Consider the following 56,768-nt stretch of genomic DNA (forward strand, 5'->3'; position numbering starts at 1 on the left):
GACGAGTACTGGGCCGAGATCGGCTGGGACGTGCCGGTCGCCCAGCGCGGCGTCTGGGACGCCGAGTCCCGCCAGAGCGACAACCGGATCTTCACCCAGCCCACGGGTACGCCCGCCTGGCGCACCAAGCCCACCTGGTACCTGGTCGCGGCGCAGGACAGGACGCTGAGCACCGAGATCCAGCGGGACATGGCGAAGCGGGCGAACGCGATCACAAGCGAGGTGCCGGGCAGCCACTTCACGCCGCGGGTCCGGCCCGCAGACGTGGTCGCGCTCATCGAGACGGCCCTGGCGGCGCTGTGAGCGCGCTCATGGACGGCTCTGTGAACGCGCTGATGGAGATCCGCGATCTGCGGGTGGAGTTCGACGTGCCGGCCGGGCGGCTGCCCGCGGTCGCCGGCATCGACCTCGACCTCGCCGCCGGTGAGCTGCTGGCGCTGGTCGGCGAGTCGGGGTCCGGTAAGTCCGCGCTCTCGATGAGCCTTGTCGGCCTGAACCGGGGCCCGGCCGCGCACATCAGCGGCGAGGTGCGCTTCGGCGGCCGGGACCTGGTCGCCGCGTCCGAGAGGGAGCTGCGCGGCGTGCGCGGCAAGGACATCTCCGTGGTGTTCCAGGACGCGCTTGCGGCGCTGAACCCGACGCAGAAGGTCGGCGACCAGGTCGCCGAGATGATCCGCACGCACCGCAAGGCGCGCCGGCGGGACGCGTGGAAGCGCGCGGAGGAGCTGCTCGGCGAGGTCGGCATCGCGAACCCGGCGCAGGCGGCCCGCGCGTACCCGCACCAGCTCTCCGGCGGCATGCGGCAACGCGTCATGATCGCGATCGGGCTTGCGAACGACCCGGCAGTGCTGATCGCGGACGAGCCGACCACCGCGCTGGACGTGACAATCCAGGCGCAGGTACTCAAGCTGCTCAAACGCCTGCAGGCCGAGCACGGCACCACGATCGTGCTGATCACGCACGACCTGGGCGTGGTCGCGGAGGTCGCGGACCGGGTCGCGGTGATGTACGCCGGCCGGGTCATCGAGCAAGGCACCCGGGACGAGGTGCTGTTCCACCCGCAGCATCCGTACACGATGGCGTTGCTGAACTCCGTCCCGCGCGTCGACGGACCGCACGTGGACCGTCTCCCGGCGATCGCCGGCAGCCCGCTGACCGGCGTCTCCAGGCCGTCCGGCTGCGCATTCGCGCCCCGCTGCGCGTTCGTCACCTCCGGGTGCGACGTCGACATTCCACAACTGCTGCAGCGGTACGGCGAGCCGGGCCATCTCGACCGCTGTCTTCTGGACGCGCCGGCCCGGGTGCGGGCCCGGGCCGGCGCCGAGACCCAGGTGGTGACCCCGTGATCGCGAAGCCCACGCCGCTGCTGCAGGTGGAGAAGCTGCGCGTCGAGTTCCACGGCTCGGCCGGGCGTACGGTCCGGGCGGTCCGGGACGTGGACCTGGAGATCTTCGAGGGCGAGACGCTCGGGCTGGTCGGCGAGTCCGGCTGCGGGAAGTCCACGCTCGGGCGGGCCATGCTTCGCGTCACGGAGCCGGCCTCGGGCTCGATCACCTACCTCGGGCTGGACATCACGCGGCTGCGGGGGACCGTGTTCAGGCGTACCCGCGCTGATCTTCAGATGGTCTTCCAGGACCCGTTCGGGTCGCTGAACCCGCGCCGGACCATCGCGGACATCGTCGCCGAGCCGATGCTGCGGGCCCGGGGCCTGTCCCGCGCCGCGGCCCGTGCGGCCGTCGACGATCTGCTCGACCAGGTGGGGCTCGGCAGGGAGGCCGGCTCGCGGCGGCCGCACGAGTTCTCCGGCGGGCAGCGGCAGCGGATCGGCATCGCCCGCGCGCTGGCGCCGTCGCCGCGGTTCGTTGTCGCGGACGAGCCGGTCTCCGCGCTTGACGTGTCCATCCAGGCCCAGGTGATCAACCTGCTCACCGACCTGATCCGCGACCGCGGCCTGACCATGCTGTTCATCTCGCACGACCTCGGCGTGGTCAAGCACATCGCGGACCGGATCGCGGTGATGTACCTCGGCGAGATCATCGAGATCGCGTCCCGGGACGACTTCTTCGCCGGGCCGGCGCATCCCTACGGGGAGGCGCTGCTGTCCTCGGTGCCGTCGCTGGGGTCGGCCCGGGAGCGCATCGAGTTGGCCGGCGAACTGCCCGATCCGGCGTCGCCGCCGCCGGGGTGCACGTTCCACACCCGCTGCCGGTACGCGATCGACAGGTGCCGCGTCGAAGCGCCGGTGCTCCGCGAGGTCGCGCCCGGCCGGCAGGTCCGCTGTCACCTTCCACTTCTGACCATCGCCGCCGCACCGTCCGCGCCGGCCCCGGTCGGTCCCGTCACGAAAGGCACCACCGCATGATCATCGACGCGTACAACACCACGCAGGACGTCCGCGGGCGCTCCGACTACCTGACCGGTGCCAAGCCCGGTCAGGCACCGCCGCCGTACACGCCGTTCGACCCGAAGCGCATCCTCGACCGGATGGACGCGGCCGGCGTCGACCTGGCCATGGTCTGCTCGCTCGCCCAGCGGATCGAGAACGACTTCATCGCCGGGCTGGTGAAGGCGCACCCGGACCGGCTCTTCGGCTTCGGCCAGGTGATGCCGCAGGCGGACGACGCGCTCGACGAGATCTCCCGCATGCGCGACCTGGGCATCGTCGGCCTGAAGCTGCACCCGTCCATGCACGGCTACCACGTCGCGGACCACGGCCTGCTCGACCCGGTGTTCGCGCGCTGCGCCGAGCTGGGCATGCCGATCCTGATCAACGCGCTTGACGACGCGTTCTGCGCGCCGCTGGCGATCGAGGAGATCGCCAAGGGGCACCCGGACGTGCCGACGATCATCGCGCACATGGGTGCGGTCTGGAACGTGCCCGAGGCGATCATCGTGGCCGAGCGAAACCCGCACATCTACCTGGAGACCTCCGCGACGCTTATCGCTGACGTCCGGCGCGCCTACGCCCGGCTCGGTGCCTCGAAGATCCTGCTCGGCAGCGAGTGGCCCGGCTCCGACTTCGACCTGGAGCGGATGAAGATCGCCAAGGCCGTGCCGGACGAGACGGACCGCGCGCTCGTCGAGGGCGGCAACATGGCCCGGATCCTCGGACTGTGACGCTCCACGTCACCCCGCCGGCGCAGATGCCGGCCGCCGACCGGCTGCTGCTGTCGCGCGCCCAGGAACTGCTTGACCGCGTCTGGGTGGACGGGCGGCACGAGGTCGCCACCGCGCTGCGGACCGCTTCCGGCGAGATCTTCACCGGCGTGCACCTGGAGGGGTCCTGCCGGCGCAGCTCGATCTGCGCGGAAGGGATCGCGCTCGGCGCCGCCCGGGCCGGCGGGGTCGCGCTGTCCAGCGTGGAGGCGGTGGTGTCCGTGCAGATCAAGCCGGCCGGCCGGTTCCGGATCATCGCGCCGTGTGGGGTGTGCCGCGAGCTGATCTGCGACTACGCGCCGGACGCGACGGTCTGGCTGACCTCGCCCGCGGACGACTCGATCGGGTCGTTCCGGGCGCTCGATCTGCTGCCCGAGAAGTCACGACGTCAGTGGTAACGCTTCACCCGAAAGGAGCAGGCTGTGTCCGTACCCACGGATGACCTTGATCTTTCCTCTGCGCAGCTCGGCGGGACCGGCGTGCCGGTGCGGTGGGACACGCTCACCTGGCCCGAGGCCGGCGCCGCAGCCGACCGCCTGGACGCGGTGATCATCCCGGTCGGCGCGATCGAGCAGCACGGGCCGCACCTGCCGCTCAACGTGGACACCGTGATCTGCGAGGAGGTCGCGCTCGGCGTCTCCGCGCTGACCGGCGTGCCGGTCGTCCCCACGCTCGGCTACGGCGTGTCCGGCTCGCACGGCGACTTCGCAGGCACGCTCGCGCTGCGCCCGGAAACGCTCATCGCCCTGGTCGAGGACGTCATCGACTCGCTTCACGCCAGCGGTGTCCGGCAGTTCATCCTGCTCAACGGCCACATCTGGAACAGCGGCTCGCTCGACGTGTCAGCCGAGAAGCTGCGGGTACGCCACAAGGACGCCCGGGTGCGCTCCATCGCCTACGTCACCATGTACCCGGGCCCGGAGGTCAACGGCCGCGTGCACTACGGCCGCGGCCTGATGCACGCGAACTTCTTCGAGACCTCGGTCATGCTTCACCTGCGCCCCGACCTGGTCCGGATGGAGCGCGCCACCTCGCACCTCGACGTCGACTCGTTCTGGGACTACCGGATGGACCAGGTAAGCGAGACCGGCGTCTGGGGCCGCGACGTGGCCGACGCCTCCGCCTCGCATGGAAAATCCGAGTTCGAGCGATGCGTGACCACCACCGCGAACGCCATCGCCGCCGCCGTCCGCGAACCGTGGCCGTCCTCCGCCCACCGCCCGTAGGAGTGCACTAGTGGAGATCTACGACATCACGCTCCCGATCCACCCGGAGATGCTGCACTGGGGCCGCAAGCCCGAGGTGGAGGTCGTCGAATCGCTTGCCGCCGGCGACCCGTCGAACGTGACCCGCTGGCGGCTCGGCGCCCACACCGGAACGCACGTGGACGCGCCCGCGCACTTCGTCGACGGCGCCACCACAGTCGACAAGCTCGACCTGCACACGCTTGTCGGGCCCGCGCTTGTGGTGGACGCGACAGCGGTCACCGGCGACATCTCCGTGGCCGACCTGGAGGCGGCCGGCGTCGCCGGGCACGAGCGGGTGCTGCTGAAGACGACGAACTCGGCCGGGCCGCTCAAACTCACTGACCGCGCGGAGAGCTGGGTCGGGCTGTCCCCCGAGGCCGCGCGGTGGCTGATCGCGCAGGGCGTCCTGTTGATCGGCATCGACTACCTGACAATCGAGAGCCACACGCTCACCGAGACCTGGGACGCCCACCACGCGCTGCTCGGCGCCGGCCTGATCATCCTGGAGAACGCGGACCTGGACGCGGTGCCGGGCGGCGAGTACGAGCTGGTCTGCCTGCCCACCAAGCTTGTGGACGCGGACGGCTCGTTCACCCGCGCCATCCTGATCAAGCGGGACGCCTGATGTCCGGAGCGGACCCGGCCGCCGGTGGCGCGCGCGGTGCGGCGGCGGCCGAGGGCAGCGATACGGCGGGTAGCGGACTCGCAAGCGCCCTGAGCAGCGGCGTTGTGGTCACGGCAGGCGGCGTCGCGGTGGCGGCGCCGCATCCGGCGGCCGTGGACGCGGCGCGTGCGGTGGTCGCGGCCGGGGGCAACGCGTTCGATGCGGCGCTCGCGGCCGCGGCGGCACTCACAGTGGCCTACCCGCATCAATGCTCGGCCGGCGGTGACCTGGTCGCGATCGTGCGGCCGGCCGGCGGCGAGGCGCGGGCGGTGCTGTCGATCGGCGCCGCCGCCGCGAACGTGGACATCCCGGCGCTTCGCGCGGCCGGCGAGCGGATGCCGTTCGGCGGGCCGCAGACCGTGACAGTGCCCGGCGTCGTCGCGGGCTGGGCGTCGATCGCGTCCCTCGGCGCGTCGATGCCGCTCGCCGCGTTGCTTGCGCCCGCGATCGGCCTGGCCGAGAACGGCGTGCCGGTCAGTCCCGGTCTCCACCGCGCGGTGCTCGGCCGCCTCGACGGCGTGCGCGCCGACCCGGGCCTGTCCGCGCTGCTTCTCGACCCGGAGACCGGTTCGCCGGTGACCACGCTGATGCAGCCCGCGCTGGCCGAGACGCTGCGCCTGATCGGGGCGAACTGGCGCGCGTTCTACAAGGGACACCTCGCACACCGGCTCGCGGACGGGCTCGCCGCGCTCGGCAGCCCGCTCACCGCCGCGGATCTGGCCGCACACCAGGCCGAGGTGACCACGCCGCTCACCACGACGGTAGGCGAGGTGACCTGGTCGGCGGCGCCCCCGCCGGTCCAGGGAGCCACGTTCCTGGCCATCGTGGGCGCCGCGTCCGGCACGGGAGCCGCCGCGGGCGCTGAAGACGGCGCTGCCGCGGGCGCTGAAGGCGGCGCTGCCGCGCTGCTCACCGAGGCACGGCGGGCACAGGTGGCCCGCGACGCGCTGCTCGGCGATCCGCGGACCGGGCCGGTCGACCTGGACGGGCTGCTGCTGCGCACCCCGGGCGCGTTCGCCGGCGTCGACACGGGACCCAAGCCGGCAGGTGACACGGTCGCGGTCACCGCCGTGGACGAGCAGGGCAACGCGGTCACATTGATCCAGAGCGTCTTCCAGAGCTTCGGTTCCGGGCTGCTGGAGCCGGGCACCGGGCTGGTGCTGCACAATCGCGGCTCGTCGTTCAGTCTCGACCCGGCGCATCCGGCCAGGATCGCGCCCGGGGTGCGCCCGCCGCACACGCTCTGCCCCACGCTCGCCACCACAGCGGACGGCGGGATCGCGGCGCTCGGCTGCCAGGGCGGGCGCTCCCAGGCCTGGATCCTGGCCCAGGTCGCGCCGTCGGTGCTCGACTCGGACGACCTCGCCGCGCTGCTCGCCCGCCCCCGCTGGATCATCGGCGCCCGGGAGATCGGCCGCGACGTCCCCACGCTGCTGCTCGAGCCGGGCACGCCGGATGTGGACGCGCTCACCCGTACCGCCGAAGCCCTTGATCTCGTCGTGGAGTCCACCGCCGGACCGCATGACGACGCCGGTCACATCCAGGTCGCCCGGCTGACCGCGGGCGCCCTCGCCAGCGCGAGCGATCCCCGGGCCGACGGTCTGGCCGCAGTCCTCCGATGACCCACCGCTCAACAACCACATACAGAACCACAAGCCGCGTGGGTACGCCGGTGAGCGACGCACTCGTGATCGCCGGCAATGTGATCACGATGGACGGGGCGCGGGCGGAGGCGGTGGGGATCGCCGGCGGGCTGCTTGCGGCGGTCGGGAGCCGTGCGGAGGTTCGCGAGGCGATGCCGGCCGGGACTGTCGAGGTGATGGTCGCCGGGACTGTGGTTCCCGGCTTTGTGGACAGTCATGTGCACCTGCTCTGGGCCGGGCGCCGCGCCGGGCGGGTCTCGCTGACCGGCGCCACCTCGATCGGCGAGGTGCGGCGGCGGATCCGGGAGCACGCGGGCGCGCATCCCGGTGACGGCTGGATCGAGGCGGACGACGATCTGGATCCGTGGGATCTCGCCGAAGGCCGCCTGCCCACGGCCACCGAGCTTGAGGAGGCCGCGCCGGGACGCGGTGTGCTGCTGGACCGGCGCGGGCATGACGCGCTGGTGAGCACTACCGCGTTGCATCGTGCGGGGATCACCGCGGGCACGCCGGATCCGGCGGGTGGTCGCATCGCGCGGGACGCCCGGGGCGAGGCGACCGGGCTGCTTGTGGAGCATCCGGCGGTGGCGCTGGTCCGGGCCGTCATGCCGCCGCCGGGTCGTGCGGAGCACCTCCGGTGGATCGAGGCGGGGCAGCGTGAACTCCTCGCGCACGGCATCACGACAGCGATGGATCCGGCGGTGGCCGCGGCGGAGCTCGGCGCGTACGCGGAGGCGGCTCGGTCGGGCGCGCTGCGGCTCCGGGTGACCGCGATGCCGCTCGGCTCGGCCGGCGTGAGCTTCGCCGAGCTGGACCGGGCCGCCGGGGACTGTGGTCTGGAGAGCGCGGACCCGGAGCGGCTGCGGCGCGGGCCTACCAAGATCTTCCTGGACGGCGGCGGCTCGCTCGGTACCGCGCTGCTCTCCACGCCGTGGCCGGCGCAGAATTCGATGCCGTGGCCGGCGCAGGATTCGATGCCGTGGCCGACGGAGGATTCGACGCCGTACCACGGCAATCAGACGCTGAGCCGGGAGGAACTGCTCGCGCACTGCCGGGATGCGGCACGTGCCGGTCGGGGCGCCGGCGTGCACGCGGTCGGTGACGCCGCGATCGATCTGGTGCTTGACGTGCTCGCCGAGGTGGACGCGGAGACGCCGATCGTGGGGCTTGGCTTTCACCTGATCCACGCCTATCTCGGCCCGGGTCCGGACGCGATGCGCCAGGCGCGGCGGCTCGGGGTGCGGGTGTCAGCGCATCCGGCGTTGCAGTGGGACTTCGGGGCCGGGCTGATCGACCGGCTCGGTGAGGACCGTGCGGCGGCCGCCAATCCGCTGCGCTCGTGGCTTGACGCGGGCGTCGAGGTGGGCGGGGGTTCGGACGGGCCGGGACCGCCGATCTCGCCGCTGCACGGCATGTGGCAGGCGCGGACCCGGCGGGTGCGGGGGCGGGACACGCCGCTCGGACCGGAGCAGGCGATCACCGCGGCGGAGGCGCTGGCGCTGTTCACGACCGGTGCGGCCCGGATCACCGGCGGGCCCGGCACCGGGCGGCTGCGGGTGGGCGACCCGGCCGACCTCGCGGTCCTGGACGGCGACCCGCTCGCGGTGGAGGCAGACGCGCTGCTGAGCATCCGCGTCACCGCCACGATCGTCGACGGTCGCGTGGTCGCCGGCGCACTCTCGACGAAGGGCTGGGGAACGGCCGGTAACCGCGACGCGCGGGCCGAAGACCTCTGAGAGCAGGGTGGGCGGGCTCCCCGTACCCTCGCGGACGTTTGATTTTGATCTTGAGGATGGGGTGCGATGAGCCTGATCGAAGCCGTGCTGCTGGTGCTGGCCGGGCTGGCGGCCGGGATCGTGAACGCGATCGCCGGCGGTGGGTCGCTGATCACGTTTCCGACGATGCTTGCGATCGGGATCCCGCCGGTGTCGGCGAACGTGAGCAACGCGCTGTCCGTCGCGCCGGGGTACGCATCAAGCGTGGTCGGCAGCCGGGCGGATCTGACGGGGCAGGGGCGGCGGATTCGGCGGGTGGCGCCGACCGTGTTGATCGGGGCCGGGTGCGGGTGTGCGCTGCTGTTGAACACGCCGCATCGGGTGTTCGACCTGGTGGTGCCGTTTCTGGTGTTGGGGGCGGCGCTGATGCTTGCGTTCCAGGCGCGGCTGCGCGGGCTGGTCGGGCATCCGCAGGAGGTCTCGCCGAAGCGGGCCGCGATCACGCTTCAGGTGGCGGTGTTCCTGTGCGGGCTGTACGGCGGCTACTTCAACGCGGCGCTCGGCGTGCTGCTGGTGGCCGGGCTGGCGCTTGTGCTGGACGAGACGATGGCGCGGGTGAGCGCGCTGAAGAATCTGCTGTCGGCCGTGGTGGGGCTGGTGACTGTGCTCGTCTACAGCGTGTTCGGGCCGGTGAACTGGACCGCTGTCGCGATTGTCGCGCCGGCCACTGTGGTCGGCGGGTATCTGGGCGCGCGGCTGGCCCGGAAGCTGCCGGCGCCGGTGCTCCGCGCCGTGATCGTGACGTTCGGGTTGACGGTCGGCGTCTACCTGCTGATCCGGGCGGCGTTCTTAAGTTAGAAGCGGTCCGCCAGTTCTGCGGTCAGGGCGGGCCAGGCGATCGGGTCGTGGCCGGGGATGACCGGGTAGCCGCGGCGCGCGCCGATCTCCTTCAGCCGGCGGATCGGGGCGATCGTCTCCTCCGCGGTGACGCCCGTGAACGAGCCGATCGCCCGCTCGGACGCGATGTTCTCGGTGAGGTCGGCGGCGTCACAGGCGAAGACGTAGCCGCCGCCGGACGCCAGGTCGACCACGAAGCTCTGGTGACCAGGCGTGTGCCCGGCCGTGAGCAGCGCGGTCACCCCGGGCACGATCTCCACGTCGCCGTCCGCGAGCTGCCAGTCGATGCGCGGGTCGTCGTAGTCGACGCGGGCCATCGAGTAGTGCTCCGGCTCGGGGTGGTTGCTCAGGCCGTAGGTCAGCTCGGCGCGCTGGACGTGCACCGGCACCCGGCCGGCGAAGTGCTTCAGCCCCCCGGCGTGGTCGACGTGCAGGTGGCTGAGCGCGACCCGGGTGACGTCCGCGAGGGCGACGCCGACGGTCGCAAGCGCCTCCTCGAGCGGCTCGCCGGGCCCGGGCAGCTCCGGCTGATAGTTCGGGCTGGGATAGAAGCGGCGGCGCAGCGCGGGGTCGCGGAGCAGCGCGGTGTTGAAGCCGGTGTCGAGCAGCAGCCAGCCGTCGTCGTGTTCGAGCAGCAGGGCGGGGACGGGCTCGCGCACCCGCTCGGTCCGGGACGCGCCGAAGACCGAGGCGGACCGGGGCAGGTCCTCCCACCCGAGCGTGAGCGCGATGATTCGTGAGATCGCCATTGGATCCCAAGATAGCCCATGCGGATCCCAGATGTCGGCTGACAGAATGTCGAACCGTGCCAGCCGAGCAGATCACCAGCCCCGACGACAACCGGATCGCGGACTACCGCGCGCTCACCGACGTGGAGCTGCGGACCAGGTGGGAACCGCCGAACGGGCTCTTCATCGCGGAGGGCGAGCTGGTCATCCGGCGCGCGGTCCGGGCCGGGTACCGGCTGCGCAGCGTGCTCGTCGACGAGAAGCGCGTGGACCAGCTGGCCGGCCTACCCGGCGACGCGCCGTTCTACGCCGCCCCGCCACCGGTGCTGGAGTCGATCACCGGCTTCCACGTGCACCGCGGCGTGCTGGCCTCGTTCCACCGCAAGCCGGCGCTGACGGTGCAGGACGTCCTGCACGACAAGCGGCGCATCGCCGTGCTCGAAGGGCTCAACACGCACACGAACCTCGGCGCGCTGTTCCGCAGCGCCGCCGCGTTCGGCATGGACGCGGTGGTGCTGTCGCCGGACTGCGCGGACCCGCTCTACCGCCGTGCGGTCCGGGTGAGCATGGGCGAGGTGTTCGCGATCCCCTACGCGAAGGCGGCGGACTGGCTCGGCGCGCTTGACGAGATCAAGGCCGCCGGCTTCACGCTGCTTGCCATGACGCCCGCGGACGACTCCGTACCCCTGCAGCGGTTGTCGTCCGCGCAGCGGGCCCGCCCGGCCGTGCTGCTCGGCGCGGAGGGACCCGGCCTCACGACACGCGCGCTGGCCGCGTCCGACGTGCGGGTCGCGATCCCGATGCACCGCGGCGTCGACTCGCTCAACGTTGCCACTGCTGCGGCGGTGGCGTTCTGGGAGCTGTCCCGGGAGGACTAACGGTCCGGTGGCCGGACCGGCGTCTTGGGCAGCAGCGCGGCCGCGATGAAGCCGAAGATCGGGATGAGCGCGCCGATCGCGCCGACGATGGCGTCGGTCTGGTTGAGGCCGAGCAGCCAGACCATGCCGGCGATCGCTGCGACGCACAGCAGGCAGAGCAGGACCACGATCAGCCAGCGGACCCAGGGCGGGCGGCGGTAGAGGAGGAAGTAGACGACCGCCTCCACCGCGATGATCAGTACGGTGGTGCCGAGTACGACCCAGTGCGCCGGGAGCGGCAGCGTGATCATGACAGTGCCCTGGTCATCGCGTCGATGAAGTCGAGCCCGACCTGTGGCCTCGCCGGGCTGAAGAGCGCCTCGTACGCGTACTTCCGGATCACTGCCGAGAAGGCCCGGTAGCCGGGGTGGACCGGCCGCAGCACCGAGTGCTCGACCGCGTCGCGAAGCACGTCCAGATGCGGCACCAGCCGGGTCACGCCGGTGGCCCCGTCGTAGGCGCGCACGTGGGTCGGCACGAAACCGTGCAGAGCCAGCACCTTCTGCGACTCCGGCGAGGTCAGGAAGTCGATGAGCGCACGCGCCTGGCGCTGGTGCGGCCCGCCGCTGACCACGGCCAGGTTCTGCCCGCCGAGCATGCCGCCCGGCAGCGGGAACTTGAGCAGGTCGAGCCGGTCACCTGGCGCCTGCTTCCGGCGGGCCGCCTCCAGCTCCGGCCACTCCGTCGGCCAGTTCCGCAGGAAGCCGGCCGTGCCCTTGGTGAACGCCTCGGTACTCTCCTGCTCGGTGGCCGTGGCGACCAGCCGGCCGGCCTCAAGCGCGTTGCGGATCAGTGTGAACACCGTGTTCCACCTGCCGACCGCCTCGACCGGCGGCAGTTGCGCGGGCATGCCGTCCGGGGTGAACAGGTAGGTGTCGTACGAGTTGATCAGCTCCAGCACGTTGACCACGAACGCCTCGTCCGATGCGGAGTTCGACGGGTTCAGCTGCATCAGAAGCGCACCGGGGGGTGCACCGCCCAGGAACGTCCTCAACTCAGGTGTCCCGGTCGCCGGCTCCTGCCCGGCCGGGGTGCGGCGGTAGAGCACGCCGACGTCGGAGTTGAACGGCACCGCGTAGTCCCTGCCCGCCCACCGGCAGGTCTCAAGCGCCCTGGACAGGTAGGGCAGCGGGGTGTCGAGCGGCGCGATTAGCCCTTCCTCGGCGAACGCGGGCACGTCGATCACGTCGAGGTTGACGATGTCGACCGCGTGCCGCCGGGCCGCGTCGCGCAGCTCGATGCGCTGGTCCGTGGTGGACGATCCGAACTCGTCGATCGTGGCGCGCGCCTCGGGGTGCGCGGCGTTCCACTGGTCGATCAGAAGTTTCCGGCCGCCCGAGTCATCCGACCCACTCCCGATACGTAGCGTTATGTCCGAACCAGGGTCGGAGAGCAGGTAGGTGGCGGACGCGGTGACCGACCCACAGGTCAGCACACCAACTATGAACGAGCGGCGAGAGTACGGCATCTCCATCGACACCACCTATCGGACCTGCATCAACGGTCTTCAAGGATAGACCACCGCCACAATGTCAACAGCTTCTCCGCACCAGGTCGAACAGCGTCGCCCGCTCCGCCGCCGGCACGTCGATGAGCGTGTAGACCGTCGGAGCGTCACCCACAGCAAGCCACGCCGGGAACTCGTAAGGCTTCTTCACCTCACCCACCGCATGCGGATCACACCGGAACGTGTCGATCACGATCGGAATGTCCACCGTGGCCTGTCCCGGCGCGAGCGTCCCGTAGGGCTGCGTCGTCACCACAGGCGTGAGGTTGTAGAGGATGCTGCCCTTGAGGTCAGTCATCACCACCGGCTCCGTGCCGCCGACCCGGGTAAGCGTGACCGCGGCGTCGAGCGCGCCGTCCGGGCGCGACCTCAGGCCGGTAAGCGTGGCGGCGGCGCTCTTGTGCACCTCCGCCTGCTCACAGTCGGCAGTGAGAAGCGAGTTCAAGAGCTCGTTGGGGTACGGCAGGGGAAGCGCCACCTCCCGCGTCCGCTCGCCCTCCCGGACGGTAAGCAGCGCGGTGGCCGGCTCGGCCGCCGACGCGGGGCACACGCCCTGCCCGTACCCGATGCGGATGTCGGTGAGCACGTCGCCCGCGAGCACGAGCGTGTCCGTGTCGACAGGCCCGGCGCCGGTGAACGACGGCGACCTCAGCTCGGCGCGGACCACCTGGATCGGCGTGTCACCGCCGTTGCTCAACTGGATCTTGACGGTCCGGAGCACCTGGTCGGTCCGGTGCTGCATGAGCACGGCCGTGAGCGGCACCGGCTCCTCGTCCGGGGTGCTCCTGTGCAGCGTGGCCGCCGCGACTGTCGCCGCGACGGCCACCACTGCTACTGCTGCTACTGCTACAACCGGCTTCCATCGCACACGGCTAAGCCTTGTCGGTCTGCGGCGCCTGGTAAAGGCCCGACACCGCGGACGGAGGCGACGCGGGCAGGCTCTTCGGCCGGGAGCTCACCTCGGCCTCGGCGGCAGCGGCGGCATCCGCGACCTCACGTGCGGCAGCGGCGGCCTCCTCCGCAGCCTGCGCGGCCTCCTGCTCGACCTCGCTCGCGGCGGCGGACGCGGCGGGGGCGGGCTCGTCGTTCGCCGTGCTCGCCAGCCCGCCGAGCGCGCCGCTGATGCCCTCCAGCGCCTTGGTCAGCTCGGCCGGCACCACCCACACCTTGTTCGCGGAGCCCTCAGCGATCTTCGGCAGCGCCTGGAGGTACTGGTAGGCGAGCACCTTCTGGCTCGGGTTCGCGGTGTGGATCGCGTCGAAGACCGTGCGGATCGCCTTCGCCTGGCCCTCGGCCTGCAGGATGCTCGCCTGCCGTTCACCGTCCGCCTTGAGCACGGCGGCCTGCTTGTCGCCCTCCGCGGTCAGGATCGCGGACTGCTTGTGACCCTCCGCGTTCAGGATCGCGGCACGGCGGTCCCGCTCCGCGCGCATCTGCTTCTCCATCGAGTCGCGGATGCTTGCCGGCGGCTCGATCGCCTTGATCTCGACGCGGGTGACCTTGATGCCCCAGCGCCCGGTCGTCTCGTCGAGCACGCCGGACAGGTGCCGGTTGATCTCCTCGCGGCTGGTGAGCGCGCGTTCCAGGTCGAACGAGCCGATCACGTTACGCAGCGTGGTGACCGTGAGCTGCTCGATCGCCTGCAGGAAGTTCGCGATCTGGTACGTCGCGTCCGCCGAGTTGACGACCTTGAAGTAGAGCACCGTGTCGATCGAGACGCTCAGGTTGTCCGACGTGATCACCGGCTGCGGCGGGAAGCTGACCACCTGCTCCCGCACGTCGACCTTGGTCCGCACCTGGTCGATGAACGGAATCAGCAGGTTCAGTCCCGGGGTCAGCGTGCGCTGATATTTTCCGAGTCGCTCCACGATGAATTCGCGCTGTTGCGGCACGATCTTCAACGCCGACAGAAGCGTGATCACCACGAAGAGTGCGATGGCGCCGACAACCACGCCGATAACTGTTTCCATCTATTCCTCCAACTCCGCCTGCGGCGCGGGGCCGATGCCCTCACGCCAGACGTAGACGGTCGCTCCCCGTACCTTGATGACCCGGACGCGCTCGCCTGCCTCGTACGACTCGGTGTCGTCGAAGGACCGCGCGGTCCACAGTTCACCATCGATCTTGACCTGGCCGTGCACGCCGTCGACCCGCTCAAGGACCAGAGCGGTCTCCCCCTCCAGGCTCTGCGTGCCGAAGTGGTGCGGGTCGTCGCCGTCCGCGCCGCTCAGCCGGTGCCTGCGGATCGCGGGCCAGAACGCGGCGACAGTCGCCGCGGAGACACCCGCGAACACGGCCAGCTGCACCGCCACGTTGAACCCGAGCGCGGCCGCGCCCGCGGCGGCGAACGCGCCGGCCGAGAACATGATGAGGAAGAGCGACACCGTGAAGATCTCGGCGACCGCAAGTACGACGCCGAGCGCGATCCACAGAAATGGCTCCACGCTTAGATCGTGTCACGGTCGCGCACGTACCGCGAACGCTGAGGATCTTGTCGTCGTCATGCGTTCTTCACACAACGGAATTGTGGCCCGCGAGCCAACTTCTCAGACGCCGGAAATGCGTTAGATTGTCGGGCAATGTACCGCTGGTTGCCCGATCGTATATGACGAAAACCTAAAGAAACCGCCAACTGGAATCACAACGGAGTAACCAGGTGTCGCTGCTTCCGGAAACGAGCCGACGGGTAACCGAGATCGTCACGTCGGCGCAGTCCACCGGCCGGGTCCCGTCACTCGTCCTCGGCGTGGTCCGGGACCGGGCCCTGGCCTGCTTCACCGGGGCAGGCGAGCAACCCCGCCCGGACGCGAGGACCCAGTACCGGATCGGCTCGATCACCAAGACGATGACCGCCGCGATGGTGATGCAGCTGCGCGACGAGGGCGCGTTCTCCCTCGACGACCTCGTCTACCGGCACCTGCCCGGCACGTCGATCGGCGGCGTCACGCTCCGGCAGCTGCTCGCCCACGTCGCGGGCCTCCAGCGCGAACCCGACGGCGAGTGGTGGGAACGCGCCCCCGGCGGCGACCTGGACCAGCTCATCGCGGGCCTGTCGTTCGACAAGATCTCCTGGCCGCCGTACCGCGCGTACCACTACTCGAACCTGGCGTACGGCGTGCTCGGTGCGGTCCTGCAGCGGGTCACCGGCGAGACCTGGCCGTCCCTGCTGGCCAAGCGCGTGATCGACCCGCTCGGCCTGAAGCGCACCACGTACCACCCGGTGGAGCCGTTCGCCCGCGGCTACGTCGTGCATCCCTGGCGGCAGACGCTCACCGAGGAACCCCGGCACGACGCCGGCGCGATGGCCCCGGCCGGTCAGCTCTGGTCGACGGTCACCGACCTGGCCGCATGGGCCGGCTTCCTGGCCGACCCGGTGCCCACAGTGCTGTCCCGCGAGACTGTCGCGGAGATGTGCGCGCCGGTCGCCATCAGTGACCAGGAGTCCTGGACACACGGCCACGGGCTCGGCGTGGAGCTGTACCGCAGCGGCGAGCGCGTGTTCGCCGGCCACAACGGCTCGATGCCCGGCTACTCGGCCCAGCTGACAGTGCACCGCGCGACCCGGACCGCTGTGGTGGCGTTCGGCAACGCGTTCACCATGCACGTGCCCGGCGGCATCCGCGCGGTGACAACCGACGTGCTCAACGCCGTGCTCGACCTCGAACCGCAACTCCCCCGGCCGTGGCGGGCGGCAGTGCTGCCCCCGCCCCCGGAGGTGGAGCCGCTGTGCGGGCGCTGGTGGTGGATGGGCCGGGAGTACGAGGTCGCCTGGCAGGCCGACGCGCTGCACGTCTCCTGCGTGACGCTTCCGGACCGGGAGCCGTGGCGCTTCCGCCAGGGCGAGGCAGGCGTCTGGCGGGGGGAGTCCGGCACCAACGCGGGCGAGGTGCTGCGGCCGGTCCGGTCCGGGTCCGGGTCTGTGGTGGCGCTCGACATCGCGACCGCGCTCTTCCGGCGGACGCCGACCCAGCCGGCGTCTACTCAGGCGGCACCGGCTCAGGCGGCATCTACTCAGGCAGCGTCTACCCAGGCGGCGCCTACTCAGGCACCGTGACGAAGTCGATCAGCCGTTCCATCGAGTTGATCAGTGGGGTTTCCAGGTCGCGGTAGCTGGAGACCGAGCCCAGGATGCGCCGCCACATGTCCTGCGGCGTCGCCACGCCGAGCGCGGCGCAGACGCCCTCCTTCCAGGGCTGCCCGCGCGGCACCTCCGGCCAGGCGGCGATCCCGACCCGTTCCGGCTTCACGGCCTGCCAGATGTCCACATACGGATGGCCTGTGACAAGCACGTGCGGGGACGACACCGAGGCGACGATGCGGCTCTCCTTCGAGCCCGTGACCAGGTGGTCGACGAGCACACCGAGCCGGCGGTCAGGCGACGGGCGGAACGCCGCCACCTCGCCGGCCAGGTCGTCGATCCCGTCCAGCGGCTCGACCACGACGCCCTCGATCCGCAGGTCGTCGCCCCAGACGCGCTCCACGAGCGCGGCGTCGTGGATGCCCTCGACCCAGATCCGGCTCGCCTTGGCGACCTGGGCCGGCACGGCGCCCACCGCGATGGACCCGGAGGCGGTCAACAGGCGTGCCGGGCCGGCAGCGGCCGCGGGCGCCCGCCGCAACGTGACGGTCCGGCCTTCAAGCAGGAACGCGGCCGGCTCAAGCGGGAAGTTGCGCCGCCGCCCGTGCCGGTCCTCAAGCACCACCGCGCCGTACTCGAACCCGACGACCGCGCCGCAGAAGCCGGACGACACGTCCTCCACGACCATGTCCGGCTCCGCGTCGACCACCGGGATCGTCCGGCGACGGTGCCGGTTGCCGGCGAGTACATCCTCCCCATACATGGTCTGGACGGTAACGCGCTCACGTTTGCGGGACCATCACCCACGCCGCGGTCAGGTGACGTTCTCGACAGATCGACCGGCGAAGCGAACCGCGACAATCGTCGTACCCACCCCGTACCCTCTTCTCCATGTCCCCCACCGCAGGCGCCACGACGCAGGTGGCGCGCCGGTCGACCCGGTTCACCGCCTGGGTGCGCGCGTGGCGCGCCGGTCTGGTGCCGTTCGACGACCTGGCCGAGGAGATCACCGAGGGCGCGCCGGACGAGGAGCACCTCGCCGCGGACGCCCCCGGCACCTGGTCGGACGTGCCGCTCGGCAGCGCGCTCCCCGCCTTCGCGAAGGTGCATCCCGACGAGATCCGCCTGGTGCTCCCGGTCCCCGGCGACCCGCGCGGCCTCCCCGGCCCCGGCGAGTTCACAAACGCGGCGCTGCTGGCCGGCGAGGGCATCGTGGCCCGCGGCTTCGGCCTGGTCCCCGAGGTGCGCACGCACACGTCCGGCTCAGGCATGACGTTCTCCACCGTGCTGTGGCGCTTCCACCCGCTGCCGGAGACCGCGGCCCGCGCGGGCCTGACCGAGCCGACCGCGGCCGAGGCCGAGGCCGACCTGTCCACCGCGCTCGCCGAGACGACCCACAGACTCACCCGGCTCGACGTCGCACATTGGAGGCCGGAGCTGGCCGGCGCGCTCGCCGCGCTCCGCAAGCCCGACGCCGGCACCGATCTGCCCGCCGGTTTCGACCCGCGCGCCCGCCGGCTCTACGCCCGCGCCGCCGTGCTTGACCGGGTGCTCGCGCTTGCCGAGACCGCCGCGCCCGGCGGCGCCGTCAACAACTACGAGGCCCAGCAGCGCGACGCGGCGCTGCGCCCGCTCACCACAGCCTGCCGCCGCGCGCTCGTCGCCGCCTGCAACGCGCCACTCACGCTGTGAAAAGGCTCTGCCTGTTCAGGCGTCAGAGCGGCTCGACCGGCCGGCGCCGGGAGTGTTCGTAGACGAGCGTGGTGCGCAGCTCCGCGACCGCCCAGTGCGCGGCCAGCCGGTCCAGCACCAGCCCGTCCAGCTCGCGGGTGCCGGGCACCGCCACGTGGACCAGGAAGTCGTCGGCACCGGCGGTGTGGAAGGCCGCGATCGTCTCGGCAAGCGCAAGCGCGAGCGTGCGGAACTCGTCGACTGCCGCGCGCGTCTTGGGCTGCAGGCGTACCCCGATGATCGCCTGGACCGGGCGGCCGAGCGCGGGCAGGTCCACCTCGGTGTGGTGGCCGGTGATCACGCCGTCCGCGTGGAGCAGGCGCACGCGTTCCAGGCAGGTGGACTCCGCGGTGCCGATGATCCGGGCCAGCTCGCGGTTGGTCTGTCGCGCGTTGCGCTGGAGTTCCGCGAGCAGGCGCCGGTTCACGGTATCGAAATTCGGCACAAAAAGGACTATACCGAGGTAGCGGCCCCGCCGACCTCGATGTCGTCGACCTTCACGTTCACGGCGGACACGGTCAGGCCGTACTTCTCCACGGCCTCGATGATCGCGACCCGCACGGCCTCGGTCACGTCCCCGACGACGGAGCCGGCCGCGATCACCAGCACCACGTTGATCTCGGCGGCGGTACCTGTCACCTTCGCGTTCACGCCGCGGGTGGCGTCACCGACCTGGTCCAGCCCGACCCGGTTGAAGATGTTGTCGAAGAACCGCGACACGTCGCCGCCGAGGTCCGTCACGCCCGGCACGGTGCGCGCAGCCGCGGCCGCGATCTTCTCGATGACCTCGTCGTCGACGCTCGTCGTGCCGCGCGTCGCCCCGTTGTCCGCTACGTCGGTCATGTCCCACTCCCCCACATCAGATACCCGAGCAGGTCTCACGCCCAGGTGCGGGGGAAGCGTACAAGCACAGGTCAGATCTCGTCGATCAGGTCCGCGACGGAGTTGACCACACGGGACGGCCGGTACGGGTACCGGTCCGCCTCCACCTCGTCCGAGATGCCGGAGAGCACCAGGATGGTGTGCAGCCCGGCCTCAAGTCCGCAGAGGACGTCGGTGTCCATCCGGTCGCCGATCATCGCGGTGCTCTCCGAGTGCGCCTCGATGGTGTTGAGCGCGGAACGCATCATCATCGGGTTCGGCTTGCCCACGAAGTACGGGTCGACACCTGTCGCCTTGGAGATCATCGCGGCGACCGAGCCGGCGGCCGGCAGCGCGCCCTCGACGGACGGGCCGGTCGGATCCGGGTTCGTGCAGATGAACTTCGCACCGTCGTTGATCAGGCGCACGGCCTTGGTGATCGCCTCGAAGCTGTACGTCCGGGTCTCGCCGAGCACCACGTAGTCCGGGTCGAAGTCGGTAAGGATGTAGCCGGCCGCGTGCATGGCAGTGGTAAGCCCGGCCTCACCGATCACGTAGGCGGTGCCGCCCGGCCGCTGGTCGGAGAGGAACTGCGCGGTGGCGAGCGCGGCCGTCCAGATCGCCGACTCCGGCACCTCGAAGCCCATCCGGGACAGGCGCGCGTGCAGGTCACGTGGCGTGTAGATGGAGTTGTTCGTCAGGATCAGGAACGGCTTGCCGGACGAGCGCAGCCGGTTGATGAACTCGGGCGCGCCCGGCACCGGATGCCCCTCGTGCACAAGCACGCCATCCATGTCGGTCAGCCAGCTCTCCACCGGCTTGCGCTCCGCGCCCATCTGGTTCTCCCTCGGGAAAATAACGCCACGTGAGCTCATCGGGACGGGCGAGCCGGCGGCTTGCAGCAGTCCACCGCACAGTAGTCCCAGACCGGGAGATTTCCCATCCGCTGCACCGGGGTGGAGACGCACACCGGTTCCGCCGCGGCGAACGGTGCGCCGAACGGCGTGGAGAGCCGCTCCTGCACCAGCTCACGCACCATGGCGACGTACCGCGGGTCGTGACCGGGGGTGCCGGCCCGTGCGTAACCCAGGCCCAACTTCGCCGCGGTCTCAAGCGCCTCGTTGTCCAGATCCCAGACCACCTCGAGGTGGTCGGAGACGAACCCGATCGGGCTGACCACCACGTCGGTCACGCCCTTCTCGGCGAGCGCGGTCAGGTGGTCGTTGATGTCCGGCTCCAGCCACGGCACCTGCGGCGGCCCGGAGCGGCTCTGCCAGACCAGGTCCCACGGCAGGTCGAAGCCGTCCGCGACAAGCGTCGCGGTCTCGTGCAGCTGCGCCTCGTAGCGCCCGCCGGACGGCCCCGCGGTGGCTGCCATCGACGACGGGATGGAGTGCGCGGTGAATACGATCCTCGTCGTCGCCCGGCGCGCCGGGTCGAGCGTGGCAAGCGCGTCGCGCACCGCGTCCGCGTGCGGGGCCACGAAGCCCGGGTGGTCCCAGAACTGGCGCAGCTTGTGCACGCGCGGCGCACCCTCGCCGACCGCCTCGGTCGCCTTCGCGATGTCCTCCCAGTACTGCCGGCAGGACGAGTAACCGCCGTAGGCGCTGGTCGCGAAGCCGAGCGCGTTCCTGATGCCGTCCGCCCGCATCTGCGCGAACGTGTCGGCCATCATCGGATGCCAGTTCCGGTTGCCCCAGTAGACGGGCAGGTCCACACCGTTCGCCGCGAAGTCGTCCTTCAGCGCGGCGATCAGGTCGCGGCACTGCTGGTTGATAGGTGAGACGCCGCCGAAGTGGTGATAGTGCTCGGCCACCGCGAGCAGGCGCTCCCGGGGCACACCGCGCCCCCGCACCACGTTCTCGAGGAACGGCATCACGTCATCGGGCCCCTCGGGCCCGCCGAACGACATCACCAGCACCGCGTCGTAAGCCACGGTCCCAGTCTGCCCGCTACCGGCAGACGGCCCGGGGCCAACCCCCCAATACGCGATGAAGACAACATCGGGGGGTACGGCGCTCCGGCCCGTACCCCCCGATGATTGTCAAAGGTTTCAGGCGCCGACCGCGTGGTAACCGCCGTCGACGTGGATGATCTCCCCGGTGGTGGCCGGGAACCAGTCGGAGAGCAGCGCCAGGATCGCCTTCGCCGCCGGCTCGGTGTCGTGCAGGTCCCACTTGATCGGGGCCCGCTTGGTCCACTCGTCCTCGAACTGGTCGAAGCCGGGGATCGACTTCGCGGCGATCGTGCGCAGCGGCCCGGCCGCCACCAGGTTGCTGCGGATGCCCTCCTTGCCGAGGTGCAGCGCCAGGTAGCGGTTCGCCGACTCCAGGCCCGCCTTCGCGACGCCCATCCAGTCGTAGACCGGCCAGGCCACTGTCGCGTCGAAGGTGAGGCCGACGATGCCGGAGCCCGGGCCCATCAGCGGCTGGCAGGCCTTGGCGAGCGCCGGGTACGAGTACGTGGAGACCTGCACGGCCGTGGCCACGTCCTCCCACGGCGCGTCCATGAACCCGCCGCCGAGGCAGCTCTGCGGCGCGAAGCCGATCGAGTGCACCACGCCGTCCAGGCCGTCGACGTGCTCGCGGACCTTGTCGGCCAGCCCGTCCAGGTGCTCCTTGCTCGACACGTCCAGCTCGATGATCGGCACCGGCTTGGGCAGGCGCTTGGCGGTGCGCTCGACAAGCGACAGCCGGCCGAACCCGGTCAGGATGACCTCGGCGCCGGCCTCCTGCGCGAGCTTGGCCGTGGAGAACGCGATCGACGCGTCGGTGAGCACGCCGGTGATGAGCAGGCGCTTGCCCTCAAGCAGTCCAGACACTGTTTTTTATCCCCCTTGATGAATGTGGCTCAGTGACCCATGCCCATGCCGCCGTCGACCGGGATGACCGCGCCGGTGACGTAGGTCGCGCCCTCGCTCGCAAGCCAGGTGACCACGGAGGCGACCTCCTCCGGCGTCGCCATCCGGCCGGCCGGGATCTGCTTCTTGATCTCTGCCTTGCGCTCGTCCGTAAGCACGTCGGTCATCGCGGTGTCGATGAAGCCGGGCGCCACCACGTTCGCCGTGATGTTGCGGGAGGCGAGCTCACGGGTGATCGAGCGGGCCACGCCGACCAGGCCGGCCTTGCTCGCCGCATAGTTGACCTGGCCCGGGTTGCCGGCCAGGCCGACCACCGAGGAAATAAAGATCATGCGGCCCCAGCGCGCGCGGACCATCTTCGCCGTGGCGCGCTTGGCGACCCGGAACGCACCGGTCAGGTTCGTCTCGATCACGTCGGTGAACTGCTCGTCGGTCATCCGGAGAAGCAGCGTGTCCGCGGTCATGCCCGCGTTCGCCACAAGCACCTCGACCGGGCCGAACTTCTCCTCGACCTCTGTGAACGCGGCGTCGATCGAGGCCGGGTCGGTCATGTCGCACTGCACGCCGAACAGGTCGCCGTCCGGCGCCCCGGTCCCGCGATGCGTGATCGCCACCCGGTCGCCCTGCTTGGCGAAGGCCTGGGCGATGGCCAGGCCGATCCCGCGGTTGCCTCCGGTCACCAGCACCGTGCGCGCCACGGTCACTCCCTTGCTCGGCCTGACGTCGATCGCAGGCGGTCGGGGTGAGCCTAGGCGCTACCGATTGGTAGACGGTAACCATGCGTGCCGGTGAGGCCTGTCATACCCGGGTATGAGCACCTGAGGGTCACGACGGCGGGCCATCGCGCGCCGTAGCCTGCTCACGTGTCAGCCACCGCACGCTTCAAGCGGCCCACCCCGTGGCGCGATCTCGGCCGTCTGATGGGCGGTCCGGACTATCGGGCCGCCCCACCCCGGCCAGGCTCGTTCCGGGAGCGCACCCGGACGATTGTCGCGGTGCTGCTGGTCGTGCTGGTGGTGGCCGGCGGCGCGGGCGGCGCCGCCTATCTGCAGTCGCAGCGCTACCTCACCATCGAGCCGGCGCTGCTGGTGGCGATGCCCGGCGTGCTCCCGCTGCTGATGGTGTTCTGGCGGCCGCTGATCGCCTGGCGGTTCACGTACGCCGCGATGTTCATCGGCGCGTTCTATAAGTCGCCGGACGAGATCTGGCCGTGGAACCCGGTGCAGATCGTCGTGACGCTCCTGGTGTTTCTGGTGATCGCGTCCAAGGTCAAGGCCGGCATCGTGCTCTGGGTCGGCGGGCTCGCGCTCATCCCGATCGGGTTCTTCACCGGCCACGACAACTGGCCGGGCGTCTTCCTGCTGTACCTGGCCGTGCTGGTCCTCGGTGACCAGGTGCGGCGGCGTACCCGCGCGGAGCAGAGCCTTGAGGCGCAGGAGGAGATCAGCGACCTGGCCCGGGCGCAGCGCGCGGTGCTTGAGGAGCGTGCCCGGATCGCACGCGAGATGCACGACGTGGTCGCCCACCACATGTCCATGATCGCGGTACGCGCGGAGACCGCGCCGTACCGGCTGGCCGAGCTCTCCGGCCCGGCGAAGGAGGAGTTCGTGGCAATCGCGGGCGCGGCCCGGGAGACGCTCGCGGACATGCGGAGGCTGCTCGGCGTGCTGCGCACCAGCCGGGAGGACGGCCCGCAACTGGCACCGCAGCCGACGCTCGCGGACCTGCCCGCGCTGATCGCGACCGCGTCCGAGGCGGGTATGCCCGTCACGCTTGAGATGGACGAGATCGAGCCGGCGCCGCCGGAGCCGGTGTCGCTTGCCGCGTACCGGATCGTGCAGGAGGCGGTGGCGAACGCGGGACGGCACGCGCCGGGCGCGGTGGTACGCGTGGTGGTGCAGGTCGAGGGCGAGGCGCTGCACGTGACGGTGGCGAACGGTCCCGCGCCCACGCCGGCACCGGTGTCCGGGGGCACCGGGCACGGGTTGATGGGAATGCGGGAGAGGGCGCAGGCTCTGGGCGGCACGTTCGTAGCGATGCCGTCGCGTGGCGGTTTCGAGGTGTCCGCCACGCTTCCGCTCGTGGACCCGGCGACCGCCCCGGCCACCCGCCCCCGACCCGACTGAAGCCCCGCTACCGCCCCGGCCACCCGCCCCCGACCCGACTGAAGCCCCGCTACCGCCCCGGCCACCCGCCCCTGACCCGACTGAAGGCAGAGCCCTCTCTTGATCAAAATTCTGATCGCCGACGACCAGGCCATGGTCCGCGAGGGCTTCGGCGCGCTGCTCGCCGCCCAGCCGGACCTGCTCGTCGTCGGCGCCGCCGCGGACGGCGCGCAGGCAGTCGCCGAGACGCGCCGGCTCGACCCGGACGTGGTGCTGATGGACGTGCGGATGCCGGTGATGGACGGCCTGGAGGCGACCCGCCGGCTGCTCGCCGACCCGGCCGCCAGCCGGCCCCGGGTGCTCATCCTGACCACGTTCGACCTGGACGACTACGTGTTCGAGGCGTTGCGCGCCGGGGCCAGCGGCTTCCTGCTCAAGGACGCGCCCGCGGCCGACCTGGTCCAGGCGGTCCGGGTGGTGGCCGCCGGCGAGGCGCTGCTCGCCCCGTCCGTGACCCGGCGGCTGATCGCCGAGTTCACCGCGCGGCCCGCCCCGCGGGAACGACCGCGGCCGACAGTGCTGAACGCGCTAACCGCCCGGGAGACCGAGGTGCTGCGGCTGATCGCCCGCGGCCGGTCCAATGCGGAGATCGCCGCCGATCTGGTGGTGGCCGAGCAGACGGTGAAGACGCACATCGGCCGGATCCTGGCCAAGCTGGCGCTGCGCGACCGGGCCCAGGCGGTGGTCCTGGCCTACGAGACCGGCCTGATCTCCCCCGGGGAGTAGGCGAAGCCGCGCCTACGGAGGTCCTGTCGGTTTTTTACCATCCCCAGTCGCCACCGTGCCCTGTTGCTCCCGATTCTCGGACCTACGTTGGACCGGCACGTTCAGCCACCGAACCGAGGAGCACCGATGAACCGCCCGGAACTGTCCGCATGGAGATAACCGCAGCCGTCGTCGAGGAAGTCGGCGCGCCCTTCCGGTTGGCGACGCTCGAACTCGACGAACCCGGGCCCGGCGAGGCCCTGGTCCGCATCGTCGCCACCGGCATCTGCCACACCGACGAGATCACCCGGCACGGCGACCTGCCCATGCCGTTCCCCGGTGTGCTCGGCCACGAAGGCGCCGGCGAGGTCGTCGCGGTCGGCGACGGGGTCAGCGCGGTACGCCCCGGCGACCACGTCGTCATCGGCTGGCCGTCGTGCGGGCAGTGCCGCAACTGCCGCGACGGCGAACCCCGCTACTGCGCGCGCCTTGGTGAGGCACTGTGCGGCGGCGGGCGACTGCTCGGGCCCCGCGCGGGCGAGACCGCGTTGCGGCGGGCGGACGGCACCCCCGTACACAGTCATTTCTTTGGTCAGTCGTCTTTCGCGACCTATTCGCTGACCTGGGCCGACGCTCTCGTCGTCGTGCCCCGCGACGCCCCGCTCGAACTCCTCGGACCGCTCGCCTGCGGGCTGTCCACCGGCGCCGGCGCGGTCATGAACACGCTGCGTCCCGGCCCGGGATCGAGCCTTGTCGTCTACGGCGTCGGCGCGGTCGGTCTCGCCGCGATCATGGCTGCCTGCCTGTCCCCCGCCACGAAGATCATCGCCGTCGACCGGCAGCCGGCTCGCCTGGATCTGGCCCTGGAACTCGGCGCGCACCATGCCGTGAACGCCGCCGAGAAGGACGCCGTGGCCGAGGTCCACCGGCTGTGCGACGGCCCGGCCGATTTCGCGCTCGAGTGCACCGGCGTCATCTCCGTGGTGCGCCAGGCGGCCGACAGCGTCGGCATGCTCGGCACCTGCGTGCTGATCGGTGGCGCGCCGGCCGGGGCCGAGTTCAGCGTCGACCACCTGAGCACCCTGTGGGGCAAACGCATCGTCGGCACCCTGGGCGGCAGCGGCCGCAGCGAGCCGCTCATCCGCACCCTCATCGAGCTGCAGAAACAGGGCCGGTTCCCGTTCGAACGGCTGGTGCGGTTCTACGACCTGGCGGACATCGAGAAGGCGATCGAGGACAGCCGCCGCGCGGATGTGCTGAAGCCCGTGGTCCGGATCAAAAGGTAGTACCCAGGCGGTAGTGAACGGATCACGGCGATGTCACGTACCCCCGGAAAGCCAGCCGAAAGGCGGCTCTGGTGAGTGACGTGCCGCCCGTGGCCGAGGCCGCAGGGTGTCCTCTCCAGCGAGGAGAGGACCGCCATGACGGGACGAATGGTGATGACCGCACTGGTCGCGGTCGGGCTGTGGGCGTACCTGCCCATGTTGCCCGTGCATCAACCGGGGCGCGCCCGGCCGGCCCTGGCCACCACCATCGCGAGCACGCTGACCGGCTGCCTGACGCCGCACGAGTGCGCGCGGCGGATCGACGGTCTCTACGCGACAGGCGAGGCGTCGATGCGGGCGGCCGGGGAGCCCTACGCGTCCTGGACCGGCCGCCGCTTCCTCGGTTTCGACGACCGCGGCGACGGGCAGGCAGTGGAGGTGTTCGGCGACCTCGCCACCGCGGAGCGGATCACCGTGGTGGTGCCGGGCGTCGCCAGCACACTGAACAACTTCACCCGCGGCCTCGGCAACGTGGCCCGGCGCGCGCCGTCCGTCCAGGCGCGGTCGGTCTACGACGCGGCGCTCACGCGGCACCCGGGCGCGCGGGTCGCGGTGATCGCCTGGCTCGGCTACGACACGCCGGACGGCGTCACCGTGTCCGCGGCCCGCGAGGAGGTCGCCCGCGCCGGCGCCCGCGCGCTCGACCGGCTGCTGGAGGGCCTGGACGCCGCTCGGCCGGGCGTGCCGGTGACCCTTGTCGGGCACAGCTACGGCGCGATCGTCTGCGGCCTGGCCGTGCGGTCCGGCGCCGGATCGGTCACCGACCTGATCGCGCTTGGCGCACCGGGCATCGGCGCGGGAAAAGCCACCGACTTCCCGGGGGTACGCGTCTGGGCCGCCCGTGCGGACGCGGACTGGATCGGCCGGGTGCCGGCCGGGCGCGTGCTCGGCTTCGGTCACGGCACTCCACCGGCCGTGCCGGAGTTCGGCGCGCTGCCGTTGCCGGTCGACGCCGGGACCGTGCACGACGGCTATCTCGTCCCGGAGTCGCCGACGCTCCCAGCGGTGGCCGCGCTCGCTTTGCCCCGCTCCGTCCTGCACTGAGTCGCACGTCACGATCGGGTCACGGTGACAGCTGTCCGCGATCGGACAACTGTCACCGTGCGTGAGCGGCGCACGGCGTCGGGTAGAGCGCCGATCGACGGGTTTGCTTGGCACCCGGGCCGGGAACACGCACAGGTGGGCCCGCCCTTTCCGGACGTGAGGTCCACACGCGACACGACCGCGGTGTGCACCGGACGGTCGGACACGGTCGTGCACAACGGGTGTAAGGTGGCGCTCGGTCCTGGTCCGGTACGACTGCGGGAGGTGGTTGCTATGCGAGATAGCGATCCCCCCAGTCATAGCCGGGCCACCCGTCAGTTCCGCTGACGCCGCTCCCGGCGTCTCCATCATGCGACTGACCCGGTGACCGCTTCCTGAGAACACATCCCCGCCCGTTTCTCCCGGGCCCGGGGGTCTTGCGCCCGTGCGCGTGTCGCGCCGCCACGGGTGCCGGGAGCGTGTGCGCGTTCGTCCTCGCGGCCCCGCGCCGGCCGCGATCGCCACCGGAGACATCACCATGAGCCGTTACGTAGCCCCGCTCGGCCTGATGCTGGCCACCGCCTGGGTCGTCACCCTGTTCGTCCTCGCCAGCAGCGCCACGATCTAGGCGCTCACCCCGGCCACCGAGGGCCGGGGTGAGCACGCAGAATCACGGCAGCCGGGACGACCAGAGCAGGCTGCAGACCGCCGCGATCATGCCGAACAGCAGCGCGAAGCCCGCGTAGTACTGGGTGACCTCGCGCGGCTCGATCCGGTAGCCGATCGAGCTGCCCATGTCCTCGTAGACCTGCTTGAGCTCGCTAACCGACGCGGCCTCGTAGAAGTAGCCCTTGGTCGCCTGCGCCAGCTCGTTCAGCGAGTACCTGTCGACCGGCACCGGCTGGAGGTCGCCCGCGATGTTGACGATGCCGCTGTCCGTGCCGAACGCGATCGTGGAGACCGGCACGTTCGCCGAGAGCGCGGCCGCGGCAGCCTCCTCGGTCGAGCGGCCGGTGGTGCGGTAGCCGTCGGAGAGCAGCACGATGCGCGCGGGGGCCGGGCCCTCCGCGCCGTCCGCCGGCACCGCCTTGATCGCGTCAAGCGAGGTGAACACGGCCTCGCCGGTGGAGGTCGCCTCGGCAAGCGTCAGGCCGTCGATCCCGGCGCTCACCGCGGACCGGTCCTTGGTCGGGGCGACAAGTACGTTCGCCGACTTGGCGAACGAGACCAGGCCGACGTTGAACGACGCCGGCAGCTCGCTGACGAACTGCTTAGCCGCGTCCTGCGCGGCCTCCAGCCGGGTCGGCGCCACGTCGTCCGCCTGCATGGAGAGCGACACGTCCATGGCCAGGATGATTGTGGCGCGTTCCAGCGGCTCCTCGGTGTCCACGGACGGGCGGCCCATGCCGATCGCAAGCGTCAGCAGCGTGAGCACGAACGCGGCCGGGCCGAGGTGCTTGCGCCAGCCGAGCCCTTTCGGTGCGAGCGTGCGGAGCAGCTCCACGTTGCTGAACCGGACCGCGACAGTGCTCCTGCGCAGTTGACGCCACACGTAGGCGCCCGCGACCGCGAGCACCGGCAGGATCAGGAGCAGCCAGTACGGCTCCAGAAAACGGATCATCGAGTCGTCCCTCGGGTCCGGGCGTGCCGCTGCGCGGCCACGAAGCGAACCATGTCGAGCAGCCAGTCGGAATCGGTGCGCAGCCGGAGGTGGGCCGCGCCCGCGCCACGCAGCGCGGCCGAGATGGCAGCACGCTGGGCAGCGGCCCCCTCGGCGTACCGGCGGCGCAGTTTCGGGTCTGAGGTCTGGACCTCGTGCACGGCGCCGGTCTCCGGGTCGACCACCGCGAGCACGCCGACGTCGGGCAGTTCCAGCTCGCGCGGGTCGACGATCTCGATCGCCAGCACGTCGTGCCGGACCGAGAGCTTCTTCACCGCGCGGGACCAGGTCGCCGGGTCGGACATGAAGTCGGAGATGACCACCGCGACGCCCCGGCGGCGTGGTGGCTTGTTGAGCAGGTCGATCAGGTCGCCGAGCGAGGACCGGCCGGGCGCGCTGGGCAGCTTCGCGACGTGCCGGAGCATGCCCTGCGCCTCCTTGCGGCCGGGGCGGGCCGGGATGCGCTGCACGGAGTCGCCGGTGCCGACCACCGCGCCGAGCCGGTTGCCGCCGCGGACGGTCAGGTGCCCGACCGCGGCCACCGCGGCCACGGCCAGGTCGCGCTTGAGCCAGCGCGCGGTGCCGAAGTCGAGGCTTGCGGAGAGGTCGAGCGCGATCCACGTCTCCAGCTCGCGGTCCGCGACCGTGCGGCGCACGTGCGGGACCGTGGTGCGGGCGGTCACCGGCCAGTCCATCCGGCGCACGTCGTCGCCGGCCGTGTACTCCCGGGACTCGCCGGCCTCGGTGCCCGGCCCGGGGAGCAGGCCGGCGTAGTCACCCTGGAGGAGGCCGTCGAGCTTGCGGGTGACAAGCAGCTGCAGCCGGGAGAGGACCGCTTCCGAACGGGTCGACTCGGTCGGCGCGAGGCCCCGGATCATCGGATCACCGGGCCCCCGGCCAAGGGCCCGTGGTCTGGGCCGCCGGCGCCGGCGTGGCGCCCTGACGCGGTGTCACGGACGGCAGCGGCACGGTCGCCATGATCCGGGCCACCACGTGGTCGGCCGGGATGTCGTCCGCGAGCGCGTCGTAGCTGAGCACCAGGCGGTGCCGCAGAATGTCCGGCGCGATGTCCTGCATGTCCTGCGGGAGCGCGTAGTCGCGGCCGCGGAGCAGGGCCAGCGCACGGGTGGCCCGGACGATGCCGAGCGAGGCGCGCGGGCTGGCGCCGTACTGGATCAGGCGGGCCACGTCCGGCAGGCCGTGCGCGGCCGGGTCGCGCGTGGTCAGCACCACCCGGACCGCGTAGTCGATAAGTGCGTTGTGCACGAAGACCTGGTCGGCCTTCTGCTGCAGCTTGATCAGGTCGTGCGGCGTGAAGACCGCGGACGGCTCGGGGGCGCGCACGCCCATCCGGTAGACGATCTCGCGCTCCTCCGAGTCCGTCGGGTAGCCGACCACGATCTTCATCAGGAAGCGGTCGCGCTGCGCCTCGGGGAGCGGGTAGACGCCCTCCTGCTCGATCGGGTTCTGCGTGGCCATCACCAGGAACGGGTGCGGGACGCGGTGGGTCTCGCCGCCGATCGACACCTGCTGCTCGGCCATGACCTCAAGCAGCGCGGACTGGACCTTGGCCGGCGCGCGGTTGATCTCGTCGGCGAGCAGGAAGTTCACGAAGACCGGGCCCAGCTCGACGTCGAACTTCTCGCTCGACTGCCGGTAGATCCGGGTGCCGACGATGTCCGCCGGGACCAGGTCGGGCGTGAACTGCACCCGGGAGAACGTGCCACCGACCACCTTGGCCAGCGTCTCCACAGCGAGTGTCTTCGCCACGCCGGGCACGCCCTCGATCAGGCAGTGGCCGCGGGCCAGCAGCGCCACGAACATCCGCTCGACCATCCGGTCCTGGCCGACGATCACGCGTTTGACCTCGAAGAGCGCCCGCTCGACCTGGGTGGCGTCCTGCGCCGGGGTGGTGCCGGGCGGCGCCGTCGCGGTCTCCGGGGCCGGCGTCGCCGCGGGCCCGGGCGTCACCGCGGGCTCCTCGGCCGAAACGGGCACCTCGGGCGTGGTCTCTTCGGCCACCGGTCCTCCACAACGTGGGACAACAGGAATCTAAACTCTCGATCCAAGGCTAGTCCGCGGTACCGGCCAAGCGTGACAGGTCCCGATACCGCCTGCCTGAGACAACCACACTTGTCTGACATCGGCCTGGGAGTCTGCCGGGAGAACGGTGGGCGGGTGGACAGACGGTACGGTCCCGTGTGTACCATTTCAGCCGTCGCCGGGCAGCTTCCCCCGTGGTTGCCCGGCGACCCTTTCGTATCATGTGCACCATCAGAGTCCCGGGGGTTCCAGGTGACCGCGCCCGACGAGTTGATCTGCTCGGCCAAGGGCTGCAAACAGACCGCCTCCTGGCAGCTGCTGTGGAACAATCCCTCGCTTCACACGCCGGATCGGCTCAAGACCTGGCTGGCCTGCGACGACCACCGCGAGCACCTCTCCGGCTTCCTCGACGCGCGCCGCTTCCTGCGCGAGGTGCGCGCTTTCTGAGGGCGGCATTCGGGCGTGACGGCGACTACCGTGGACGCTGTGACTGAGACGCCCGCACCTCCGGACAGCGGCGAGGTGCGCATCGATCCGCTGGAACCCTGGCCGGACACGGTCGACTGGAAGCCGGTGTCGCACGACCTGATCTGGGTCGAGCTGGTCCGCCTCGCCATCTGGCTGGTGATCCTGATGGGCGCCCTGGTCGTCGGCTGGGTCCTGGCCGGCCACTGGCTGTTCGGCGCCGGCGTCGGCGTGGTGCTCCTGTTCGGGCTGTGGCGCGCGGTCGTGATCGGCCGGGCCGTGCGCGCCTGGGGTTACGCCGAGCGCGAGCGCGACCTGCTGGTCCGGCACGGGCTGCTGGTCCGGCGGCTGTCAATCGTGCCGTACGCGCGGATGCAGTTCGTGGACGTGACCGCAGGCCCGCTGGAGCGCTCGTTCGACCTGGCCACGGTGCAGTTGCACACGGCCGCGGCGGCAAGCGACGCGAAGGTGCCGGGTCTGCGGCCGGCCGAGGCGGCCCGGTTGCGCGACAGGCTGACCGCGCTCGGCGCGGACCGCGCCGAAGGACTGTGAGCCGTCGATGACCGAGGTCGAGGTCAACTCCCCCGAGGTCGCACCGGAACCACCGCCACGACAACGCCTGCACCCGCTGAGCCCGCTGCTCAACGGCGCGCGCACGCTTGTGGTGATCGTCGGCGCGATCTCCGTCACCCAGGCGTCCTCGTTCGGCTGGGAGCGCTTCGCCGTGATGCTCGTGGTGATAGCTGTCGGCGCGGTCGTCTTCTCACTGATCAACTGGCTGAACACCGGCTACCACATCGTCGGGCGTGAGCTGCGCATCCACGACGGGCTGATCTGGCGGCGCACCCGCGCGATCCCGCTGGAGCGCCTGCAGACCGTCGAGGTGCGCCGGCCGTTGCTGGCCCAGCTCACCGGCCTCGCGGAGCTTCGGCTGGAGGTGGTCGGCGGCGGCAAGACGGAGGCACCGCTCGCGTTCCTCACCGTGGCGGACGCGGAGGCGCTGCGCGAGCGCCTGGTCCGTCTCTCCGGCCACGATCACACCCCCATTCAAGAGCCACTCGTGGGTACGCCGCCGGCGCCGGACAGCGCGGCAGCGTACCCCCGCAGCGATCTTGATCTTGTCTCTCCCCGGCACGCGGTGCCGAACGCGGATCTGGTGCTCAGCCAGATCCTCACGCCGCAGACGTTCTTCCTGCCGCTCGGCGTGGCGTCGGTGCTCGTGCAGTTCAGCTTCGCCGGCGACTTCAACCTGGTGGCGATCTTCTCCACGCTCGCGGCCGTCGGCGGCGTCATGCTCGCGCCCGCCCGCCGCGTGCTCAACGACTGGAGCTTCCGGATCGGCGACGTGCCGATCGGCGACGAGGGGCGCGGCCTGCGGATGGCCTACGGGCTGCTGGAGACGCGCAACCAGACCGTCCCGCTGCACCGGCTGCAGGCCGTCACAGTCACCTGGCCGCTGCTCTGGCGCGCCAAACGGTGGATGCGGGTGCGCTTCTCCGTGGCCGGCGTCGCGGGCCCAGGCGACGGCAACGAGCAGCAGTCCGACCGGTTGCTTCCGGTCGGCGACCCGGAGACCGGGCGGCGGCTTGTCGCGCTCGCCATGCCCGGCCTCGACCTGGCCGCGGTGCGGATGGCACCGCCGCCGCGCCGGGTCCGGTGGCTGCACCCGTTCGCCTGGTCGCGGATGGGCGTCGGGCTGAACGCCACGGTCTTCACAGTCGTCAGGGGCGTGCTCACCCGCGAGCTTGTCGCGGTGCCGTACACCCGGATCCAGAGCGTGCGCGTGGTCCAGGGCCCGCTGCAACGGCGGCTGTCGCTGGCCACCGTGCACGTCGACACCGCGGGCGGCGCGGGCGCGGAGGCGCCGGACCGGGACGTCCACGAGGCGTGGGCGCTTGCCGCCGCGCTCGGCGCGCGGGCGCACGCGGCACAGGCTGCCACGATGCGATCTTGACGGATCCTGCACGGCGCGCGGGTGCCGTCTACGCATAGGCTGTGGTCATGGAAGAGCAGCCGGTCTTCGCTCCCGGGCTGACCGCCCGCGTCGAGCTGGCGGTCGGCGATTCCGACACCGCGCAGACGCTCGGCTCCGGCGACGTGCCGATGCTCGCCACGCCGCGCGTGCTCGCGCTTGCCGAGACCGCCACAGTGGCCGCCACCGCCCGGCAGATGCCGAGCGGCCTGACCACAGTCGGGTTCCGCGTCGAGCTGTCGCACAAGGCGCCCACCCCGATCGGGCGGCGCGTCGCCGCCCAGGCCACGCTGACCCAGGTCGACGGCCGCCGCCTCGTGTTCGAGGTGCACGTCACGGAGGTGCCCGCCAGTGCCGACGTGCCCTACGCGGACCGCCGGGTCGTCGCCGAGGGCCGGATCGAGCGGATGCTCGTCGACCGGCAGCGCTTCCTGTCCGCAGCGTTCGAGTGAAAGGTCATCCGTGAGGTTCGTTGAGGTCGCCGACCGTGTGTTCGTGCTCCGCTACCCGATCCTGGACATCAACTCCACGCTGATCGTCGGAGACGGCGAGGCGTTGCTCGTCGACACGCTCGCCACCGGCCGGCAGGCCAACGACCTCGGCGAGGCCGCGCGCGCCATCACCAGCTTCCCGTGGGCGCTCGTCAACACGCACCACCACTTCGACCACTGCTTCGGCAACGCCGCGCTCGCCGACTCCGCCCGCCCCGTCTGGGCCCACGAGGAGGCGAACCGCCTGCTCCTGGAGACCGCCGAGACCCAGCGCGCCGCCTGGATCGCCCGCTGGACCGACACCGACCCGGTACACGCGCGCGACCTGGCCGACGTCGAGATCCGCGGCGCCACCGACACGTTCGCCCAGGAGATCCCGCTCGACCTCGGCGGCCGCCTGATCCACCTCAAGCACCTCGGCCGCGGCCACACCGCAGGCGACATCATCGTCCAGGTTCCGGACGCCGGCGTGGTCGTGGCCGGCGACCTGATCGAGGAGTCCGCCGCCCCCTCCTACGGCGACGACTCCTACCCCCTGCACTGGCCGGAGACGGTGGCCGCGCTGCTCCGCCTGGACCCGCTCACGGTCGTCATCCCCGGCCACGGCGCCCCGGTCGACGCGGGCTTCGTCAAGGCCCAGCACGAGGAGCTCACCACGATCGAGTGGGCCCTGCGCGACGCGTACGGCGACGGCGCCCGCGCCGAGGAGGCCGCCGAGGCCCTCCTCACCAGAACCTCCCTCACCCTCACCCCCGAGGCCGCCCTCACCGCCGCCCACCGCGCCTACGCCGACCTGGCCGGCACCGCCTGACGTCAACACCTTCGAGGGCCGCGCGCCGGCCGCCGCTCCTGGCATCATTGACTCCAACTTCCGAAGGGGTGGCGTCGATGACCGCAGCCAGCAATGCAGACCGGCCCGTGCGATGGCCCGGCGGGGAGCACGTGCCCGCCGAGGAACTTGTGCGGCGGCACGGCGCCGTGCCGATCGCCTCGGTCGCCTCCATGGCGCGGCCCGAACACTTCGAGAGTGACAACGAACTCGACGACTTCCTCCGCGAGGTCTACGCCGCACGGCGATCGGACCTCGCGTGAATCTGGTCGTCGACCTGAACTGACCCGGGCCGCTACTCCGGGAGCGTGATGCAGGCGAGGCGGGTGCCGGCCGTACCGGCCTTGCCGGGGGCGGTCTTGGTGTGCTCGGTGTGGATGATCAGGGAGCGTGGCGGCGTGGTCTGGTCGAAGCGCCACTGCACCGTCGAGCTCACCGAGGCGGTGCCGGCGACGTCCGTGGTGAAGTCGAGCCAGACCTCGTTGCTCGGGTTGGCGAAGGACGGGTCGACGGACGGCGGGGAGGCGGCCGCCTTGGGGTCGTGGTGGTGCTGGTAGTGGGGGCCGGCGTCGTCGGGCTTGGCACCGCAGACGTTGGTGTGCAGGTGCGCGCCGTATCCGCGGGACGGCAGCAGGCCCTGGATGTCGAGCTGGACCACTGTCTCCACCACCGCGGGCGAGACCGTGACCGTCGCGTTGGCGCCGATCGGGACCAGCGCGGGGTCGTACGTGATCGCGGTCTGGTCGTCGGCCCAGGCGGCGAAGGTGCCACTCTCGGCGTAGGCGCGCAGCACGGACGCGGTGGTGCCGGTGGAGGGCAGCGCGGCATCCTTCTCCGCGGATCCGCAGCCGCCGGCCGCCGCGAGCAGCCCCGTCAGCCCGAGCCCGGCCATGATTGCTCGTCGCATACGCCCGCTCCTCCACCACTGCAAAACAACAAAACCCGACAAATCATGATATTTCAAGGACCATTGTCCCAGGGTTGTACTCGCCGGTCAGGCGGACCGCCTGGGATGATCAGGGAAAAACTTTCCGGGAAGGCGCGACATGACCTACGCGGTGGTGCTCGGCGAATCGCTTATCGACCTGCAGGAGACCGAGTTCGACGGCGCCCCGGCGTACCGTGAGGTGATCGGTGGCGCACCGCTCAACGTCGCCGCCGGCATCGCCCGCCTGGCCGGCCCCGGGCACGTCGAGTTCGGCGGCGCGCTCGGCGACGACGCGCTCGCCGGCCGGATCGCCACGTTCCTGACCGGTACCGGCGTCGGCACCCGCGCGGTCGTCCGCATCCCCGAGCCGACCGCGCTCGCGGTGGCCACGTTCGACGGCGCGGAGCCGGACTTCCGCTTCTACGGCGAACCCCCGGCGTACGCGCTCTACCAGGCCGCCGACCTCCCGGCCGGCTTGGTAGAGGGCGCCGCCGTGCTCTACTGCGGCTCGATCAGCCTGCTCCGCGAGCCGTTCGCCACCACCGCCCGCGCCGCCTGGAACACCGACGGCCCGCTGCGCGTCTTCGACCCGAACGTGCGCCCCCGCCTTCTCCCGGACGCGGCCGCCTGGGACCGCCAGCGCGCGATCGTCGCCGACTTCGCCGCCCGCGCCGACCTGGTCAAACTCAGCTCGGTGGACGCGGAGGCGCTCTACGGCACCGAGCCGGCCGAGGCCGCGCGCCGGCTGCACGCGCTCGGCGCGCCGGTCGTGGTGGTCACCGAGGGCGCGCGCGGCGCACTGGTCTCCACCGGCGACCGGGAGTCGTTCGTGCCCGCGCCGGTCGTCGACGCGGTGGACGCCACCGGCGCCGGCGACTCGGTGATGGCCGCACTCACCTACCGGCTGCTGCCCTCCGGCCGCCCGACCAGCCACGACGAGTGGCAGGCCCACGTCGAGTTCGCGCTGTCCGTGGCCGCACTGGTCTGCGAGCGGATCGGCGGCGCCGTCGCGATGCCCACGATCGCCGACCTCGACGCCCGCTGGAACCGGTGAGCATCCCGATCATGATCAATTGGACGCGGGTGGGCACGCCAGAACCCGTGACGACGCGGTAACGTCGAAGGGATAATCCTCGACGCCACAGGCCACCCCCACCTGTGTGCGCTACCCCGGGAGGCAGGCCCATGACCGAGAAAGAGGCCCCGAAGACGGAGTCGCACGACCCCGACTTCCCCGAGGCGCTGCTGCAGTTCATGCGCTCCGGGTGGCGGGACGACTCACTCACGGTCGCCGCACAGCCCGAAGCCGACCGGTACGCGGCCCGTCGCGCCAAACTCTCCGCCGCGTTCCCCGGCGAGACTCTTGTCATCCCGACCGGCCGGGAGAAGGTCCGTGCCAACGACACCGACCACCCGTTCCGCCCCGGCAGCGACTTCGTCTACCTCACCGGCGACCACGACCCCGACGGCGTGCTCATCATGCGCCCCAACGGCGACGGCCACGACGCGGTCCTCTACACCCGCCCGCGGTCCTCCCGGGAGACCGACGAGTTCTTCCGCAGCCGTGACGGCGAACTGTGGGTCGGCCGCCGCCACACCCTCGCCGAGAAGTCCGCGCTCCTCGGCATCGACACCGCGGCACTCCACGACTCCGCCCGCGCGCTCGCCGACTGCGCTCCCGGCCGCACCCGCGTCCTCCGCCGGCTCGACCCGCGCGTCGACCTCGCCATCCGCCCCTGGGACCCGGAGAAGGCCGGCGACCGCGACCGCGAACTCGCCTGGACCCTCTCCGAACTCAAGCTCGTCAAGGACGAGTGGGAGATCGCCCAACTCCGTGCCGCCGTCGACGCCACAGTCCTCGGCTTCGAGGACGCGGCCCGCATCATCCCCGCCGACCGCGGCATCTCCGAACGCCTCATCGAAGGCGTCTTCGGCCTCCGCGCCCGCCACGACGGCAACGACGTCGGCTACGGCTCCATCGTCGGCGCCGGATCACATGCCACGATCCTCCACTGGGTACGCAACAACGGCACCACCACCCCCGGTGAGCTGCTGTTGATGGACATGGGCGTCGAAGGTAATCACCTCTACACCGCCGACGTCACCCGCACCATCCCGGTCAGCGGCACCTTCACCCCCCTCCAGCGCCAGGTCTACGACATCGTCCACGCCTCACAGCAAGCGGGCATCGACCTGATCAAGCCCGGCGTGAAGTTCAAGGACGTCCACGAAACCTGCATGCGCGTCCTCGCCGACGGCCTCTCCGACCTCGGCGTCCTCCCCGTCAGCGCGGACGAGGCCATGGACCCCGCCTCCACCGTCTATCGCCGCTGGACCCTCCACGGCTTCGGCCACATGCTCGGCCTTGACGTCCACGACTGCGCCCACGCCCGCAAAGAGACCTACCGCGACGGCGAACTCGGCGAGAACTTCGTCCTCACCGTCGAGCCGGGGCTCTACTTCCAGCCTGAGGATGACCTTGTGCCTGCGGAGCTTCGAGGGATCGGGATCCGCATCGAGGACGACATCCTGGTTACGGCTGAGGGGGCGGTGAACCTGTCGGCGGGGCTTCCTCGGAGTTCGGCTGAGGTGGAGGGGTGGCTCGACGCTCAGCGTTCTGCCGGGGTGCGGCTTCCTGGGGTGTGAGGCGGGTCGCGATGCTCGTTGCTTCTGATCCTGGTCTTGCGGGTTGCGCTGGGTGGGGTGTCGGGGGGGGGGGGGGGGGGGGGGGGGGTGTGGGAGCTGTGGGGGGGGGTTTTTTTTTCCCCCCCCCGCCCCCCCCCCCCCCCCGACACCCTCCGGGGCACGTTTAGTGGGGCGGCGGCAGTCTGCATTTTAGGCTTGGTGTAGCCGCTGGGCAGGGGTTATAGCGGAGCGCAGTCGGGGTGTTTTGAGCCGAGAGTAAGAATGCTGTTTTTGGCTCCGTCGCAGGTGCGGTTGCGTCACGTTGTGGTCGAGGGATTGGCGAGGGCTCGTTCGGACCCTGACGGATGGGTCTTACGCTTTGTTTATGTAGTGGCTCTTATGTTTTGTGGGTATGGATGACATATTGGCTGGGCGTCGCGGATCGGTGACGTGGCTGGGCCGGCGGTGGCTGGTGCCGCTTGTGGTGACGGGTGGCGTCGTTGTGGCCTCCGCCGGCATTGCGACTGTGAACGCTGCGACCGGTGGCCATGGCACTGGGCGTGGTTATCACAGTGGGTCGGTGAGCATCGTGACGCGGGCGGCGGGGGCTGACGGGTTTGTGCTCGTTGACCCGAGCCGTGGCGGCATTGAGGTCCGCGATCTGAACGGCGGGTACTTCGGTGGGGCCTACAGTGGCGAGCGGGTTACCGACGCTGACGACCGCTGGGGGAACGGCGTTGCCGACGATCCGGTAACCGCGAATGTCGATGCGTATTACGCAGCGGAAATGACCTGGGACTATCTGCTCAGGGTGCATAAGCGGGCGGGGGTCGCGGGGGACGGCACCGGGCCTGTTCTCTTTACGAATGCCGGCGAGGCGGGGGACGGTATCGCCTCCTATGAGGCGGACTGCAGGTGTGTGCTGCTGTCGCCGCCGGCGGCCGGGGGGCGGTCGATGAACACCATTGACGTCGTCGCGCACGAGTTGGGCCACGGGCTGTCGGGACTCACCGCCGGCTTCGACAACCACGGCGAGTCGGGTGGTCTGAACGAGGCCAGCAGCGACATCATCGGCACGCTTGTCGAGTTCGCCGCCGCCAACCGGACGGACACCCCCGATTACACGATCGGCGAGAGCACGAGTGGCGGTCCTCTACGGCGCATGGACGCGCCCGCTGCCGGCTGCTGGGATCCCACGCTTGCCGACCAGGACGACACGCACGTGATTGCCGGACCGGCGATCAAGTTCTTCTACCAGTTGGCGGTCGGCAGCGGCCCCTCACGCTGGGGCGACAGCCCTACGTGCGGCGGCGCCCCTGCGGTCACAGGTCTCGGCAACGACAAGGCCGGCCGGATCTGGTACCGCGCGCTTACCGTCTACATGGTCCCGAACACCGACTACGCGGGCGCCCGGGAGGCGACACGACGGGCCGCGGCTGACCTCTACGGGGCCGGAAGCGTCGAGGCACAGACAGTTACCGCCGCCTGGGCTGCGGTAGGCGTCGACGGCACCAAGCCGGTTCCGACAGCGCCGATCGGACCGAAGATCAAATTCGTCGGAGGCTGGTGGGACGTTGCCGGCGCACCTACCTACCACTACATCCAGTTCTCCCACCCGCAGCGGCAGAAGGTCCAGCTCAGCGCCACAGGACTGCCGCCGGGCCTTCAACTGGACCCGAACACGGGGCGGGTCCACGGCACACCGGCCACCATCGGCGAATATGAGGTCACGCTGACCGCCACCGATTCCGACGGTAACACCAGAACGCACGAGCTGACCTGGTCCATCACCGCCGGCTGAACGGTGAGCGCGGTCTGCGGCCGGATCACGCAGACCGCGCTCATCAGTCGTACCAGGCGGCGGTGCTTATCGAACTTTTATGCCGGTGCTGCCATAGTCATCAGCCGGGGGTGGCGCTGGCATGCGGGTACTGATCGCCGATGACGAACGGATCCTGGCGGACACGACCGCCGACGGCCTGCGAGACTTCGCGATGGCCGTCGACGTCGTCTACGACGGTGACGCGGCGCTTGAACGAATCACGGTCAACCGGTACGACGTGGCGATCCTCGACCGGGACATGCCGGGCCTGACCGGTGACGAGCTGTGCCAGCACGTCGTGGACGCCGGCATCGACACCCGGTTGCTGCTGCTGACCGCCGCGGCCGGGATCCGGGACCGGGTCGAGGGGCTCGGTCTGGGCGCCGACGACTACCTGACGAAGCCGTTCGCGTTCGCCGAGCTGGTGGCCCGGGTGCAGGCGCTCGGCAGGCGGGCGAACCAGGCGCAGAAACCGGTGCTGGAACGGGACGGGATCGTGCTCGACGTCCCGCGGCACACCGTGTCCCGCGACGGGCTGCCGCTGCGGCTCTCACCGAAGGAGTTCGCGGTGCTGCGGATCCTGCTGCGCGCGGACGGCGCCCTGGTCAGCGCGGAGGATCTGCTGGAACAGGCCTGGGACGAGCATGCGGACCCGTTCACCAACAGCGTGCGGGTCACAGTGATGACGTTGCGCAAGAAGCTCGGCGCCCCAACGGTTATCCACACCGTGCCGCGGGTGGGCTACCGGCTCGGCCGATGAGGCTGCACTCGCCGTTCCAGCGGGCCGTCCTGATCTGCGTGGTGCTGATGGCCGGCGCCTTCCTGTCCCGGGAGATCGCCGTCGTCCCGGGCCGCTGGCTTCTGTTCCTGGGCGTCCGGGTCTGCACGAGTACAGACGACTCCCTCTCGACGGGCAGGTTCTGCGCTGCCGCCACGGATGATGACGTCACGTCCGCCGTGATGCTTGTGCTGATCCTGGCCGGCATGGCCGCGGCGGCCATGGTGGGGATGCGCTGGGCGATCGGGCAGCCGATCCGCGATCTGGCGGCGCAGATCCGGAGCCTGGGTCCGCAGAACTTCTCCTACCGGGTGCACAGCGGCTCGCGCCGGGGTGCGATTGCGGACCTGGCCGACGCGGTCAACGCCATGATCAGCAGGGTCGCGGTCGGTTACGAGTCGCAGCGCCGGTTCGCGGCGGACGCGTCACACGAGCTGCGCACCCCGCTCGCGGTGCAGCGCACGTTGATCGAGGTCGGCCTGGCCCGCAATCCGAGCCCGGAGCGGTTGCGGGTCCTCACCGAGCAGCTCCTCGAGACGAACGAGCGGAACGTGCGGCTCATCGAGGCACTTCTGGTGCTCAGTGAGACCGACCGGGGCCTCGCGTCCCGGAGCGAACTCCGGCTGGACAGCATTGTGGCCTCGGTGCTCACCGAGCATCGGCACGGTGCCGCGCAGGCCCGGGTGGCCATCAATGCACAGCTCGCGCCCCGGGTGGTGATCGGTGAAAGGGTGCTGCTGGAACGCCTGGTGACGAATCTGGTGCAGAACGCGATCAAGTACAACCGGCCGGGTGGGACGATCACCGTCGTGGTGGGCAACGAACCCGCACTGACGGTCGAGAACACCGGCGAGGACATACCACCTGAGGCGGTAGCCGGGCTGTTCGAGCCGTTCCGGCGGCTCAACGGGGCCCGCATCGACCACAGCGGCGGCGTCGGCCTCGGGCTGACAATCGTCCGGTCGATCGTGCAGGCACACGACGGGAGCATCACCGGGACGTCCTCGGGCAGCGACGGGTTGCGCGTCGAGGTCGTCCTGCCGCAGGCGGGGCCGGGCCAGCGCGCGACGGTAAAGAAAGCGTAAGGACAACGCTTACGTCGCCCGACCACGGGCTGTCCGATAGTTCCCCCATGCGACGTACCTTGATCTCCATCGCCGTTACCGTCACCGGTCTGACCCTGCTGGCCGGCTGCGGCGGCACCGACGCGGACGCCGACACCGGCACCGCCTCGTCCACCGGGCAGCCCGCGGCCGGCGGACTGTCCGACGAGGCGACCAAACGGCAGGCCGTCCAGAAGCTGATCGCCGACTGCATGAAGGAGAAGGGTTTCCAGTATGAGATCTCGCCGCCGGTGGAGATGAACTCCCGCTCGGCCGAGTTCACCGGCCCGGCGAGCGTGCTCAAGACGGACGAGGAAATGCGTGCGTACCGGCAGAAGTACGGGTTCGGGATCTACAGCGAGCAGGTCTTCCCGGACGACCCGATGGTCAAGCAGCCGGACTTCAACCCGGAGGACAACCCGAACAACAAGATCCGGGAGGCGCTGGACCCGGCCCGGCAGGAGGCGTGGGACGCGGCGTTCAGCTCCGACGGCAAGAACGGCCGTAACGAGCCGGGCTGTGCCGACACCGCCAACGAGCAGGTGTTCGGCACGAACGAGGCCGACCCGGAGAAGCAGGCCGAGAAGGACCGCGAGTACGAGAAGTTCCGCACCGACCCGGCCGTGGTGAAGGCCGCCCACGAGTACGGCGACTGCCTGCGCGGCAAGGGCTACAAGGTGGCGTCGACCGAGCCCGGCATGATCGAGAACGCCGTCTATGACGTGATCAACGAGCCGCGGTTCAACGGTGAGCAGGTCAGCGCCGCCGAGGCGAAGAAGCGGCTTGCCGAGGAGATCACGGCGTCGCTTGCCGACCTGGACTGCCGCGGCGAGTACGCGACAATCGCCCGCACCCAGTACGGCGCGGTCGTCGCCACCGGCGGCGGGGTGGGCTGACCGTGCGACTCCGTCTCCCCAGCCGGCGGCCGGCCCGAGTGGTGGCGCTGACCACCACCGTCGCGCTTGCCGCCGGCGCCGCCGGGTGGCTGGTCGCCACCCAGGTGAAGTCACCGGCCGACGCCGCGGCCGACCGCACGCCACCGGCCGCCTCGCTGATCACCGTGCCGGTCGAGAAGCGCATCCTCACCTCCACCGTGACCACGCGGGGCTCGATCACCTACGGCAAGGAACAACCGATCTCCCTGACCGGTACGGTCGCCGCCGGCAACGGGGAGGCCGGGCCGCAGCTGGTCACCAAGACCACCGCGGCCGGCCGGACACTTCGCGAGGGCGACGTCCTCCTGGAGGTCAACGGCCGGCCGGTGTTCGTCCTCAAGGGCGCGGTGCCGATGTACCGCACGCTTGTGCGCGGTGCGGAGGGAGACGACGTACGGCAGTTGCGCGCCGCGCTGGTCCGGCTCATCCCGGCCCGCCGGGTCGCGGCCTCCGGTCCGCTCGACGAGAACGTGCTCGCCGCTGTCAGCGACTTCTACACCGCGCACGGGTACGCGGCCGTGGCCCCCACCACCGAGCAGCGCGCGCAACTGCGGCTGCTCGAACGGGCCGTCGCCGACGCGAAGGAGGCCGGTGGCCAGGCCCTCACCGACGCCCAGGCCGACCTCGCCGAGTTCCGGCGCACGTACGGGATCAGCGTCCCCAGTGGCGAGATCCTGTTCCTGCCGGAGCTGCCGATCCAGCTGACCACTGTCACCGCGAAGGCGGGCGCCGCACCGGCCGGGCCGATCGGCACCGTCGCCGACCCCGGTCTGGTGGTGAACGCGACGGTGTCCACCGAGGACGCCGAGCTTCTCAAGCCGGGGATGGCCGCGACCCTGCACGACTCCACAGGTGGCACGCTCACCGCGAAGGTCGCCGGGCTGGGTGCGGAGTTCGCGACCGAGACCCCTGAGGAGGGTGCGGAACCGGCCGCCCCGGGCGTGCCGCTCCAGCTCAAACCGGACGACGCCAAGGCTGCCACCGCGCTCGCCGGGCAGTCGGTGCAGGTGCGGATCACCGTGGGCGACAGCGGCGGGGAAGTGCTCGCCGTGCCCGTCGCGGCGGTCTTCACCGCCGCGGACGGGCAGTCCCGGGTAACAGTCCAGACCGAGACCGGCCAGACCCGTGACGTGCCTGTGGAACCGGGACTGACCGCGGACGGCAACGTCGAGGTGCGGGTACGCGACGGGGCCGCACTTGCCGAGGGCGACCGTGTGGTGGTCAGCGGCTCATGACGTACGTCCTCGAACTGGCCGGCGTCAGCCGGATCTTCCCCACCCAACCGCCGGTGACCGCGCTGGCCGGCATCGATCTGCGCGTGCCCCGCGGCGACTATGTCGGCATCGTCGGCCCGTCCGGATCCGGCAAGTCGACGCTGCTCAACGTGCTGGGACTGCTCGACGTGCCGAACGCCGGCCGCTACCTGCTGGAAGGCGTCGAGACCACCACCATGAGCGACCGGCAGCGTACCGAGGTGCGCGGCTCCCGCATCGGCTTCGTCTTCCAGTCCTTCCACCTGTTGATGTACCGGACCGTGCTGGAGAACGTCATGCTCGGCGGCCTCTACACGGGCGTACCGGCCGCCGCCCGTCGCCGGCAGGCGGTCACCGCGCTCGACCGGGTCGGGATGGGGCACCGGCAGGACTTCCTGCCCAGCCGGCTCTCCGGCGGGGAACGCCAGCGCGCCGCCATCGCCCGCGCCCTGCTCGGCGACCCGGCGCTGTTGCTCTGCGACGAGCCCACCGGCAACCTCGACAGCGCCAACACCGCCGCGGTGCTTGACCTCTTCGACGAACTCCGGGCCGGCGGCGCGACGCTGCTGGTCATCACGCACGACCTGGCGGTGGCCGCCCGCGCCGGCCGGCAGGTGCGCATCTCCGACGGCCGGCTCACGCTGCTCGACGAGGCCCGCCGATGAGCCGGCTCAGCTGGCGGGACCTGATCAGTGAGGCGATCAGCGGCATCGGCTCCCGTCCGGCCCGCACCGCGCTCACCATCGCGGGCATCGTGGTGGGGATCGGCACCCTGGTCACCACGCTCGGCGTCTCCGCCACCGCGGGCAACCAGATCGCCGGCCGGTTCGACGCGGCCACCGCCACCGAGATCACCGTGCACGTGCCGCGGTCAAGCGATCCCGACGCGCCACCGGCCGTGCGCTGGTCCGCGGCCGACGACGTGGCCCGGCTCAACGGTGTCACAGCGGTAGCCGCCTACTCCCGCACCCAGGAGGGCAAGGATCTGCCGGTACGCGCCAACGCCGTCAAGGACCCCACCCGGCTGCTGGACCGGCTGCTGCCCGTCGTCGGGGCCACACCCACGCTGCTCGACGCCGCCCGGGCCGGCATGTCCGAGGGCCGCTTCTTCGACGCCGGTCACGTGGAGCGCCGGGACCGGGTCGCCGTGCTCGGTGGTGAGGCCGCCGCGCAACTGGGCCTGACCCGCATCGACAATCAGCCCGCCGTGCTTGTCGACGGGGTGCCGTACACCGTGATCGGCATTCTCGGCGCGGTCGACCGCACGGATCAGCGGGTCCTGACCAACGCGGTGATCATGCCGTGGACCGCCGCCGACGACGGTCTCCGTCTGGGACCGGTGGCCACCGTGGCGATCACCACGGTGCTCGGTGGCGCGCCCCTGATCGCCGAACAGGCGCCGCTCGCGCTCGCCCCCAACGACCCGGCCGGCCTCCGGGTCGACGCGCCACCCGACCCGGCCACGCTGCGCACCGGGGTGACCCAGGACGTCAGCGGCCTGCTCCTGATCCTCGGCCTGGTGTCGCTGATCGTCGGCGCGCTGGGCATCGCGAACGTCACTCTGGTGACGGTCATGGAGCGGACGGCCGAGATCGGTCTGCGCCGGGCCCTCGGCGCCCGGCGTCACCACATCGCCGCGCAGTTCCTGTTCGAATCCATGGTGATCGGACTGCTCGGCGGCATCATCGGTGCCAGCACCGGCATCCTCGCCGTCGTCGCCATCAGCGTGGCCCGCCAGTGGACTCCTGTCGTCGACGGCGCCCTCGCCGCCGCGTCTCCCCTGGTCGGCGCCGTGGTCGGCCTCCTCGCCGGTCTCTATCCGGCGATCCGTGCCGCCCGCATGCAGCCGGTCGACGCACTCCGCGGGCCGGGGTGAGATGCGCAGGCCGGGGTGGGATGCGCGGGCCGAGGTGAGATCGGCCCGCGCCGGTCGCCATGCTGAAAGACACCACGGACATCGTGTCGCGCCGGGCCACGGCGGAAGAACATTGAAACGACGCGGCCGACGCAGAACCGGCCGGGCACAGTACGATCAGCGGCGCCGCGGGACAAGGGAGAATCCAAGCGATGCCGAGTCGCGATTCCGGCCGGGACAACGGGCCTGTAATACCTGGTGACGGCCCCACGCTTGGGCCGGACGCCGGCCGTGTCGACCACGAGGCCACGATCGTCATGCCTCTGGTCACGCCACGGACGCGCCCGGCCGCAGAGCACCCACCGCAGCAGCAGGCCGAGGAGCAGGCCACCCAGGCCCTCCCCACGGTTCCGCCGCGTGAGGCGGCACGAACCGTGGTGCCCGCGCCACGGGTGGCCGGCGACGACACGGTCATCCTCCCGGCGTTCCGCGGTCAGACCACCACGCAGTCCCGCGAGCACCCGCCGACGAACCTGCACAGGCAGGACCCGCCGAAGCCGCGGGAGGAGCCGGGCGCGGCTCCGGCCGTACCCCCGGATGATGGTGAAAAGCCGTCTCGCCGGGGACCGTCCCGCACGATGATCGGCGTCGGGATCGCGGTCGTCCTGGTGCTCGCGGCGGCCTGGCTCCTGGTCAGCCTGCCCAACACGCCGGGCAGCGCGGACTGGGCCGGCGAGTCCGGCCGTAACTGGCCGCCGGACGCGCCGGGCGGCACCACGAGCGCGGAGCTCACGCCAAGCGCACCGCCGCCGAGCGCACCGTTCGTGTCGCCGGCGCCGGGGCAGGTCGCCGGCAACGGTCTGCTTCCGGGTGTGCCGCCGAGTCCGGCCAGGGCCGGTTCGGCTGCGGTGCCGCCGGTCGCCGGCACGACCGGCGCCACTGGTGCACCGGGGGCCGGCGTGCCGAGCAGCACGCCGACCGGCGCCTCGCCGACGACGAGTCCGCTGCTCGGTGGCGACACCGGCTCCGGGCAGATCGAGGCGGAGGCGTTCGCCTGGCAGTGGGGGGTGGCGTCGGCGGCGCTCGACGGCGCGTCCGGCGGGCAGGCGGTGTCCGGGATCGCGAACGGGGACTGGCTGCGGTTCGACAACGTGAACCTGGGCACGGGGGCGGCGAAGACGCTCAAGGTCCGGATCGCGAACGGGTCCGGGACGAGCGGGCGGATCGAGGTCCGGTACGACACCCCGTGGACGTCGCCGGCCGCGACCGTGTCGGTGGACAACACCGGCGGCTGGTCGCAGTGGCGGACGCGCAGCGTGTCGTGCAGCACCGCGGCCGGCCCCCGCACGGTCTATGTGTCGTTCGTCAGCCGCGGTTCCGGCGACTTCGTATACCTCGACTGGATCTCGTTTTCCTAAGACATCGAAGAACCCGCCAAACCCTCATAAACGCCCCGCAGCGGCCGATGGGACACCGCAGACCTAAATCAAGCGGATCGGACCGGGCGGCGGCATGGCAGCGCGCGAGGCGAGGAGCAGGCACGGCACCGGCACCCGGCGGCGGGATGCCGGGCCGGGTGAGGGACGGTCGGCCGGTCGGCAGCTGACGTTCTACTTCACGGTGCTTGTGGTGCTGCTCGCGCTGACCGCGCTGGCCCGGGCGGTGACGATGGAGTACGCGACCCGGCAGATGACCGAGGTGGCGCACCGCTGGTCCCCGGCCGGCGTGACGAACGCGAAGGTGCTGCAGTCACTGACCGACGTGCAGGCCGGCATCCGTGGTTTTCAGCTGACCGGGAACCGGGAGTTCCTGGATACGTACTCGTCCGGGACTGCCGGTTTTCTCTCCGCGGTGGACGAGTTGCGCGCTCTGGACACGATCGACCCCGATCTGGGCCTGCTGCTGGATCGGCAGGAGACGCTCGGCAAGAGCTGGTGGCAGCGGTTCGCGGAGCCGGTCTCGCAGGGCCGGGAGGTCAGTGCGACCGAGGCCACTGCCGCGTTCGGGGAGGTCCGGGCCCTGAACGCGCAGGCCACCGCCCGGATCGACACGAACATGGCCGCGTCCACGGCCGCGGCGAGTGACCTGATCCGGCTGGTGAATGCGGTCTCCGCGCTTGTGACGCTTGTGGCGCTTGCCGTGACGCTGTATCTGGCGTACCGCGCGGTCGGTGACATCATCCGCCCGCTGCGCCGGCTCGCCACCACGCTGCGGCGACTGGAACAGGGTGAGTACGGCGAGCGCGCGCCGGTCTTCGGCCCCGCCGAGGTGCAGAACGCGGCGAACGGCGTGAACGCGCTCGCGGCGGAGAATCAGCGGCTGCGGATCCGCCAGGAGCACGAGGGTCACATGCGCGAGGTGGCCCGTACGATCGGCGTGGCGGTCCGCGCGCATCTGGACATCGACACAGTGCTGCAGGAACTTGTCGACAAGCTCGGCCCGATCATCGGCGCGGACCGGGTGTACGTCCAGCTCGACGGCCTGCCCGGCACCATGCGCCTGAAGCAGTGGCACGCGCCCGGCCTGGTACCGCTGCCGCCGAGCCTGCTCACCCAGGCGCCGGGCCGGATCGACGCGGCGATCTCGGAGCAGGACCCGCAGGCGCCGCCCGGCATCCACTACCGCCAGGGCCGGATCCTGATGGAGATCGGCAACGCGGACAGCGCGGCCGGCACGGTCACGATGGCGTTCCCGCGCGAGTACGAGGTTCCGGACGGCGAGTTGGGCCTGCTGGCGCTGATCCGGGAGGACATCGACCGCGCACTGCACCACTCGGGCGTCTACGCGGAGCAGAGCCGGCTGCTCGCCGAGGTGAAGGCGCTTGACGAGCACAAGGAGCGCTTCCTGACCGACGTCACGCGCGAGATCCGCAACCCGCTGAGCAGCATCCAGGGCTATCTGGAGCTGATCGGCGATGCCCCGTCGCCGCTCCCGGCCGGGCAGCAGAAGATGATCGGCGTCATCGACCGCAACGCGCACCGCCTGCGCGCGCTTGTCGACGACATGGTGACGCTGTCGTCGATCCGGCCGCGCCTGGCCAAGGCGAAGAACAAGCCGGTCCCGATCGCGGACGTGGTCAACGCGGTCGCGGACGAGTTCCGCCCGCGCTTCGAGTCTCAGGACGTGACGTTCACAGTGGACTGCCGCACGGCAGATGCCGAGGTCGGTGGCGACGCGGAGTTGCTTGCGCACGCGTTGCGCAACCTGCTCGACAACGCGGCCAAGTTCACCTCGAAGTCCGGGACGGCCACGCTCCGCTGCACGATCCCGCCGCGGAAGGTGGGCGACGCCGGCATTTCGGTGCTCACGGTGAGCGACACCGGGATCGGCATTCCGCCGGAGGAGGTCGACCGGGTCTTCGGCGAGTTCTACCGCGCGTCGAACGCGGTCCGCGCGGCGGTCGAGGGCCCCGGGCTGGGCTTGAGCCTGGTCAAGGAGATCGTGCAGGCGCACTCCGGCCGCATCAAGATCACGTCCGAGCTGGGCCGGGGCACACAGATCATGGCCGAGTTGCCGTTGCTCCGCGCGGTGCCGACAACCGGATAACCATGATCATCACGGGTACGGCCGGGCGCCGCCACCCAATAATAATACCGGTATAATATGGCCGGGATAGTTATTGGTGTGTGCACGGAAGGCGCTTCATGATCGAGATCCTGAGCCCCACCCAGCTGCCGCGAGCGAGGGCGGTCGGCGCGCTTGTCGCCGACATCCTGCGGTCGATGAAGAGCCGCAGCGCGGTCGGCACGAACCTCCTGGACATCGATGCGTGGACGCACAAGATGATCACCGACGCCGGGGCGGAGTCGTGCTACGTCGACTATGCGCCCTCGTTCGGGCGCGGGCCGTTCGGCCACTTCATCTGCACCTCGGTCAATGACGCGGTGCTGCACGGGCTCCCGCACGACTACGCGCTCGCGGACGGTGACCTGCTGACCCTCGACCTGGCCGTCTCGCTTGACGGTGTGGTCGCGGACTCCGCGATCAGCTTCATCGTGGGCGCGAAGCAGGACCCGGCCGACCTGGCGATGATCGACGCGACCGAGCGCGCGCTCGCCGCCGGGATCGCCGCGGCCGGCCCGGGCGCGCGCATCGGCGACCTCTCGCACGCGATCGGCACGGTCCTCAGCGCGGCCGGCTACTCGATCAGCACCCAGTTCGGCGGTCACGGCGTCGGGTCGACAATGCATCAGGACCCGCACATCTCCAACACCGGCCGTCCCGGCCGCGGCTACACGCTGCGCCCCGGGCTGCTGCTGGCGCTTGAGCCCTGGATCATGGCGGACACCGACGAACTGATCACGGACGAGGACGGCTGGACGCTTCGCAGCGCGACCGGCAGCCGCACCGCCCACAGCGAGCACACCATCGCCATCACCGAGGACGGCGCCGAGATCCTGACGCTTCCGACACGGCCGTGAGCGAAGCGGGTCCGGACGATCGGCCGGACCCGCGCACCGCCAGGACTGCACGTGCACCGTCGGACTGCACGGCACCGTCAGGACTGCACGGCACCGTCAGGACTGCACGAACACCGCCACGCTCCGCGCCGGGACCGTGAACGTGCCTGTCGACGACTCGAACGACGCCGCGCGCAACGCCTCGTCAGCCGACTCCCGCAGCACCGGATGCAGCGCGACAGACGTCCCGGCCAGCGACGGCACGGTCTGGTCGACCGCCTCCGGGGTCGCGTTGAACACCACAGTGATCGACGTCCACTGCGGGTCCTCCCCCGTCAGCAGCATGGTGATCACCCCGGGCGTCTCGGACGGCCCGGAGAGCGGGAACGACAGGTGCTGCTGCACCGCGTCGGCCGTGCCGAGCGAGAAGAGCGGTGACGACCGCTTGATCTGCAGCAGCTCCCGGTACCGCGCATCGGCCAGGTTGATCGCGTCGCAGCCGGGCACAAGCGCCGGATCCGCGAGCAGCGGCCGCGCGTAGACCCACTTGTCCGCGTTGTCCGCTACCGGTGGGAGCCCGCGCCCGAATCCGTTGCCCGCCGTGCAGTCCCACGAGATCTGGTTGAACCAGTCCCCGGAGTTGAACGAGTTACGGTCAAGCGACTTCGACCGCAGCCGCTCCGACCCGGCGGTGACGAACCCGGCGCCCTGCCCGAGCACGACCGTCGACAGGCCGAGCGTCTGCATCCTGGCCCGGTCGGCCGCCAACGTCGACTGCGGCAGCTTGTAGGCGAGCGCGTCGTAGAGGATCTCGTTGTCGTGGGCGTCCACATAGGTCACCACGTCGGCGGGCGACGCGGTGTAGCCGGTCGGCGAGCCGTTGTAGTCGACCTCCGCCCCGGTCACCGAGCGGCCGGCGGACGACGACACGAACCGGTACCCCGCCAGGTTTCCGGTCAGGCCCACCTTGATCCGGTCCTGCTGAAGCAGCAACGACGCCCGCTGATCCTCGGGCGAGCCGTTCACCTCGTCCCCGTTCGGATCGGTGAAAAGGCCGGACGCGAAGCCCTGCACGCGCGGATTCGCGTCGAAGGGCCCGCCGCCGCGCACCGCGTCGCGCATCCTGTCGTTGAACGTGCCGACCCCGGTCCCGGCCATGTTCGCCTGCGTCGCCTGCACGAACCGCGCGTCGCCGGCCACCTCGCCGAAGTTCCACCCCTCGCCGTACAGGTAGATGCCCTTGCCGTCGACGCCGTCCTTCTCGACCGTCAGAGCGTCGAGCGCCGCCCGTACCGCCAGGATGTTGGCCTTGGGGTGGTGGCCCATCAGGTCGAACCGGAAACCGTCCACCTTGTACTCGCGGGCCCAGGTCACGAGCGAGTCGACGACGAGCTTGCCCATCATCGTGTTCTCCGGCGCGGTGTTGGAGCAGCAGGTCGAGTTCGCCACGGTCCCGTCGGCGAGCAGCCGGTGGTAGTAGCCGGGCACGATCTGGTCGAGCACCGAGTGTTTGTCGACGCCGTTCGCGGCCGTGTGGTTGTAGACCACGTCCATCACCACGCGCAGCCCGTCCCGGTTGAGCGCGGACACCATCGACCTGAACTCGCCGGTCCGTGCCGCCCCCTCCGGCTGCACGGCATAGCCGCCCTCCGGCACCGTGTAGTGCAGCGGGTCGTAGCCCCAGTTGTAGCCGTCCGTCGCCGCGACCTCGGCCACGCAGGCCTGCTGCCGGTCCGAGTCCGGCGGGAACGACGCGAGGTCGCAGGGAGGCTGCGCCTGGTCCGCACGCCGCTCCGGGATGGTGGCGAAATCAAAGGCCGGCAGCAGGTGTACGTGGGTGACGCCGGCCGCCGCCAGCTCCCGCAGATGGGTCGCGCCCGCGGAGGACGGCGAGTCGAAGGCGAGATAGGTACCGCGCGCCGAGGAGGGCACGGCCGGGTCCGCGATGCTGAAATCCCGTACCGACAATTCCTGGATCTGGATCTTCGAGGCGGGCACCGCGGGCGGCTTCTCCGACGCGAGCCGCTCCCACCCCTGGGGTGCGAGCGCCGGGTCACGCAGGTCGGCCAGCTGGCTGTGGGTGGAGTCCGCGGCCAGCGCGAGCGAGTACGGATCGGTCACGGACGCGGTCACCACGCGCTGCACGGCGGGCTGCCACGCGGTCACCTCGAACCTGTAGTACTTCCCGGCCCACGACCGGCCGGGGGTCGCGGACCACACGCCTGTCGCATCGTCGCGCCGCATCGCGGTCGTGAACGTCGGCACCCCGGTCGGGGTGGAGTAGAGCTGAAGCCGCACGGTACGCGCGGTCGGCGCCCACACCGAGACGGACGGCGTGCCGCCGGCGAAGACCGGCCCGAGTGTCGCCGAGGCCGCCTTCGCGTAGACGTCGTCGAGCACGCCCGCGATCTGCACGGCCGTGGCCGCCAGCAGCCGGCCGGTGTGGTCCCGCTCGGTGACGAGCACCTGGCCGCGCAGCACGTCTGTGACTGCGACGCCGGACGGCAGGTCGAGCGCGCCGTAGGCCCACAGGTGCGGGAGGCGCTGCCGCTGCTGCTCGGTGAGCCCGTTCGGCCGGGCCTTCAGCGCCGCGCTCGAGAACGCGCCGGTCAGGTCACCGTTCGCCACGCCGATGCCACCGGCCGGCGACCAGACCAGCGCGTACGCCTTACCGTCGGACGGGTCGCCCTCGCCGTAGGTGGGCGTTGCCAGCCGCGCCCAGGCGACCGTGGACCTGTCGATCCACTGCGCCTCGGACTTCGTGATGTCCACGTCCGCGTTCACAGTCGTCGTGCTCCCCGGCAAGAGTCGGCCCGGCACGCCGGCCTGCACCCACACCTCCCGGCCGTCCGTGGCGAAGTCGAGCCGCTGATCGTTCGGGAGATCCTTTATGTCGCTATTATGAATTATGTAGTTGAGGCCCGCAGCAGCATCGGCAAGCGGCACCTCGAACACCGCACCGAAGGCGTCCTGCCGGGCCGGCCGCAACGGCGCATCCCACGTGGTCGGCGTCGCCGCGCCGTCCCAGACGTGCAGCCCCCAGCCGTCGTAGTCGGCGGACGGCCGTCGATAGTGGATGATCGCGGTGTCCGGATCCTGTGGCGGTGCGGGCTCGCCGGTCGCGGCCTCACGCGTCGGATAGAGCGTGCCGTCTCCCTGCTTCACCCACACCTCACCCGTCGCGGTCACGTCCACGGTCCGGTCCACGGCCGGGTCCTTCACCCCGGCGGGGTCCACGACCAGGAAGCCGACGCTCTGCGCGCCCGGCTTGAGCTTCACCCACGCGAATCGGCCGTAGTCGTCCTCGCCCGCGAACGGCTGCCCGTCAGGCCACGGCTTCTCTGACGCCGGGTCGACGTCGCCCCAGGTGTAGAGCTTCCAGTCGTCGTAGTCGCCGGCCGGGCGCTGATAGTGGACGACCAGCCAGTCCCGGCTCGCGCCCTGCGGCGGAGTCTCGACGGCGGCGGTCGCGGTGGCGGAGGCGGTTCGCCCCTTGCTGTCTCGCACCACTGCCTTGTATGCGATTGACGCACCCGCGGGCAACCCCTGCGGGTCGAAAGCGACACGGTACGGCGCCCGGTTCGCGGTCCCGAGCAGCTCCCACCGCCCGCCCGGCCGCTTCGCCGCGACAGTGACCGTCGCGGCCGGATCGCCGCCGGCGACCGTGGCCTCCACGGCCTTGTCCGTCGCGGTGAGCGTGACGCCGGGTCTCGCCGAGGGCCCCGGAACCGCCTTCGCGGCACGCCAGGCCACCGCCGACATCGCCGGCACCGTGATCGTGACCCGCCGGTCGGCGCCCGAGGAGACGGCCGCCCCGCCCCCGTAGATCGGCGCGAACCGCGTCGACGGCGAGAACGTGTCGACGGTGACCGTCTGCGCCGTCGCCGCGTTGTTCACCGCGACCAGGTGCTCCACCCGCTCGTCCGCGAGCAGCCGGGACGCCGCGAACACGCCCGCACCGGCCGCCGCGTACCTGGTGGTCTGCGTGCCGTCCGCGAGCGCCGGATACCGCTCCCGGAGCGCGCCGAGCGACGCGATGGTCCGGTAGATCGGGTGCCGCGTGTCGTAGTTGTCGCCCGCGTGCGTGGACGCGGTCCCGATCAGGTCGTCGTCGAGGTAGTCAGCGGTCCGGCTTGCGAACATGTCCTGCCGCGCGTCCTTGTCGCCGCCCGGCCCGGTGAAGCCCTGCTCGTCGCCGGAGTAGACCACCGGCTGCCCGCGGGTGAGGAACATCAGCTCGTGCGCGAGCTGCGCGGCCCGCAGACGCGCGGCCTCGTCCGGCACCGCGGCGGAGATGAACGACCCGATCCGCCCCATGTCGTGGTTGCCGAGGAACGTCGGCAGCCGCCCCGCGTTCGTGTCCCGCACGGTGTAGAGGTCGTCGGCCGCGTAGACGTCCGCGAGCCCGGCGGCCGTCCCGGTCCCGGTCACGAAGCCCTGCGCCGCGGCCTGGAACGGGAAGTCGAGCGTGGCCGGCAGCCCGCCGCGCCGCACGTAGGACGAGGTGAGCGCCGGATCCGCGCTGTAGACCTCGCCGAACGTGAAGAAGTCGTCGCCGCCCGCCGCACGCATGCCCGCGGCGAACCGGGGCCAGAAGTCCATGTTCACGTGCTTGACCGTGTCCATCCGGTAGCCGTCGATGCCGACGTCCCGGATCCAGTCCGCGTAGATGTCGGTGAGCCCGTCGACCACCTCCGGCCGCTCGGTCCACAGATCGTCAAGGCCGAAGAAGTCGCCGTACTCGCTGTTCTCCCCGGCGAACGTGGAATCGCCCCGGTTGTGGTACATCGCCGGGTCGTTCAGCCAGGCCGGCACCTTGACTGTGGCGTCGGACGGTTTCCGGAACACCGGCGTGTACGGGCCCGCGTCCTTGGTGACCCGCGGGAACGGCCGGCTGCCGTCCGCGTAGTTGCGGTCCTCGAACGGGTTCCCGGCCGCGTCGACGTACGGCGACGCGGCCTTCGGCACGTAGCCGTACTCGTTCTCCGCGTAGGAGATCACGTCCGCCGTGTGGTTGGCGATGATGTCGAGGTAGATCTTCATGCCGCGCCCGTGTGCGGCCCTGACCAGCCTCTTCAGATCGTCGTTCGTGCCGAAGTGCGGGTCCAGCCGGGTGAAGTCCGTGATCCAGTAGCCGTGGTATCCAGCGCTGACGTTCTCGCCGGAGCCCTGCACCGGCTGGTTCTTGAAGACCGGCGCCAGCCAGATCGCCGTGGTGCCGAGACCCTCGATGTAGTCCAGCCGGTCGAGCACGCCCCGCACGTCGCCGCCGTGGTAGAAGCCCTTGTCCGCCGGGTCGTACCCGGTGCTCAGCCGGTCCCCGCCCAGCCCGCCGCGGTCGTTGCCCCGGTCGCCGTTCGCGAACCGGTCCGGCAGCACGAAGTAGAACTGCTCCGCCTCCCGGTCATGGTCTGCGGCCGCACCCTGGGCGGCCAGCACGCTGTTGGACGGTTCGGTGGTCCAGGTGACACCACCGGTGACGGTCTGCAAGGGCGGCGCCGCCGGCCCGTGCGAGGCCGTGACCGCACCGAGCGGCAGCACGACCGCCACGGCCAAGGCCGTGACCAGCTTTTTAAAGATCATGAGGGGGTACGGATCCATCGACGGCCTTCCTTGCTATCGGTGTGGCCGCACGCTAACCCTTGCTGAAAGCCGATGCAAGACTTTGCAGATGATCCGCAATTAGTCGGCAATTCTTGCGCAAGCCCATAGTCTGACGCTGACGGAGTTGCCGGCAGATGTCACGATCGGGTGAACCCCAGCCCAGGAGTCACTGCATGCCCCGCAGCGCTACGACGCGGCGAATCTCTTTGACAGCCGCTTTTCTCGGCCTCGCCGCCGGTGGCACCGCCGCCTGCGACAGCAGCCCCGACGAGGATTTGTCCTACTACTGCACGGACCGCAACAACGTGGTGGTCGACGAGAGCACGTGCGACGGCGCATCCGGAGGTGCCGCCGGCTTCTTCCTGTGGCGCGGCGCAGGCGCGCGCGGCCTGGCCGTCGGGCAGAAGGTGCCGAGCGGTGGGGAGCGCTTCTCCGCGACTGACACGGCGGCGCGCCGGGCTGCCGGACTGCCGGAGACGGGCCGGGTCACCAATGGCACGGTGCGGACCGGCGTGGTCGGCAAGGGCGGGGCGCCGCACGGATCGAGCGGTGGCTGATGCGGCGCGAGAGCGTTCCGGCCCGGCCGGACTGGCAGGCGGAGAACGCCCGGCTCGGCCTGGTCTACAACGACGCCGGCGGCGTCTCCTACTGGCGGGAGGGCGCGCGGTACGCCTTCACCGCCGCGGAGATCGACGAGCTGGAGACCGCGGCCGCGACGCTTCACGAGATGTGCGTGGCGGCCGGCGACCACATCGTCGGCACCTGCCCGCGGCACGACCGCAC

Annotated in this window: 55 protein-coding genes (2 of these 55 cut by a window edge); 37 read left to right on the top strand and 18 right to left on the bottom strand. The window is 71.1% G+C overall.

Annotated features, from left to right (window positions below; translation table 11 throughout):
• From ACIA8K_RS00425 to ACIA8K_RS00470, 10 genes are all read left to right on the top strand, one after another.
• Positions 1-303: the 3' portion of an alpha/beta fold hydrolase gene (locus ACIA8K_RS00425; RefSeq protein ID WP_396053355.1), read on the top strand. 375 nt of this gene lie to the left of the window's left edge; only the last 303 of its 678 coding nucleotides appear in the window; the start codon falls outside the window, past its left edge; its stop codon occupies positions 301-303.
• 8 nt (positions 304-311) lie between these two features.
• On the top strand, positions 312-1,346 hold the full coding sequence (locus tag ACIA8K_RS00430; protein ID WP_396053357.1) for an ABC transporter ATP-binding protein: 1,035 nt from the start codon (positions 312-314) through the stop codon (positions 1,344-1,346).
• Positions 1,343-2,362, top strand: coding sequence for an ABC transporter ATP-binding protein (locus ACIA8K_RS00435; protein WP_396053359.1), 1,020 nt, complete (start codon positions 1,343-1,345; stop codon positions 2,360-2,362). Before ACIA8K_RS00430 ends, ACIA8K_RS00435 begins: the two co-directional genes overlap by 4 nt.
• The gene (locus tag ACIA8K_RS00440; RefSeq protein ID WP_396053361.1) at positions 2,359-3,117 is read left to right on the top strand and encodes an amidohydrolase family protein; all 759 of its coding nucleotides are present in this window, start codon (positions 2,359-2,361) and stop codon (positions 3,115-3,117) included. Before ACIA8K_RS00435 ends, ACIA8K_RS00440 begins: the two co-directional genes overlap by 4 nt.
• Positions 3,114-3,554 carry a hypothetical protein gene (locus tag ACIA8K_RS00445; RefSeq protein WP_396053363.1) on the top strand — a complete coding sequence of 147 codons (441 nt, stop codon included), beginning with the start codon at positions 3,114-3,116 and terminating at the stop codon, positions 3,552-3,554. Before ACIA8K_RS00440 ends, ACIA8K_RS00445 begins: the two co-directional genes overlap by 4 nt.
• Positions 3,555-3,578: 24 nt before the next feature.
• Positions 3,579-4,382, top strand: coding sequence for a creatininase family protein (locus tag ACIA8K_RS00450; RefSeq protein ID WP_396053365.1), 804 nt, complete (start codon positions 3,579-3,581; stop codon positions 4,380-4,382).
• A gap of 10 nt (positions 4,383-4,392) precedes the next feature.
• The gene (locus ACIA8K_RS00455; RefSeq protein ID WP_396053367.1) at positions 4,393-5,028 is read left to right on the top strand and encodes a cyclase family protein; all 636 of its coding nucleotides are present in this window, start codon (positions 4,393-4,395) and stop codon (positions 5,026-5,028) included.
• Positions 5,028-6,689: a gamma-glutamyltransferase gene (locus tag ACIA8K_RS00460; protein WP_396053369.1), complete on the top strand. Its 1,662-nt coding sequence runs from the start codon at positions 5,028-5,030 to the stop codon at positions 6,687-6,689. The genes ACIA8K_RS00455 and ACIA8K_RS00460 overlap by 1 nt, the downstream gene beginning before the upstream one ends.
• A 50-nt stretch (positions 6,690-6,739) precedes the next feature.
• On the top strand, positions 6,740-8,446 hold the full coding sequence (locus ACIA8K_RS00465; RefSeq protein WP_396053371.1) for an amidohydrolase: 1,707 nt from the start codon (positions 6,740-6,742) through the stop codon (positions 8,444-8,446).
• Between the two features lie 66 nt (positions 8,447-8,512).
• Positions 8,513-9,283: a sulfite exporter TauE/SafE family protein gene (locus ACIA8K_RS00470; RefSeq protein ID WP_396053373.1), complete on the top strand. Its 771-nt coding sequence runs from the start codon at positions 8,513-8,515 to the stop codon at positions 9,281-9,283.
• Here ACIA8K_RS00470 and ACIA8K_RS00475 read toward each other — a convergent pair.
• The gene (locus ACIA8K_RS00475; RefSeq protein WP_396053375.1) at positions 9,280-10,071 is read right to left on the bottom strand and encodes an N-acyl homoserine lactonase family protein; all 792 of its coding nucleotides are present in this window, start codon (positions 10,069-10,071) and stop codon (positions 9,280-9,282) included. The genes ACIA8K_RS00470 and ACIA8K_RS00475 overlap by 4 nt on opposite strands.
• Positions 10,072-10,127: 56 nt before the next feature.
• Between ACIA8K_RS00475 and ACIA8K_RS00480 the strand changes: the two genes are divergently transcribed.
• A complete protein-coding gene (locus tag ACIA8K_RS00480; RefSeq protein WP_396053377.1) occupies positions 10,128-10,928 on the top strand; it encodes a TrmH family RNA methyltransferase in 801 nt (266 codons plus the stop codon).
• Here ACIA8K_RS00480 and ACIA8K_RS00485 read toward each other — a convergent pair.
• Genes ACIA8K_RS00485 through ACIA8K_RS00505 form a run of 5 tightly spaced genes read right to left on the bottom strand, consistent with a single transcriptional unit; the run spans position 10,925 to position 14,918 of the window.
• Positions 10,925-11,218, bottom strand: a complete 294-nt coding sequence (locus ACIA8K_RS00485) for a hypothetical protein (protein ID WP_396053379.1) — start codon at positions 11,216-11,218, stop codon at positions 10,925-10,927. The two genes, ACIA8K_RS00480 and ACIA8K_RS00485, sit on opposite strands and share 4 nt — an antisense overlap.
• Positions 11,215-12,441 carry an extracellular solute-binding protein gene (locus tag ACIA8K_RS00490; RefSeq protein WP_396053381.1) on the bottom strand — a complete coding sequence of 409 codons (1,227 nt, stop codon included), beginning with the start codon at positions 12,439-12,441 and terminating at the stop codon, positions 11,215-11,217. The genes ACIA8K_RS00485 and ACIA8K_RS00490 overlap by 4 nt, the downstream gene beginning before the upstream one ends.
• A gap of 58 nt (positions 12,442-12,499) precedes the next feature.
• A complete protein-coding gene (locus tag ACIA8K_RS00495) occupies positions 12,500-13,303 on the bottom strand; it encodes a hypothetical protein (RefSeq protein WP_396053383.1) in 804 nt (267 codons plus the stop codon).
• A 43-nt stretch (positions 13,304-13,346) separates the two neighbouring features.
• Entirely contained in the window at positions 13,347-14,444 is a 1,098-nt protein-coding gene (locus ACIA8K_RS00500; protein ID WP_396053385.1) for an SPFH domain-containing protein, read from the bottom strand.
• A complete protein-coding gene (locus tag ACIA8K_RS00505; RefSeq protein WP_396053387.1) occupies positions 14,445-14,918 on the bottom strand; it encodes an NfeD family protein in 474 nt (157 codons plus the stop codon).
• A 212-nt stretch (positions 14,919-15,130) separates the two neighbouring features.
• On the opposite strand from ACIA8K_RS00505, the gene ACIA8K_RS00510 reads away from it, so the two are divergent.
• A complete protein-coding gene (locus ACIA8K_RS00510; protein WP_396053388.1) occupies positions 15,131-16,528 on the top strand; it encodes a serine hydrolase domain-containing protein in 1,398 nt (465 codons plus the stop codon).
• On the opposite strand, the gene ACIA8K_RS00515 is transcribed toward ACIA8K_RS00510, so the two are convergent.
• On the bottom strand, positions 16,512-17,315 hold the full coding sequence (locus ACIA8K_RS00515) for a DUF3097 domain-containing protein (protein WP_396053390.1): 804 nt from the start codon (positions 17,313-17,315) through the stop codon (positions 16,512-16,514). The genes ACIA8K_RS00510 and ACIA8K_RS00515 overlap by 17 nt on opposite strands.
• A gap of 128 nt (positions 17,316-17,443) precedes the next feature.
• Here ACIA8K_RS00515 and ACIA8K_RS00520 point away from each other — a divergent pair, with 128 nt between their 5' ends.
• Positions 17,444-18,244 carry a hypothetical protein gene (locus ACIA8K_RS00520; RefSeq protein ID WP_396053392.1) on the top strand — a complete coding sequence of 267 codons (801 nt, stop codon included), beginning with the start codon at positions 17,444-17,446 and terminating at the stop codon, positions 18,242-18,244.
• A 22-nt stretch (positions 18,245-18,266) separates the two neighbouring features.
• Here the strand turns inward: ACIA8K_RS00520 and ACIA8K_RS00525 are convergent, their stop codons facing one another.
• The 6 genes from ACIA8K_RS00525 to ACIA8K_RS00550 all read right to left on the bottom strand — a co-directional run bounded on the left by ACIA8K_RS00525 (position 18,267) and on the right by ACIA8K_RS00550 (position 22,702).
• Positions 18,267-18,728 (bottom strand): Lrp/AsnC family transcriptional regulator, encoded by a 462-nt coding sequence (locus ACIA8K_RS00525; protein ID WP_396053394.1) that lies wholly within the window; start codon positions 18,726-18,728, stop codon positions 18,267-18,269.
• 8 nt (positions 18,729-18,736) lie between these two features.
• Positions 18,737-19,126: an Asp23/Gls24 family envelope stress response protein gene (locus ACIA8K_RS00530; protein WP_396053396.1), complete on the bottom strand. Its 390-nt coding sequence runs from the start codon at positions 19,124-19,126 to the stop codon at positions 18,737-18,739.
• A gap of 71 nt (positions 19,127-19,197) precedes the next feature.
• A complete protein-coding gene (locus ACIA8K_RS00535; RefSeq protein WP_396053398.1) occupies positions 19,198-19,980 on the bottom strand; it encodes an HAD-IIA family hydrolase in 783 nt (260 codons plus the stop codon).
• 35 nt (positions 19,981-20,015) lie between these two features.
• Positions 20,016-21,080, bottom strand: coding sequence for a ferrochelatase (locus ACIA8K_RS00540; RefSeq protein ID WP_396053400.1), 1,065 nt, complete (start codon positions 21,078-21,080; stop codon positions 20,016-20,018).
• A gap of 117 nt (positions 21,081-21,197) precedes the next feature.
• The gene (gene fabI / locus ACIA8K_RS00545; protein ID WP_396053402.1) at positions 21,198-21,965 is read right to left on the bottom strand and encodes an enoyl-ACP reductase FabI; all 768 of its coding nucleotides are present in this window, start codon (positions 21,963-21,965) and stop codon (positions 21,198-21,200) included.
• Positions 21,966-21,994: 29 nt separating this feature from the next.
• The gene (locus tag ACIA8K_RS00550) at positions 21,995-22,702 is read right to left on the bottom strand and encodes a beta-ketoacyl-ACP reductase (protein WP_396053404.1); all 708 of its coding nucleotides are present in this window, start codon (positions 22,700-22,702) and stop codon (positions 21,995-21,997) included.
• A gap of 165 nt (positions 22,703-22,867) precedes the next feature.
• On the opposite strand from ACIA8K_RS00550, the gene ACIA8K_RS00555 reads away from it, so the two are divergent.
• The 4 genes from ACIA8K_RS00555 to ACIA8K_RS00570 all read left to right on the top strand — a co-directional run bounded on the left by ACIA8K_RS00555 (position 22,868) and on the right by ACIA8K_RS00570 (position 27,243).
• On the top strand, positions 22,868-24,130 hold the full coding sequence (locus ACIA8K_RS00555; protein ID WP_396053406.1) for a sensor histidine kinase: 1,263 nt from the start codon (positions 22,868-22,870) through the stop codon (positions 24,128-24,130).
• A gap of 99 nt (positions 24,131-24,229) precedes the next feature.
• Entirely contained in the window at positions 24,230-24,895 is a 666-nt protein-coding gene (locus ACIA8K_RS00560) for a response regulator (protein ID WP_396053408.1), read from the top strand.
• Between the two features lie 149 nt (positions 24,896-25,044).
• The gene (locus ACIA8K_RS00565) at positions 25,045-26,160 is read left to right on the top strand and encodes an NAD(P)-dependent alcohol dehydrogenase (protein ID WP_396053410.1); all 1,116 of its coding nucleotides are present in this window, start codon (positions 25,045-25,047) and stop codon (positions 26,158-26,160) included.
• A gap of 135 nt (positions 26,161-26,295) precedes the next feature.
• Positions 26,296-27,243, top strand: coding sequence for an alpha/beta hydrolase (locus ACIA8K_RS00570; protein WP_396053412.1), 948 nt, complete (start codon positions 26,296-26,298; stop codon positions 27,241-27,243).
• Between the two features lie 649 nt (positions 27,244-27,892).
• Here ACIA8K_RS00570 and ACIA8K_RS00575 read toward each other — a convergent pair.
• Genes ACIA8K_RS00575 through ACIA8K_RS00585 form a run of 3 tightly spaced genes read right to left on the bottom strand, consistent with a single transcriptional unit; the run spans position 27,893 to position 30,904 of the window.
• Positions 27,893-28,843 (bottom strand): VWA domain-containing protein, encoded by a 951-nt coding sequence (locus ACIA8K_RS00575; protein ID WP_396053414.1) that lies wholly within the window; start codon positions 28,841-28,843, stop codon positions 27,893-27,895.
• Positions 28,840-29,760, bottom strand: a complete 921-nt coding sequence (locus ACIA8K_RS00580; RefSeq protein WP_396053416.1) for a DUF58 domain-containing protein — start codon at positions 29,758-29,760, stop codon at positions 28,840-28,842. Before ACIA8K_RS00580 ends, ACIA8K_RS00575 begins: the two co-directional genes overlap by 4 nt.
• 4 nt (positions 29,761-29,764) lie before the next feature.
• Positions 29,765-30,904, bottom strand: a complete 1,140-nt coding sequence (locus ACIA8K_RS00585; protein WP_396053417.1) for an AAA family ATPase — start codon at positions 30,902-30,904, stop codon at positions 29,765-29,767.
• Positions 30,905-31,177: 273 nt separating this feature from the next.
• Between ACIA8K_RS00585 and ACIA8K_RS00590 the strand changes: the two genes are divergently transcribed.
• The 6 genes from ACIA8K_RS00590 to ACIA8K_RS00615 all read left to right on the top strand — a co-directional run bounded on the left by ACIA8K_RS00590 (position 31,178) and on the right by ACIA8K_RS00615 (position 34,945).
• Complete coding sequence (locus tag ACIA8K_RS00590) at positions 31,178-31,372, top strand: acetone carboxylase (protein WP_396053419.1); 195 nt, start codon at positions 31,178-31,180, stop codon at positions 31,370-31,372.
• A 39-nt stretch (positions 31,373-31,411) separates the two neighbouring features.
• Positions 31,412-31,942 (top strand): PH domain-containing protein, encoded by a 531-nt coding sequence (locus tag ACIA8K_RS00595; RefSeq protein WP_396053421.1) that lies wholly within the window; start codon positions 31,412-31,414, stop codon positions 31,940-31,942.
• A 7-nt stretch (positions 31,943-31,949) separates the two neighbouring features.
• Positions 31,950-33,344: a PH domain-containing protein gene (locus ACIA8K_RS00600; protein WP_396053423.1), complete on the top strand. Its 1,395-nt coding sequence runs from the start codon at positions 31,950-31,952 to the stop codon at positions 33,342-33,344.
• A 47-nt stretch (positions 33,345-33,391) separates the two neighbouring features.
• Positions 33,392-33,814, top strand: coding sequence for a thioesterase family protein (locus tag ACIA8K_RS00605; protein ID WP_396053425.1), 423 nt, complete (start codon positions 33,392-33,394; stop codon positions 33,812-33,814).
• A gap of 10 nt (positions 33,815-33,824) precedes the next feature.
• Positions 33,825-34,664 (top strand): MBL fold metallo-hydrolase, encoded by an 840-nt coding sequence (locus ACIA8K_RS00610; RefSeq protein WP_396053427.1) that lies wholly within the window; start codon positions 33,825-33,827, stop codon positions 34,662-34,664.
• Between the two features lie 77 nt (positions 34,665-34,741).
• Positions 34,742-34,945, top strand: coding sequence for a hypothetical protein (locus ACIA8K_RS00615; protein WP_396053429.1), 204 nt, complete (start codon positions 34,742-34,744; stop codon positions 34,943-34,945).
• A gap of 32 nt (positions 34,946-34,977) precedes the next feature.
• Here ACIA8K_RS00615 and ACIA8K_RS00620 read toward each other — a convergent pair whose 3' ends face one another.
• Positions 34,978-35,589 (bottom strand): superoxide dismutase, encoded by a 612-nt coding sequence (locus ACIA8K_RS00620; protein ID WP_396053431.1) that lies wholly within the window; start codon positions 35,587-35,589, stop codon positions 34,978-34,980.
• A gap of 139 nt (positions 35,590-35,728) precedes the next feature.
• On the opposite strand from ACIA8K_RS00620, the gene ACIA8K_RS00625 reads away from it, so the two are divergent.
• From ACIA8K_RS00625 to map, 12 genes are all read left to right on the top strand, one after another.
• Complete coding sequence (locus ACIA8K_RS00625) at positions 35,729-36,664, top strand: carbohydrate kinase (RefSeq protein WP_396053433.1); 936 nt, start codon at positions 35,729-35,731, stop codon at positions 36,662-36,664.
• 131 nt (positions 36,665-36,795) lie between these two features.
• Positions 36,796-38,256 (top strand): aminopeptidase P family protein, encoded by a 1,461-nt coding sequence (locus tag ACIA8K_RS00630; protein WP_396053435.1) that lies wholly within the window; start codon positions 36,796-36,798, stop codon positions 38,254-38,256.
• A 391-nt stretch (positions 38,257-38,647) separates the two neighbouring features.
• A complete protein-coding gene (locus ACIA8K_RS00635; protein ID WP_396053437.1) occupies positions 38,648-40,036 on the top strand; it encodes a M4 family metallopeptidase in 1,389 nt (462 codons plus the stop codon).
• A gap of 121 nt (positions 40,037-40,157) precedes the next feature.
• Positions 40,158-40,817: a response regulator transcription factor gene (locus ACIA8K_RS00640; RefSeq protein ID WP_396053439.1), complete on the top strand. Its 660-nt coding sequence runs from the start codon at positions 40,158-40,160 to the stop codon at positions 40,815-40,817.
• Positions 40,814-41,920, top strand: coding sequence for a sensor histidine kinase (locus ACIA8K_RS00645; RefSeq protein WP_396053441.1), 1,107 nt, complete (start codon positions 40,814-40,816; stop codon positions 41,918-41,920). Before ACIA8K_RS00640 ends, ACIA8K_RS00645 begins: the two co-directional genes overlap by 4 nt.
• A gap of 47 nt (positions 41,921-41,967) precedes the next feature.
• Complete coding sequence (locus ACIA8K_RS00650; protein ID WP_396053443.1) at positions 41,968-42,834, top strand: hypothetical protein; 867 nt, start codon at positions 41,968-41,970, stop codon at positions 42,832-42,834.
• Between the two features lie 2 nt (positions 42,835-42,836).
• Positions 42,837-44,108, top strand: coding sequence for a hypothetical protein (locus tag ACIA8K_RS00655; protein ID WP_396053444.1), 1,272 nt, complete (start codon positions 42,837-42,839; stop codon positions 44,106-44,108).
• Positions 44,105-44,791 (top strand): ABC transporter ATP-binding protein, encoded by a 687-nt coding sequence (locus tag ACIA8K_RS00660; protein WP_396053446.1) that lies wholly within the window; start codon positions 44,105-44,107, stop codon positions 44,789-44,791. The genes ACIA8K_RS00655 and ACIA8K_RS00660 overlap by 4 nt, the downstream gene beginning before the upstream one ends.
• Entirely contained in the window at positions 44,788-46,002 is a 1,215-nt protein-coding gene (locus ACIA8K_RS00665; protein ID WP_396053448.1) for an ABC transporter permease, read from the top strand. The genes ACIA8K_RS00660 and ACIA8K_RS00665 overlap by 4 nt, the downstream gene beginning before the upstream one ends.
• A 296-nt stretch (positions 46,003-46,298) precedes the next feature.
• Positions 46,299-47,399, top strand: coding sequence for a carbohydrate-binding protein (locus ACIA8K_RS00670; protein WP_396053450.1), 1,101 nt, complete (start codon positions 46,299-46,301; stop codon positions 47,397-47,399).
• Positions 47,400-47,493: 94 nt separating this feature from the next.
• Complete coding sequence (locus ACIA8K_RS00675) at positions 47,494-49,527, top strand: ATP-binding protein (protein ID WP_396053452.1); 2,034 nt, start codon at positions 47,494-47,496, stop codon at positions 49,525-49,527.
• 98 nt (positions 49,528-49,625) lie between these two features.
• A complete protein-coding gene (gene map / locus ACIA8K_RS00680) occupies positions 49,626-50,402 on the top strand; it encodes a type I methionyl aminopeptidase (protein ID WP_396053454.1) in 777 nt (258 codons plus the stop codon).
• 96 nt (positions 50,403-50,498) lie between these two features.
• On the opposite strand, the gene pulA is transcribed toward map, so the two are convergent.
• Positions 50,499-55,982: a pullulanase-type alpha-1,6-glucosidase gene (gene pulA / locus ACIA8K_RS00685; protein ID WP_396053456.1), complete on the bottom strand. Its 5,484-nt coding sequence runs from the start codon at positions 55,980-55,982 to the stop codon at positions 50,499-50,501.
• 209 nt (positions 55,983-56,191) lie between these two features.
• Here pulA and ACIA8K_RS00690 point away from each other — a divergent pair, with 209 nt between their 5' ends.
• Both ACIA8K_RS00690 and ACIA8K_RS00695 read left to right on the top strand, forming a co-directional pair.
• Positions 56,192-56,542 carry a hypothetical protein gene (locus ACIA8K_RS00690; protein WP_396053458.1) on the top strand — a complete coding sequence of 117 codons (351 nt, stop codon included), beginning with the start codon at positions 56,192-56,194 and terminating at the stop codon, positions 56,540-56,542.
• On the top strand, positions 56,542-56,768 hold the start of the coding sequence (locus ACIA8K_RS00695) for a glutathionylspermidine synthase family protein (RefSeq protein WP_396053459.1). 1,141 nt of this gene lie beyond the right edge of the window; only the first 227 of its 1,368 coding nucleotides appear in the window; it begins with the start codon at positions 56,542-56,544; its stop codon lies beyond the right edge, outside the window. Before ACIA8K_RS00690 ends, ACIA8K_RS00695 begins: the two co-directional genes overlap by 1 nt.

The sequence above is a fragment of the Catenuloplanes sp. NPDC051500 genome, from assembly GCF_044454585.1.
GTDB lineage: Bacteria > Actinomycetota > Actinomycetes > Mycobacteriales > Micromonosporaceae > Catenuloplanes.

Bases quoted from the DNA above. Each gene is read 5' to 3' on its own strand.
- ACIA8K_RS00430 (WP_396053357.1), top strand. From the start codon at position 312: ATGGACGGCTCTGTGAACGCGCTGATGGAGATCCGCGATCTGCGGGTG.
- ACIA8K_RS00440 (WP_396053361.1), top strand. From the start codon at position 2,359: ATGATCATCGACGCGTACAACACCACGCAGGACGTCCGCGGGCGCTCC.
- ACIA8K_RS00460 (WP_396053369.1), top strand. From the start codon at position 5,028: ATGTCCGGAGCGGACCCGGCCGCCGGTGGCGCGCGCGGTGCGGCGGCG.
- ACIA8K_RS00470 (WP_396053373.1), top strand. From the start codon at position 8,513: ATGAGCCTGATCGAAGCCGTGCTGCTGGTGCTGGCCGGGCTGGCGGCC.
- ACIA8K_RS00475 (WP_396053375.1), bottom strand. From the start codon at position 10,071: ATGGCGATCTCACGAATCATCGCGCTCACGCTCGGGTGGGAGGACCTG.
- ACIA8K_RS00485 (WP_396053379.1), bottom strand. From the start codon at position 11,218: ATGATCACGCTGCCGCTCCCGGCGCACTGGGTCGTACTCGGCACCACC.
- ACIA8K_RS00490 (WP_396053381.1), bottom strand. From the start codon at position 12,441: ATGGAGATGCCGTACTCTCGCCGCTCGTTCATAGTTGGTGTGCTGACC.
- ACIA8K_RS00500 (WP_396053385.1), bottom strand. From the start codon at position 14,444: ATGGAAACAGTTATCGGCGTGGTTGTCGGCGCCATCGCACTCTTCGTG.
- ACIA8K_RS00515 (WP_396053390.1), bottom strand. From the start codon at position 17,315: ATGTATGGGGAGGATGTACTCGCCGGCAACCGGCACCGTCGCCGGACG.
- ACIA8K_RS00520 (WP_396053392.1), top strand. From the start codon at position 17,444: ATGTCCCCCACCGCAGGCGCCACGACGCAGGTGGCGCGCCGGTCGACC.
- ACIA8K_RS00530 (WP_396053396.1), bottom strand. From the start codon at position 19,126: ATGACCGACGTAGCGGACAACGGGGCGACGCGCGGCACGACGAGCGTC.
- ACIA8K_RS00535 (WP_396053398.1), bottom strand. From the start codon at position 19,980: ATGGGCGCGGAGCGCAAGCCGGTGGAGAGCTGGCTGACCGACATGGAT.
- ACIA8K_RS00565 (WP_396053410.1), top strand. From the start codon at position 25,045: ATGGAGATAACCGCAGCCGTCGTCGAGGAAGTCGGCGCGCCCTTCCGG.
- ACIA8K_RS00570 (WP_396053412.1), top strand. From the start codon at position 26,296: ATGACGGGACGAATGGTGATGACCGCACTGGTCGCGGTCGGGCTGTGG.
- ACIA8K_RS00575 (WP_396053414.1), bottom strand. From the start codon at position 28,843: ATGATCCGTTTTCTGGAGCCGTACTGGCTGCTCCTGATCCTGCCGGTG.
- ACIA8K_RS00580 (WP_396053416.1), bottom strand. From the start codon at position 29,760: ATGATCCGGGGCCTCGCGCCGACCGAGTCGACCCGTTCGGAAGCGGTC.
- ACIA8K_RS00600 (WP_396053423.1), top strand. From the start codon at position 31,950: ATGACCGAGGTCGAGGTCAACTCCCCCGAGGTCGCACCGGAACCACCG.
- ACIA8K_RS00605 (WP_396053425.1), top strand. From the start codon at position 33,392: ATGGAAGAGCAGCCGGTCTTCGCTCCCGGGCTGACCGCCCGCGTCGAG.
- ACIA8K_RS00615 (WP_396053429.1), top strand. From the start codon at position 34,742: ATGACCGCAGCCAGCAATGCAGACCGGCCCGTGCGATGGCCCGGCGGG.
- ACIA8K_RS00620 (WP_396053431.1), bottom strand. From the start codon at position 35,589: ATGCGACGAGCAATCATGGCCGGGCTCGGGCTGACGGGGCTGCTCGCG.
- ACIA8K_RS00625 (WP_396053433.1), top strand. From the start codon at position 35,729: ATGACCTACGCGGTGGTGCTCGGCGAATCGCTTATCGACCTGCAGGAG.
- ACIA8K_RS00630 (WP_396053435.1), top strand. From the start codon at position 36,796: ATGACCGAGAAAGAGGCCCCGAAGACGGAGTCGCACGACCCCGACTTC.
- ACIA8K_RS00635 (WP_396053437.1), top strand. From the start codon at position 38,648: ATGGATGACATATTGGCTGGGCGTCGCGGATCGGTGACGTGGCTGGGC.
- ACIA8K_RS00640 (WP_396053439.1), top strand. From the start codon at position 40,158: ATGCGGGTACTGATCGCCGATGACGAACGGATCCTGGCGGACACGACC.
- ACIA8K_RS00645 (WP_396053441.1), top strand. From the start codon at position 40,814: ATGAGGCTGCACTCGCCGTTCCAGCGGGCCGTCCTGATCTGCGTGGTG.
- ACIA8K_RS00650 (WP_396053443.1), top strand. From the start codon at position 41,968: ATGCGACGTACCTTGATCTCCATCGCCGTTACCGTCACCGGTCTGACC.
- ACIA8K_RS00660 (WP_396053446.1), top strand. From the start codon at position 44,105: ATGACGTACGTCCTCGAACTGGCCGGCGTCAGCCGGATCTTCCCCACC.
- ACIA8K_RS00665 (WP_396053448.1), top strand. From the start codon at position 44,788: ATGAGCCGGCTCAGCTGGCGGGACCTGATCAGTGAGGCGATCAGCGGC.
- ACIA8K_RS00670 (WP_396053450.1), top strand. From the start codon at position 46,299: ATGCCTCTGGTCACGCCACGGACGCGCCCGGCCGCAGAGCACCCACCG.
- ACIA8K_RS00675 (WP_396053452.1), top strand. From the start codon at position 47,494: ATGGCAGCGCGCGAGGCGAGGAGCAGGCACGGCACCGGCACCCGGCGG.
- map (WP_396053454.1), top strand. From the start codon at position 49,626: ATGATCGAGATCCTGAGCCCCACCCAGCTGCCGCGAGCGAGGGCGGTC.
- pulA (WP_396053456.1), bottom strand. From the start codon at position 55,982: ATGGATCCGTACCCCCTCATGATCTTTAAAAAGCTGGTCACGGCCTTG.